Here is a 55094-nt window from a genome sequence, read left to right on the forward strand (position 1 = left end):
ATTAGGCACGCCGCCAGCGTTCGTCCTGAGCCAGGATCAAACTCTCCGATAAAGTAGTTTGACTGACTACGCACATCGCTGTGCGATTTTATAAAAATGAATTAACAGGTACGTTTTGTCTTGTTTAGTTTTCAAAGATCATTATTGCCGCTTAACGAAGCAGCTTTATTACTATAACATTTAGCTTCTTTTAAGTCAACAACTTTTTTAAAAAGTATTTAATGAAGCTTTTAGTTGATGTCGGCTGTTTATCAGCGACGAATAATAATATATCACAGATATTATCAATAGGTCAACATATAATTTAAGCTGTATGTAAAGAGACATTTTATCGGTTATATTCAATTGGCCATGCTCATAAGATGTAACACAGGAAAGATGGACAAGATAAGGAGGCATCATCAGTGAATCACTTCTATGTGTGGCACATTAAACGAGTGAAACAATTTATTATTATACTTATCGCCGCATTCGCAGCAGCCAGCTTTTTTTACATTCAAAGAGCTGTCCCGCTTCCCGTGTTTTCAACTGACACCGGACCTAAAGCCATTTATAAAGGAGAAACGGATTCGAAAGACATCGCACTTACGTTTGATATCAGCTGGGGGGATGAGAAAGCAAAACCCATTCTTGACACCTTGAAAGCGAACGGGATTAAAAACGCAACATTTTTCCTTTCCGCTTCTTGGGCCGAACGCCACCCTGACACAGTGGCACGTATAGTGAAGGATGGCCATCAAATCGGGAGCATGGGGTACGCCTATAAAAACTATGCCAATTTAGAAAGCAGCGAAATAAAAAAGGACATTAACCGTGCCCAAACTTCCTTTGAAAAGTTAGGGATCAAAGACATACAGCTATTAAGACCCCCAACCGGACAATTCAATAAGAATGTTCTAACTGTCGCAAAGCAATACAATTATACAGTTGTTCATTACAGTGTGAACTCTCAAGATTGGACAAATCCAGGGGTTGATAAAATCATCGACAATGTAACCAAGCAAGTTTCCGGAGGAGACATTATTCTTTTACACGCCTCCGACTCGGCAAAACAAACAGAAGAAGCGTTGCCCGATATCATCCACCAGCTGAAAGAAAAAGGATTAAAAAATGTAACCGTAGGTGATCTCATCTCAAATTCAGATGCCAAATCCGCAGAGGTAAAGTAATTACTTTGCTGCGAACTTCGGCAGCATCAGCAGTTGGAAAGCATTACACGCCATTAACGGGAAAAGCATTAAATAAAGCCAGTCCTCATCATTTACTCTTAGCGCAGGGAACCATTCTAATGCGGTAATCACAACCATTAAAAACAACGATGACACAAACGTTTTCTTAGAGGACTGCTTTTGCTTTATATAAGCTGTAATCACTCCAAAGATCAATAAAAACACCGGTAACCACGCATAGCCAGCCAGCGACTCTCCGCTCTCTCCAAAAAATAAAAAACGCACGTACATTAAATCAAAAGCAACAAACAGGATGAAAAACAGCTGAAGCAAGTTCCACAAAGACGAGGACCTTAATATCTCAAGCGCAAACCGGTGAACTGTTAAAAACACGAAAAAACCCATTTGGCTGATCACACTGAAAATCATGCCTACACCGATAAACCAAAATAAAACAGAGAAAATCTGTCCCGCTTCAAAAGCAAGAAACAGTCCCCTATATTCTCCCCATTTTAAAGCAAAACCCACAATACTCGTGATAACCGCTCCGACAGCTAAAATAGAAAAGAAAAAACGAACTAAACCACGGCTTTTCATTTCTTTATTCATCCCCTCAAAAATCGCAAACGGCGATATTTTGTTATGTATAATTCCAAACAGATGAATCATATTAAAAGTAAGACAAGTATGTGAAAGGAGCTTAAGCATGTCAAAAGCCAAAATGCTATTGATGAGCTGTTTTTTGTTATTATCTGTAACAGCTTGCGCTCCAAAAGACCAAGCAGCGGATATGGACTATGATCAGACCAAAAAAATGGTTGTTGATATATTAAAAACTGATGATGGAAAGAAAGCAATTAAGGAATTATTAAACGATGATGCGATGAATGAAGCGCTGGTGATTGACCAAGATGCGATTAAAGGAACAATAGAGAAAACACTTACCTCTAAAAAAGGTGAAGAATTCTGGAAAAACATCTTTGAAGACACTGATTTTGCTCAAGGCTTTGCCAAAACTCTTCAGACAGAGCATGAAAAAGTGATTAAAAAACTGATGAAGGATCCGGATTACCAGAAGATGCTGATGGGCGTTATGCAGGATCCGGGCATGAATAAAAAGTACAGCGAACTGGCAAAAAGCCAAGAATTCCGCAGTTACTTAGAAGAGGTTATTAACGAAACACTTTCTAGTCCGCTTTACAAAAAACAGTTCGAAGATGAGATGAAAAAAGCAGCAAAAGACACTGCCAAAGAAAGTGAATAAAGGGAAAGCCGGGATCTAGAATCCCGGTCCTTTTTTATACTTGCACTGACATTTTTGTAACTATTTTTTTTGCAATGTCCTGATATATTTCTCCGATTGGATGATTTTCATCATAAACAGACGGCGCAAATTGATCCTGATCCCAATCAGGCTGTTTCAACGGGATTCTGCCGAGCAAAGGCACGTGTAGTTCCTCAGCTAGTTTATCTCCCCCGCCTTTTCCAAAGACATATTCTCTTTCTCCTGTCTTTGCACTTTCATAATAAGCCATGTTTTCAATGACACCAACGACCTCATGATCGGTTTTAATCGCCATAGAACCCGCTCTCGCTGCGACAAAAGCAGCTGTTGGGTGCGGCGTCGATACAATGATTTCTTTGCAGCTCGGAAGCATAGTATGTACATCGAGAGCAACGTCCCCCGTCCCAGGCGGAAGATCAAGAACGATATAATCTACTTCTCCCCACTCGACTTCGTGGAAAAAGTTGTTTAGCATTTTACCAAGCATTGGCCCTCTCCATACGACCGGAGCATTTTCTTCTACGAAGAAGCCCATTGACATTACCTTTACCCCAAAGCGTTCAACAGGAAGCAGTTTCTCTCCTTCAATAGTAGGACGCACAGTGATACCCATCATATCCGGCACACTGAAGCCATAAATATCCGCATCAATTAAACCGACCTTTTTCCCAAGACGAGCCAGAGAAATAGCAAGGTTTACTGACACAGTTGATTTGCCTACGCCGCCTTTTCCGCTTGCTACAGCAAGAAAGACTGGTGGGTTATCCATATTTAACAATGTTTTTTTCTCAGCTGACGGCGCCCGGAATTTTGCAACCGTTTCTTCAGGCAGCTCTTCAAATCGAAGGCCGACCGTCTCAGCGCCTGCCCCTTTTAAGATGTTTACGATCTCTTGCTGAATCTGCATTTGTTCTGCAGTTCCGGTTTTTGCAAGAGCGACTTTTACACTAACATGCCGTTTTTCAGGCTTTATTTTAATTTCCTTAACGGCATCCAATTCTCCCAGAGGTCTTTGAAGAAAAGGTTCGCGCATTTCACCGACTAGTTTTCTTACTTCATCTTCTCTTATCATCGAACCTCACCCTTTTGTGTATTCGTTTACAAGCATTATTATATCATACATAAATGGCGGGTGTCTTATGCTTAGAACCATAAGAAAACCCTCCTTTACTCCGGAGGGTCTCCTTTTTCTGTGAAATATCGCAAAATGCCTTTATATATGGAAGATGCCACCTTGTCCTGATATTTCGACTTCCCGAGCAGCCTTGCTTCATTTGGATTGGATAAAAATCCGACTTCTACAAGCGCCCCCGGTTTGGTGACGTTTTGCATTAAGTAGATACCATGAATCCGCTTTGCTTTCCGGGTTGTGTTTTCCAGGTTTCTTCTCAACTCATCCTGAATATATTTCGCGACTTTCTCATTTTCCGCAAATTTTCCGTAATAGAAGCTTTGGGCTCCGCTCCATTTTTGTGACGGAATCGCATTGAGATGAATGCTGATATAGAGTTCAGCCTCTGAATGGTTTATTAATTTAACTCGCTGCCTTAAGTCTTCCGCTTTTCGTCTGCTGTAGCCCTTCGTTCCTTCTGGAGCGAGATCAGTATCACTTTCTCTGGTCATGATGACAAGCGCGCCTTGTTCCTGAAGGTAATCCCTGACTCTAAAGGCCACTTCCAGGGTTACATCCTTCTCTAACAGCTTTCCGCCGACTGCTCCGCCGTCGGGCCCGCCATGACCTGGATCCAGATAAATAATTTTCCCGCTCAAGGGCAGACTCCATGGATTCCAGGAATCGTTATTGCTGAACTGATACTTGAATAGAAATAGTAATACGATGAAGCCTAGCAAAAAACCAAGCCATTTAAGCTTTTTCCTCATCCCTTCCCCTCCCGCTTGTCCGTTACTACATAACTATGGGACAGGGCCGGGAAATATGATTAACGCATGCGAAGCTTACACTGTTTTTCTCTTTGGACAAACCCCTCTGTCCACCAGTCTTTAATGAACTTGTGTGCTGCTTCATAAACCGTGTTTTTATCAAATGTTGCGTATTGCTCGTGTGTCCAATTATAGAGATAATCAAAAAACTCCATACGAAGCTCTTCTTCTTCTCTTGCAGAGCGGGCACTGATGCTTTGCATGGATTCTCCGTAATAGCCGAATATCCCAAAACGCCCGCCTAACAAATAAGCTTCTATCGCAAAATCAATACAGCCTTCGGTAATAATATCTCTTTCATCATGTAGAAATGGGAATAATGGTTCCAAACAGTCCTTAACAGACTGGATAATTTGTCTCAGAGAGAGTTCTTTGAGCAAGTTCTTTTCTAATTCAAAATCCTTTTGGCGTTTCACATCCATAAAAGACAGTACTTCTGCCATACAAATTCACTCTCCTTTTACCGGTTATTTTGAGGTTTGGATGGTGAATCAATGCCCGAATTCGATTGGAAATTCGCCCAAATGAAGGTGCCGAATTGATAAAAAGAAGAGGATGTAGCAGCTTTCTATAGGGTCCAGAACAAATGTTCTGTAAGTGATTATTAAAAAAGCAGCCCCTTTAATAGGTCGCTGCTTTTCATACTTTCACGCTTCTTGTTGCAGAATATGTATGAATATATTGGTCCAATACAAACCCGCCTTTATCTTCGTAAAATCCAGTGACGATAAAACCGGCATCAATCTGGCCCTTGATTTGGTCTTCTAAGGAATGACCGAATTCCAGAGCCTCATTATTTTCCATCAGTTTTTTCACTTTATGTTTTGGAAGATCATCTGAGTCTGCATATGGAATGGAATGTTTTACTTTTAAAATCCCTTGCTGTTCTAATTCTACATCAAACAGAAATACGACTGGATTTACAAAGCCTGAGATTAGAACACCATTTCTTTTCAGCACCCGATGCGCTTCCTTCCAGACTGGGAGGACATCCTCAACAAAAACATTGGCAACAGGATGTACAATGACATCAAATGATTCATCCTTAAATTGGCTGAGATCGTCCATGCTTCCTTTGACAGTATGTATCTTGAGATCATCGCGCTTAGCAACCATTCTATCCTGATCCAGCTGTTTTTCCGAGTTATCTAATACAGTGACATCCGCTCCTGCAGCTGCCAAAATCGGGCCTTGCTGGCCGCCACCTGATGCTAAACAGAGCACTTTCAGCCCGTTGACAGGAGGAAACCAATCCCTTGGTACATCTTTCATTGGAGTTACCCTTATATCCCAATTGCCTGTTTTCGCTTGTTCGATGACATGCTGCTCAACAGCAACAGTCCATTCATTGCCTGTTTCTACTTTTTGATCCCAGGCTTTGCTATTATGGTCTACTAACGCATTCATGAATCGTTCTCCTTACTTTAATGTATAGAGTATAACAAATATTTCTAGATTGATATCGCTTTCCCTTTGTATATTTAGAAAAAAGTTCATAAAAACGCAAAAAAATCACAAAGGAGATATGTGATTTACGTCATCAGATTTACACTTATTTCGTCAAATAGCGTCATTAGCAAAGAGCTATTGTTCCTCCGGGCTATGAAACAGTTGAAGAATCGGCAGGGAGATTTAACAAAGGGGAGACCCGTGGTTAGAATGAGCTGGACTGACGACATAACCATTAAAAACTTTGACCAGATTTCCAAACAATTAACTGGTAGTGACATGAAAGCTATCATGATTATTACAGTGAGAGCGCTTATAAGCAAGCATTTTGCTTAGTCCGTCAAGCTTTGATTTAGTTATTTTACTGTATGCAGAGGTATGAGCATTTTATTAAAATAAAAAAGCTCCCAACACAAGGTCGAGAGCTTTGAAAAACGCAAATTAACGTTTTGAGAACTGAGGTGCACGACGAGCGCCTTTAAGACCGTATTTTTTACGTTCTTTCATACGAGCGTCACGAGTCAGAAGACCTGCGCGTTTAAGTGTTGCACGGTATTCTGGATCTGCTTCAAGCAAAGCACGAGCGATACCATGACGGATTGCTCCAGCTTGACCAGATAAGCCGCCTCCATGTACGTTTACTAAAACATCATAAGTGCCAGCTGTTTCAGTCAAAGTTAATGGTTGTTTGATATCTTCGATTAGAGCTGGAGATGGGATGTGCTCGCTGATTTCACGATTATTAACGACGATACGACCTTCTCCTGGAACTAAGCGCACACGCGCTACAGAACTTTTACGACGGCCAGTACCGTAATATTGAACCTGTGCCAAATTGGTAACCTCCTTTTTAATTAACCGCGAAGTTCGTAAACTTCAGGTTTTTGTGCTTCATGTGGATGCTCAGAACCACGATATACGTTCAATTTTTTGAACATTTGACGACCTAGAGAACCTTTTGGAAGCATGCCTTTGATAGCAAGCTCAAGCATTTTCTCAGGGTAGTTTGTACGCATTTCAAGAGCAGTTCTTGATTTTAATCCGCCTGGATGTTGAGTGTGACGGTAGTAGATTTTGTCAGTTAACTTTTTACCAGTTAACTCGATTTTTTCAGCGTTGATGATGATCACATGATCTCCAGTATCAACGTGTGGTGTGTAAGTTGGTTTGTGTTTTCCGCGAAGGATAGATGCAACTTCTGTAGAAAGACGTCCTAGAGTCTTGCCAGCAGCATCAACAACTAACCACTTGCGTTCAATAGTACTTGCGTTAGCCATAGGTGTTGTACGCATTGAATTTCCCTCCTAAATGATCTGTCATTTTCAATAAACTTCGATTACGTTCTATTTCACAACACAATAAGTTCCGGGGCTTATCGTGGGGTTGAAATACATACCATATGATATCTTATAACTTTATGCAGACTCTGTCAAGAAAATATTACACACCTGGTTTAGTTGTCATAGAAAACGTTCCATAAATATAGCCCGTGCCCCGGCGCTGTGCGCCCTGCCGCTTCGCGATCCTTCGCTTCCAGCATGGATTTCACATCATCAGGAGAAATTTTACCAATACCTGCATCAAGCAAAGTACCCGCAATAATTCTGACCATATTATATAAGAAACCGCTACCTGTGATCCGCATTTGCAGGCCGTCATCTGTCTCAGCCCAATCAAGTTCGTAAATCGTTCTTACCTTGTCTTGCACTTCTGTTTTAACCGCGCAAAAGCTCGTAAAATCATGCGTCCCTAAAAGATGCTTTGCCGCTTCTCTCATGTTCTGCACATTAAGGTGATATGAAAAATGGTAAGCGTAATGCCGTTTAAATACGTCCGGGTGTTTCTCCGTGTATACAAAGTAGCGATATTCTTTTTTCACTGCGCTAAATCGTGCATGGAACCCATCATCCGCAATTTCTGCCTGTTTGACTGCGATATCATCCGGAAGCAGTGCATTTAAAGCATACGGCCATTTCTCTGCCGGGATAGACAGCGGAGTATCAAAATGAATCACCTGTCCGGCTGCATGAACCCCGCTATCTGTTCTTCCTGACGAAACGACCGGAATTCTGTCTTTCGACTTATGCAGGACAGCCAAAGCCTTCTCCAGTTCATCCTGAACCGTTCTTTTGCCCGGCTGCACCTGATATCCATTAAATAAATGTCCGTCATAAGAAATCGTGCATTTCAGTCTCATACAGCACCTCTACGTCCTTAAGAAAAATAACAAAGCAGCCAAAATCATCAAGCTCACAATGACAGAAGTGTCCTTTCCTGTCCATACAAGCTTTCTGTATTTCGTACGTCCCTCTCCGCCTTGATAGCCTCTGGCTTCCATTGCTACAGCAAGCTCTTCGGCGCGTTTGAATGCACTGACGAAGAGAGGGACAAGAAGTGGGACAATAGCCTTCACTCTGTCTTTGACAGGTCCGCTTGTAAAATCAACGCCCCGCGCCATCTGAGCCTTCATGATCCTGTCTGTCTCCTCCATCAAGGTCGGAATAAACCGCAAAGAAATTGACATCATAAGAGCAAGCTCGTGAACAGGAAGCTTTATTTTTTTCAATGGATTCAGCAATTGCTCCATTCCATCGGTAATCTCAATCGGTGTTGTCGTGAGCGTTAATAAGGTTGTCATTAAAATCAAATAGACGAACCTAAGAGAAATGAATATCCCTTGGACCAAACCGCCCTCATAGACTTTGAAAACGCCTAATTGAAAAATAACCGGTCCTTCATGTGTCATTAAAATGTGAAGAAGGAACGTAAAGATGACAATCCAGATGATTGGCTTTAGCCCTTTCATTAAAAAAGAGAAAGGAACTCTTGTTAAAGAAACGACGCCTACAGTAAATAATCCTAGCAATGCATATGTCTGTACATTATTGGCTAGGAATACAATGCAGACAAATAAAAAGATCGTAATGAGTTTTGTTCTGGGATCAAGCCGATGTACAAGTGAAGAGCCCGGTACATACTTGCCGATAATCATGCTGTCCATCATAAGGTCTTCTCTCCCTGAAAAAGAGCACGGATTTCAGCAGCGGCATCTTCAATTGTGAGCATAGGCTCTTTAAATCTGACGCCAAGTGCAGCTTCCAGCTGCCTTTGAAATTTTATCGTTTCCGGAAGATCCAGTCCCCAGCCAGCCATCTCTTCACCTTTTAAAAACAAATCATGCGGACTGCCAGATGCCTGTATCGTTCCTTTATGCATGACGATCATTTCATCAGCGTATGCAGCCGCATCCTCCATGCTATGTGTCACAAGAATCGTCGTCAGGTTTCCTCGTTGATGAAGCTCATAAAACATGTCCATAATCTCTTTTCGCCCTCTTGGGTCCAATCCAGCAGTCGGTTCATCCAAAACAAGCACTTCAGGATCCATTGCAAGTACGCCGGCAATTGCAACTCTGCGCATTTGCCCCCCGCTTAATTCAAAAGGCGATCTGTCCAAAAGCTCTTCTGATAAACCTACAAGCTTCAGCATCTCTCTGGCTTTTTGTTCAGCATCCTCTTTTTTTACACCAAAATTCATCGGTCCAAACGAAATATCTTTAAGAACTGTTTCTTCGAATAATTGATGCTCAGGAAATTGGAAAACGATTCCGACTTTTTTACGAAGGGTTTTCAGCTCTTTATTCTTTTTCCCTGCCTGAATGACAGTACTGCCTAGTGATATCTGTCCCTTCGTCGGCTTCAGAAGACCATTCAAGTGCTGAAGAAGAGTGGACTTGCCAGAGCCTGTATGCCCAATAACGGCCACGTAGCTGCCTTCTTTAATCGATGCATTGATATCATACAGTGCAAGGCGCTCAAACGGCGTCTTCATCTGATAACGATGTTCTACATCTTTGATTGTAATGTCCATAGCTCTTTCACCAGCCCTTCCTGAGTCAAATGATTTTCTTCCAAAGCTAGTCCATTTTCTCTTAAAAGCTGGCTAAGCTGGAATGAGAAGGGTAAATCAAGCCCAATTCGAACAAGTTCTTTATTCAATTTAAAAATCTCTTCAGGCAGTCCTTCGGCATATTTCTTACCGCCATTCATCACAATGATCCTGTCTGCTTTTGCTGCCTCATTCAGGTCATGTGTGATGGAAATGACAGTCGCCATGCCCTGCCCCTTTAAATGTCTTACCGTTTCAAGCACTTCTTCTCGCCCAATCGGGTCAAGCATGGATGTTGCTTCATCTAAGATAATAATATCAGGACGTGCGGCAATAACCCCCGCAATCGCAACTCTCTGCTTTTGGCCTCCGGAGAGATGGTGCGGCTCTTGATCGAGAAAATCTTGCATGTTCACCTGTTTTACTGCCCAGTCTACTCTCTCAATCATTTCTTCCCGCGGTACACCATTGTTTTCTAAACCAAAAGCCACATCATCGCGAACAGTCGTTCCGACAAATTGGTTATCCGGATTTTGAAAGACCATACCTATCTTTTTTCGCACTTCCCAAACCGATTCCTCTGTCAATTGAATCCCGGCAACCTCAATGTTGCCTGATTCAGGAAGGATTAAACCATTCAATGCCCGGGCCAGTGTTGATTTCCCTGAACCGTTATGACCTACAATTGCAAGCCATTCACCCTCATACACCTGCAGGGAGACGCCGTCAAGTGCCCGTCTTTCTGCGTCTTTCCGATATCGAAAAACGATATCCTCTACCGATATCAACTGATTTTGATTCATGGAAAACCGGCCTCCTCTCAGCTCATGCTCTGCTTTTCTCTCTATATAAAAAAGTTGCAGTATCTAAAAAAAGGGCATAGATCCAGTTAGAAACTGTCCCGCCCTTCTTTAGACACACAAAAGTATGTGATTAAACCAATTCGATAATTGCCATTGGTGCTCCGTCACCACGGCGAGGACCAAGCTTCATAATACGTGTGTATCCACCTTGGCGCTCCTCGTAACGAGTTGCAATGTCAGAGAATAATTTTTGAAGTGCATCTTGGTTATTTTCTTCGTTAGCAACCTCGTTGCGGATGTATGCAGCAGCTTGACGGCGAGCGTGAAGATCACCGCGTTTGCCAAGCGTGATCATTTTTTCAACTACAGAGCGAAGTTCTTTCGCACGTGTTTCAGTTGTTTCGATTCTTTCGTTGATGATCAAATCAGTTGTAAGATCACGAAGCATTGCTTTACGCTGTGCACTCGTACGTCCTAGTTTTCTGTATGACATGTGATGTCCCCTCCTTTATTGAAATGCTGTATCTGAATAATAAACACACGAAAATCCTAGTTCACAAGGGAAACTAGTCAATCGTCTTTGCGAAGTCCGAGTCCAAGTTCTTCTAGTTTCGCTTTCACTTCTTCAAGTGATTTCCGTCCTAGATTACGAACTTTCATCATATCTTCTTCCGTCTTGTTCGCAAGCTCTTGAACCGTGTTAATACCCGCACGCTTTAAGCAGTTGTAAGAGCGAACAGAAAGATCCAATTCTTCAATTGTCATTTCAAGAACTTTCTCTTTTTGATCTTCTTCTTTTTCAACCATGATTTCAGCATGCTGAGCTTCGTCAGTTAAACCAACGAATATATTAAGGTGTTCAGTTAAAATCTTTGAACCAAGCGCAATGGCTTCTTTCGGTCCAGTGCTTCCATCAGTCCAAACATCAAGTGTAAGTTTATCATAGTTTGCAACTTGGCCTACACGAGTGTTCTCTACCTGATAAGATACACGAGAAACTGGCGTATAGATAGAATCGATCGGAATCACGCCGATTGGCTGATCGTCTCTCTTGTTTGCATCAGCAGGCGTATATCCACGTCCTCTTTGAGCAGTAAGGCGAACTCGGAAACTCGCATTCTCGCCAAGAGTCGCGATATGAAGATCAGGATTTAAGATCTCTACATCACTATCGTGTGTAATATCAGCTGCCGTTACAGTTCCTTCGCCCTGTACATCAATTTCTAGCGTCTTCTCTTCATCAGAGTAGATTTTCAATGCAAGCTTTTTAATGTGTAAGATAATCGTTGTAACATCTTCCACAACGCCTTCAATTGTCGAGAATTCGTGCAGTACACCATCTATCTGGATTGATGTTACAGCGGCACCAGGGAGTGAGGATAAGAGGATACGACGTAAGGAGTTACCCAGAGTTGTACCATATCCACGCTCAAGTGGCTCTACGACAAACTTACCAAATTTGGCATCGTCGCTGATTTCAACCGTTTCGATTTTTGGTTTTTCAATCTCGATCATTACTTAAAACCCTCCTTCAAAACGTCGAAACCTCGAATAGAATCATATGAGATTCCATCCGAAATTCCCCATTGTTTAGTCCCGTATGTGCTCAGGCAACGAGTCGGTGCATTCGTTTCATAAATAACTGTATCATAACCCATTATTGACAGGGACACAAAATCTATACAAACAAATTACACGCGGCGACGTTTTGGTGGACGGCATCCGTTATGAGGAACAGGAGTTACGTCTCTGATAGCAGTGACTTCTAGTCCAGCAGCTTGAAGTGCACGGATTGCAGCTTCACGACCTGAACCAGGGCCTTTAACAGTAACCTCAAGAGTTTTAAGACCATGTTCGATTGAACCTTTAGCAGCTGTTTCTGCAGCCATTTGCGCAGCAAAAGGAGTAGATTTACGAGAACCTCTGAATCCTAGAGCTCCGGCACTAGACCAAGAAAGAGCATTACCATGAGTGTCAGTGATCGTAACGATCGTGTTATTGAAAGTTGAACGAATATGAGCAATTCCAGACTCAACATTCTTTTTTACGCGACGTTTACGCGTGTTAGATTTACGAGCAGCAGCCATTGTTTAGGTACCTCCCTTACTTATTTTTTCTTATTAGCTACAGTACGACGCGGACCTTTACGAGTACGCGCGTTGTTTTTAGAGTTTTGTCCGCGAACAGGTAATCCTCTGCGATGACGGATTCCGCGGTAGCTTCCGATTTCGATCAGACGCTTAATGTTAAGAGAAACTTCACGGCGAAGGTCACCTTCTACTTTCAGTTTATCAATAACATCACGGATTTTACCAAGTTCTTCTTCAGTAAGATCACGCACACGAGTATCTTCTGAAACACCAGCCTCTTTCAAGACTTGCTGAGCCGTTGTGCGGCCAATTCCGAAGACATATGTTAAAGAAATAACAACACGTTTGTCACGTGGGATATCTACACCAGCAATACGAGCCATTCTCTGGGCACCTCCTTATAAATTATCCTTGTTTTTGTTTATGCTTTGGATTTTCACAGATCACCATTACTTTTCCTTTTCTGCGAATAACTTTACATTTTTCGCAGATTGGTTTAACTGATGGTCTCACTTTCATGTGTTTCCAACCTCCTTCAGTTTCCGGAGTGCTTTATTTGTAACGGTACGTAATCCTGCCACGAGTTAAGTCATATGGAGATAATTCTACCGTAACTTTGTCTCCAGGTAAAATGCGAATGAAGTGCATGCGGATTTTACCAGATACGTGAGCCAAAACAGTGTGGCCATTTTCAAGTTCAACTTTGAACATCGCGTTTGGCAGTGTTTCGACTATCGTACCTTCCACTTCAATTACATCGTCTTTCGCCATTCAAGTGTTCTCCCTTCTTCAAATCAGTAACTTGCTTTCTGACAAATTTCAAAAGAAGTTTGTCACACGCCCTGTTTCGTTTATACTGTTCTGAACTTCCGGAGATACGCAATCATAAAGGGTTAAATGATTGATATTCTTTTTCTTAGGAGAATGTAATGTACGCTTTTCTCCGTCTGCTGTTAGTACATTGATGATGGTCAACAATCCCAATGACAACGACAAGATGAATTCGGTCCTGCCAATGTTCATCCAAACTTTCTGCCCTATCAAGCCGGAAAAACATCTGTCTTCGAAATTATTTCATCATCTAGACTCTCGTCAGTATATCAAAACCCGTTTCCGTAATCGCAATCGTATGTTCAAAATGAGCACACTTTTTCCCATCTACCGTTACAACCGTCCAGTTATCAGCCAATGTTTTCACGTAGCGGCTGCCAGCGTTCACCATAGGTTCAATAGCGAGAACCATGCCAGGTTTAAGCCGTGGTCCTTTGTTGGGCGGACCGTAATGAGGAATTTGCGGGTCCTCATGCAAGTCTTGACCAACACCATGTCCGACATACTCCCTAACAACTGAAAACTGCTCATTTTCGACATACGTTTGTATTGCGTGGGAAATATTCGACAAACGTTCACCTGGTTTTGCTTCCTGCAAGCCTTTATATAAAGACTCCTCTGTTACTTCCAGAAGTTTTTTGTCATCATCGCTGATGTTTCCTACCGGATATGTCCATGCAGAGTCACCATGATAACCATTTAATTTAGCACCGATATCAATACTGATGATGTCACCGTCCTTCAGCACCCTGCTACCAGGAATGCCGTGAACGAGTTCTTCATTAACTGATACGCAAATGCTCCCGCGAAACCCATTATACCCCTTAAAAGATGGGATTGCACCCTGCTTCTTAATAAAACGTTCGGCAATTTGATCCAATTCTTTTGTCGAGATTCCTGGTTTAATGTGCTTTTTTAACTCTTCATGAGTTAAAGCCACGATTCGCCCTGCTTCCCGCATGATACCAAGTTCACGTGGGGTTTTACAGATAATCATTTTTTTAATCCTCCAAGAAGATCCTTCACATCTGCATAAACGTCTTGAATGTCCTGTTGGCCATTCACGTTTGCAAGATAACCTTTCTCAGAATAGAAATCGAGTAAAGGCTGAGTTTGCTTCATGTTTACCTCAAGCCGTTTAGAGACGGTTTCCTCATTATCATCTGCCCGTTGATAGAGTTCGCCTCCGTCTTTATCACAAACACCCGGCGTTTTCGGCGGATTAAAGACTAAATGATAGGTTGTGCCGCAAACACTGCAAATTCTGCGTCCAGTCAGACGTTCCATCAGAACATCTTTGTCGACTTCAATGTTAATGACATAATCAATCGGCTTGCCGTATTCCTCAAGAATTTCTTCAAGAGCTTCGGCTTGAGCGACTGTTCGCGGAAATCCGTCCAGAAGAAAACCTCTTTCACAATCGTCTTTGCCAAGTCTTTCTTTTACAATTCCGATTGTGACTTCATCAGGTACGAGCTCTCCCTTATCAATATAAGATTTTGCTTCGAGTCCGAGTGGTGTTTCTTCTTTCATAGCAGCACGGAACATATCTCCTGTTGAGATATGAGGAATCCCATAATCCTCAACAATTCGTTCGCCCTGTGTACCTTTACCGGCACCAGGAAGCCCCATTAAGACTAAGTTCATTCGGATTTCCCCCGTCCTCTCTTTATTAAGAGGGAATGGATAAATCCATTTCCTCTAGTTTTTCATAAATCCACGGTAGTTTCGTTTCACCAACTGGCTTTCTAGTTGTTTCATTGTCTCCAAGGCTACCCCGACAACAATTAACAAAGATGTTCCGCCAATTTGTGCACTTTGAGGCAATCCAGCGAATTGAATGAAAAAGATAGGAAGAATGGAAATCACGGCTAAGAATATAGAACCCACAAACGTAAGTCGATACAAAATGCTCGTAATTCTATCTTGAGTCATTTTCCCTGGACGAACCCCCGGGATATAGCCACCCTGTTTTTTAAGGTTATCAGCCATTTGTTCAGGATTGACCTGTACAAAAGCATAAAAGTACGTAAAGGCAATAATCAACGCAACATATATCGCCATACCCACCGGATGCGTATTATCAAAGTAGTTTTGAATCCACTTTGTCACATCGTTTGTTCCAAAGAATGACGCGATCGTCCGCGGCGTTATCAAAAACGCAACCGCAAAGATTACCGGAATAACCCCTGCAGGATTCACTTTCAATGGAAGGTGTGTAGACTGACCTCCGCCAGCAGGTGAACGACCTGTGCCTTTAGCATATTGAATCGCAATTTTCCGTACGGCTTGCTGAATGAAAATAACTCCAACAATAACTGCTAAAATCGCAATCACAAGAAGTGCGACTTTCACAATATGAATAAACAACTGATCGTTGCTGCCGACAAATTGAGTCTCATATATTTGTCCAATTGTTTTAGGAATACTAGCCACAATCCCCGCGAAGATAATGATCGATATTCCGTTGCCTACTCCATGAGACGTAATTTGTTCTCCAAGCCACATTAAAAAGGCAGTTCCGCCAGTGAGTACTAAAGCAATGATGAGATATGTCGATATACCAGATTTTTCGATCAGCATACCGTTTGCCAGATTGTTGAATCCGTAAGACATACCTAACGCCTGGATGAAACCAAGCACAATCGTAAAGTACCTTGTGAACTGAGCTAATTTACGGCGGCCAACTTCACCTTGCTTAGACCACTCGGTAAACTTCGGCACAACATCCATCTGAAGAAGCTGAATGATGATCGAAGCAGTGATATAAGGAGTAATTCCCATTGCAAAAATGGAAAATTGGTAAAGCGCACCGCCGCCAAATGTATTAAGGAGATCAAAAACGCCCATTTGAGACTGTGCCTGTAACACTTCAGCGTTAACATAAGGCACAGGAATAAACGCACCTATGCGAAAGACGATAAGCATGAGTAAAGTGAATATGATTTTATTCCTGATATCACTCACACGCATAAAGTTGGAGATTGTTTTAAACAAGTTAGATCACCTCAGCTGTACCGCCAGCAGCTTCAACAGCTTCTTTCGCAGAAGCAGAGAATTTATTGGCTTTTACAGTTAATTTTTTCTCTAATTTACCGTTGCCAAGAATCTTTACTCCTGCATTAAGTTTGCTAATAACACCAGTCTCAAGAAGAAGTTCAGGAGTGACTTCCGTTCCTTCTGCAAAACCGTTCAATTTGTCTAGGTTGACTACAGCGTATTCCTTGCGGTTGATGTTAGTGAAACCGCGTTTAGGAAGACGTTGGAATAAAGGCATTTGTCCCCCCTCGAATCCAGGGCGTACACCGCCGCCAGAACGAGCGTTTTGACCTTTGTGACCTTTACCAGCTGTTTTACCGTTGCCAGAACCAATACCACGACCTACGCGATTACGCGTTTTGCGTGAACCTTCTGAAGGTTTTAATTCATGAAGTTTCATTAGGACACCTCCTTATCCGATCAATTATTTTTATTGTTCTTTAACAGAAACTAAATGAGATACTTTATTAATCATACCACGGATCGCAGCGTTGTCTTCATGAACAACAGTTTGGTTTGTTTTCTTTAAACCAAGTGTTCTGACAGTAACGCGTTGATCTTCCGGGCGACCGATTACACTTCGTTTGAGGGTAATTTCTAATTTAGCCATTAATATTCCCTCCTTATCCTAACAGTTCTTCTACAGATTTTCCACGAAGCTTCGCAACCTCTTCAGCACGCTTAAGTTCACTTAAGCCTTGAAGTGTTGCACGAATCATGTTGATCGGTGTGTTAGAACCTAAAGACTTAGAAAGGATATCAGCTACACCAGCAAGCTCAAGTACCGCACGTACAGGGCCTCCAGCGATAACTCCAGTACCTTCAGAAGCAGGTTTTAACAAGATGTTACCTGCACCGAAACGTCCGATGATTTCGTGTGGAATTGTAGTTCCAACCATTGGTACTTCAATCAAATTCTTTTTCGCATCTTCAACAGCTTTGCGGATCGCTTCTGGTACTTCTTGTGCTTTACCAGTACCGAATCCTACGTGTCCGTTTTTGTCACCGACAACGACTAGAGCTGCGAAGCGGAAACGACGACCACCTTTAACAACTTTCGCTACGCGGTTAACCGTAACTAAGCGTTCTTCTAACTCTAATTTGCTTGGGTCAATACGACGCATAATCATGTGTCCCTCCTTCTTTTATTAAAATTTAAGTCCAGCTTCACGAGCGGCATCAGCCAAAGCTTTTACACGTCCATGGTATAAGTATCCGCCACGGTCAAATACTACGTCAGAAATGCCTTTTTCAGCAGCACGTTTTGCAACTAATTCTCCAACTTTAGTAGCAGCAGAAGTATCTCCAGTGCTTTCAACGTTCAAGTCTTTATCGAGAGTAGATGCACTAGCAAGTGTAACACCATTTACATCATCGATGATTTGAGCGTAAATGTGCTTGTTAGAACGGAAAACGTTCAGGCGCGGTCTTTCAGCAGTACCGGAAAGTTTAGCGCGAACACGAGCGTGTCTTTTAAGACGAGCAGCATTTTTGCTAGTTTTCGTAATCATCTAGGTCACTCCTTTCTTCACTTTAAGCGATCTTACTTAGCAGATTTACCTTCTTTACGGCGAACAACTTCACCTTCGTAGCGGATTCCTTTACCTTTGTAAGGCTCTGGAGAACGGACAGCACGGATGTTAGCAGCGATAGCTCCTACACGTTCTTTGTCTGTACCTTTTACAACTACTTTAGTTTGAGAAGGAACTTCGATTTCGATGCCTTCTTCAGGAACGATCTCAACAGGGTGAGAGTATCCAACGTTTAAAACAAGTTTATTTCCGGATTTAGACGCACGGTAACCGACACCGACTAATTCCAAACCTCTTTCAAATCCTTTAGATACACCTTCAACCATGTTGCCAAGCAGACTGCGCGTCGTACCATGCAAAGCACGGTGCTCTTTTTGATCAGAAGGACGAGTGACTGTAAGCACATTGTCCTCTACTTTAATCTCCATATCAGGGTGAAACGTACGAGTTAATTCTCCTTTTGGTCCTTTCACAGCTACAGTATTGTCATCATTTAACGTTACTGTAACATCAGAAGGAATCTCAAGTAGCTTCTTACCTACACGAGACATACCAAACACCTCCATTCATGTTAAACTTCTTACCAAACGTATGCTAGAACTTCTCCACCAGCTTGTTTTGCACGGGCTTCTTTGTCCGTTAAAACACCTTGTGATGTAGAAAGGATCGCGATTCCAAGACCGTTAAGTACGCGAGGTACTTCATTAGATTTAGCATAAACACGCAAACCAGGCTTGCTGATTCTTTTAAGACCAGTGATAACGCGCTCGTTGTTTTGTCCGTATTTCAAGAAAACGCGGATGATACCTTGTTTGCTGTCTTCTACGAACTCAACGTCACGAATGAAACCTTCACGCTTTAAAATTTCAGCAATTTCTCTTTTCAATTTAGAAGCAGGAATTTCAAGCTTCTCATGACGTACCATGTTTGCATTGCGAATACGAGTTAGCATATCTGCAATTGGATCTGTCATAACCATTATATAATTACCTCCTTCCCTTTCTTGGGGATTACCAGCTGGCTTTTTTCACGCCAGGAATTTGTCCTTTATATGCAAGCTCACGGAAACAAATACGGCAAAGTTTAAATTTACGAATGACTGAATGCGGACGTCCGCAGCGTTCACAGCGTGTGTACTCTTGTACTTTAAACTTTGGTGTACGTTGTTGTTTCGCAATCATAGACTTTTTAGCCACGATTTCGCCTCCCTTTCATTGATTATTTCTGGAACGGCATACCTACTTGAGTTAATAGCTCACGAGCTTCTTCGTCAGTATTAGCAGTTGTTACGATAACGATGTCCATTCCGCGAACCTTTGTTACTTTATCGTAGTCAATTTCAGGGAAGATTAACTGTTCTTTGATACCAAGTGTGTAGTTACCGCGACCGTCGAAAGATTTTTTAGAAACCCCGCGGAAGTCACGTACACGCGGTAAAGATACAGAAATAAGTTTATCAAGGAAATCATACATGCGCTCTCCGCGAAGAGTTACTTTCGCACCGATAGGCATTCCCTCACGAAGACGGAATCCAGCAATTGATTTCTTCGCACGAGTAACGACAGGTTTTTGACCTGCGATAAACGTTAATTCTTCAACAGCACTGTCGATTGCTTTCGCGTTTTGAACAGCGTCACCAACACCCATGTTGATTACGATTTTTTCGATTTTAGGCACTTGCATGACAGAATCATAGTTGAACTTTGTCATTAAAGCAGGTGCAATTTCTTTATTGTACTTTTCTTTAAGGCGGTTCATGAGATAGACCTCCCTTCCTTTTAATACTATTTATCTAGAACTTGCCCAGATTTTTTTGCTACACGAACTTTTTTGCCATCTTCCACTTTGTATCCTACGCGAGTCACTTCACCTGTTTTAGGATCGAGCGGCATAACGTTTGATACATGAATTGGCGCCTCTTGATTAGAAATACCGCCTTGAGGGTTAGCTTGAGTTGGTTTAGAGTGTTTCTTCACCATGTTCACACCTTCAACTAAAACGCGGTCCTTTTTAGGGAAAGCAGCAAGGATTGTTCCTTGTTTGCCTTTATCTTTACCAGAGATAACCATTACTTTATCGCCTTTTTTAACATGCATCCTGATCGCACCTCCTTGACTAAGGCATTTATTTCATTAGATAACTTCTGGAGCTAGAGAAACAATTTTCATAAAGTTGTTTTCACGCAATTCACGAGCAACTGGTCCGAAGATACGAGTTCCGCGTGGGCTCTTGTCGTCACGGATGATAACACATGCATTCTCATCGAAGCTGATGTATGAACCGTCACTTCTGCGCGCTCCGCTTTTAGTGCGAACGATAACAGCTTTTACGACTTCACCTTTTTTGACAACGCCTCCTGGTGTTGCTTGTTTAACCGTGCAAACAATTACATCACCAATGTTAGCTGTTTTACGTCCAGAACCACCAAGAACTTTAATAGTAAGTACTTCACGTGCGCCAGAGTTGTCAGCTACTTTTAAACGAGTCTCTTGTTGAATCATTATTTGTTACCTCCCTTCGGAAAAAGAATTCCGAACTTTATTAGATAATAACAGCTTCTTCGACAACTTCAACTAGACGGAAACGCTTAGTTGCAGACAATGGACGAGTTTCCATGATCTTTACGATGTCGCCAATTTTAGCTTGATTATTTTCATCATGTGCTTTGAATTTTTTTGAGTATTTTACGCGTTTACCGTAAAGTGTATGTTTTTTGTATGTTTCAACAACAACAGTGATGGTTTTATCCATTTTGTCAGAAACAACACGGCCTTGGTAAACTTTGCGCTGGTTACGTTCGCTCATGCTCACGACCTCCCCTCAGTGATTATTTATTAGAAGCAATTTCTCTTTCACGAATCACAGTTTTCATGCGCGCGATAGCTTTGCGCACTTCACGAATGCGAGCAGTATTTTCAAGTTGTCCTGTCGCTAATTGAAAGCGAAGATTGAAAAGTTCTTCTTTAAGAGACTTTACTTTTTGTTCAATTTCAGCAGTGGTAAGGTCACGAATTTCATTAGCTTTCATTTGATTCACCACCAATTTCTTCACGTTTTACGAACTTCGTTTTAATTGGCAATTTGTGAGATGCAAGACGAAGTGCTTCACGAGCAACCTCTTCAGATACACCAGAAATTTCAAATAAAACTTTGCCCGGTTTTACAACAGCTACCCAACCTTCTGGAGCCCCTTTACCGGATCCCATACGTACCTCAAGTGGTTTAGCAGTGTAAGGTTTAGAAGGGAAAATTTTGATCCAAACTTTACCGCCACGTTTCATGTAACGAGTCATCGCAATACGTGCAGCTTCGATTTGACGGTTAGTGATCCAAGAAGCTTCAAGAGCTTGGATACCGAATTCACCGAAATGTACTTCAGTACCGCCTTTCGCACGGCCACGCATTTTTCCGCGATGCTCTCTGCGATATTTAACGCGTTTTGGTAATAACATATTATTTTCCTCCTTCCTCAGTTTTCTTCTTAGTAGGAAGAACCTCTCCACGATAGATCCAGACTTTCACACCAAGCTTACCGTAAGTAGTGTCAGCTTCAGATGTTGCATAGTCAATGTCCGCACGTAATGTGTGCAATGGAACAGTTCCTTCACTGTAGTATTCAGAACGAGCGATATCTGCACCGCCAAGACGACCAGAAACCATTGTTTTCACACCTTGTGCTCCAGCGCGCATAGTACGTTGGATTTGTTGTTTCTGTGCACGGCGGAAAGAAACACGGTTTTCTAATTGACGAGCGATGTTGTCAGCAACTAGCTGTGCATCAAGATCTGCTCTTTTGATTTCAAGAATGTTAATGTGTACACGCTTGCCAGTAAGGCTGTTAAGGGCTTTACGAAGTGATTCAACTTCAGAACCGCCTTTACCGATAACCATACCAGGCTTAGCTGTGTGGATCGTAATGTTAACGCGATTTGCTGCACGCTCGATTTCCACTTTAGAAACAGAAGCGTCAGAAAGGCGTTTGCTAATGTATTCACGAATTTTTAAATCTTCGTGCAGGAAGTCAGCGTAATCTTTACCAGCGTACCACTTAGATTCCCAATCACGAATGACTCCGATACGAAGACCGACTGGATTTACCTTTTGACCCACTACTTATCCCTCCTTCTTTTCTGATACAACGATTGTAATGTGGCTCGTACGTTTGTTGATTTGGCTCGCACGTCCCATAGCACGTGGGCGGAATCTTTTTAACGTAGGGCCTTCGTCAACGAATGCTTGAGAAATAACCAGGTTGTTAGCGTCCAATTCATAGTTATGCTCAGCATTTGCAATAGCGGATTTTAATACTTTCTCGATAATTGGAGAAGCAGCTCTTGGTGTAAGGTTCAAGATTGATACTGCCTCACCTACTTGCTTGCCTCGAATCAGGTCCATTACTAGACGTGCTTTACGAGGAGCAATACGGACTGTTCTTGCAACAGCTTTAGCTTGCATTTAAAAGCCTCCTCTCTTAGCGTCTTGTTTTTTTGTCATCACTAGCATGACCTTTGTACGTACGAGTTGGAGCGAATTCACCCAACTTGTGCCCTACCATATCTTCAGAGATGAATACAGGCACGTGTTTACGTCCGTCATAGACTGCGATTGTGTGACCAATAAACTGTGGGAAAATAGTAGAACGACGAGACCAAGTTTTTACGACTTGTTTCTTGTCTGTTTCATTTAATTTCTCGATTTTTGTCATCAAGTGTCCATCGACAAATGGTCCTTTTTTCAAGCTGCGAGCCATTTTGGAACCTCCCTTCGTGATTGCACTACGGTCCGAAGTGAACCGTAGACAACCCCGTTATTTATTTTTACGACGACGTACGATAAATTTATCGGATTTGTTCTTTTTCTTACGAGTCTTGAATCCAAGAGTCGGTTTGCCCCATGGAGACATTGGTGATTTACGTCCGATTGGCGCACGTCCTTCACCACCACCGTGTGGGTGATCGTTAGGGTTCATTACAGAACCACGAACTGTAGGACGGATGCCTTTCCAGCGAGAACGTCCAGCTTTACCGATGTTGATAAGTTCGTGCTGTTCGTTACCTACTTGACCGATAGAAGCACGGCAAGCAGATAGAATCATACGAACTTCTCCAGAGTTAAGACGTACAAGAACGTATTTACCTTCTTTACCAAGAACCTGAGCAGATGTACCAGCTGAACGTACAAGCTGTCCGCCTTTACCAGGTTTTAATTCAATGTTATGCACAACTGTACCAACAGGGATGTTGATAAGTGGAAGTGCATTACCTACTTTAATGTCAGCTTCAGGACCTGACATAATTTCAGTACCCACTTGAATTCCTTTAGGAGCAAGAATGTAACGTTTTTCTCCGTCTGCATAGTTGATTAGAGCGATGTTAGCTGAACGGTTTGGATCGTATTCAACTGTAGCAACGCGTCCAGGTATACCATCTTTATCGCGTTTGAAGTCGATAACACGGTATTGGCGTTTATGTCCGCCACCTTGGTGACGTACAGTCAGTTTACCTTGGTTATTACGTCCGCCTTTTTTGTGAAGGGGAGCAAGCAAGGATTTTTCCGGCTTGTCAGTCGTGATTTCAGCAAAATCTGAAGTTGTCATACCACGACGTCCATTAGAGGTCGGTTTATACTTTTTAATCGCCATTTTGAATTTCCCTCCTTCTTTTTACAGATAATTAAGCTTCAAAAATTTCGATTTCTTTGCTGTCTGCAGTAAGTTTTACGATCGCTTTTCTGCGACGGCTAGTCATACCAGTGTAGCGTCCAACACGTTTTGATTTACCTTTGTAGTTCATGATGTTGACTTTGTCAACTTTAACTCCAAAGATGCTTTCAACCGCGTCTTTCACTTCTGTTTTGTTAGCTCTTACATCAACTTCAAAAGTATATTTCTTTTCAGCCATTAAATCAGCAGAACGTTCAGTAATGACGGGGCGCTTTAGAACATCACGAGGATCTTTCATTATGCAAGCACCTCCTCTACTTTTTCAACCGCTGCTTTTGTAATCAGAAGCTTCTCGTGGTTGACAACGTCTAAAACGTTGATTCCGTTAGCTTCAACTACAGTAACTCCAGGAATGTTGCGAGCAGATAAAGCTACTGCTTCGTTAGCATCTGCAGTTACGATTAAAGCTTTTTTCTCAACAGATAATCCTTTAAGGATAGCTGCCATTTCTTTTGTTTTAGCCGTATCAAGAGTAAGATCTTCAAGTACGATGATGTTGTTGTCGTTTACTTTAGAAGACAATACTGATTTGATTGCCAAGCGGCGAACTTTTTTAGGTAATTTATAAGAATAGCTGCGTGGTGTTGGGCCGAATACGACACCACCTCCGCGCCATTGCGGTGAACGGATAGAACCTTGACGGGCACGTCCAGTACCTTTTTGACGCCATGGTTTACGACCTCCGCCGCGTACTTCAGAACGATTTTTTACTTTATGAGTTCCTTGACGTAAGGAAGCTCTTTGCATAAGAATAGCGTCGAATACAACACTCTCATTTGGCTCGATACCAAATACAGAAGCGTTTAATTCGATGTCACCAGCAGTAGAACCGTTTTGGTTGTATAATGCTACTTTTGGCATGATCAATTTCCTCCTTTCCTAAGAGAGTTATTTAGATTTAACAGCACTTTTAACAGTGATTAAAGATTTCTTCGCACCAGGTACGTTACCTTTGATCAAAAGAAGATTGCGTTCTGCATCAACTTTTACGATTTCAAGGTTTTGAACAGTGATTTGCTCTCCGCCCATACGTCCAGGTAATAATTTACCTTTGAATACACGGTTAGGATCTACAGGTCCCATTGAACCAGGACGACGGTGGTAGCGTGAACCGTGAGACATAGGTCCGCGAGATTGTCCGTGGCGCTTGATTGCACCTTGGAAACCTTTACCTTTAGATACTCCTGTTACATCTACGATTTCTCCAGCAGAGAAAATTTCAACCTTGACTTCCTGACCAACTTCATACGCATCCATTTCCACTCCGCGTAATTCTTTAACGAAGCGCTTAGGAGCAGTTTCCGCTTTTGCAACGTGCCCTTTTTCAGGTTTGTTAGAAAGCTTTTCACGCTTGTCGTCAAAACCAAGCTGGATTGCTTCGTAACCGTCGTTTTCAGTTGATTTCTTTTGAAGAACAACGTTTGGAGCAGCCTCGATAACAGTTACCGGAATAAGATCACCATTTTCAGCGAATACTTGCGTCATACCAATTTTTCTTCCTAAGATTCCTTTGGTCATTCGTCACACCTCCTATTAAGATCATTCTATATTTTAGAATTAAAGTTTGATTTCGATATCGACACCAGATGGTAAGTCTAATCGCATGAGAGCATCAACAGTTTGTGGTGTTGGGTTCACAATATCGATTAAACGTTTATGTGTACGCATTTCAAATTGCTCACGAGAATCTTTGTATTTGTGCACCGCACGAAGGATTGTGTAAACTGATTTTTCAGTTGGCAACGGGATCGGACCAGATACACTAGCACCAGAACGTTTTGCCGTTTCAACAATCTTCTCTGCAGATTGATCAAGGATTCTATGATCATATGCTTTCAAACGAATACGAATTTTTTGTTTTGCCATTATTTTCCCTCCTTTTCGCCTACATCAAGTTAGACAGTTCTCCGTGAGAAAAACCTGAACACCTTTGCCATGGCAAAGCGGCCGGGTGTGTCAGCAACCTCTCACTTCATCGCAGTCAAAGACCAACATACACCATTATACAGAAAATAGACGTATGTTGCAAGACTTATTTAAAATATGCATGGTTTGCACACTTTTTTTATTATACAGGTGTTTTTCTTATTTATCAAGGATCTATCATAAGTGATACAGTGCGTGGCGACTCAGTGTATTTGCGAATAATGACGGCTCCTCGATATGCGGGGTGTGAGCAGATTTCTCAAATTGAAACCAGCGCTTTTCAGGTGCTTCAAGCTCACAATAATATTGTTTCGATATTTCAGCAGGAACAATTAAATCATGTCTCCCCGAAATGAAACAGCACGGTACTTTAATAGAAGGAACTGATCTAAATGCATTAAACCGATACAACTCATCAGTTAAATGTTTTTTGCTGAAGTACAATCCATTGAGGAAGCTGTGCATATTTCTTATTCCATACTCCTTACCAGTAAGCATTTGAAATAATATAGCAAGAGATTGACGATGCTGGTGAGTAAATCCACCCCTGCTCATCTCGACACACAACCTATAGATAAGATGCTGGATATCCTTCTTCCAAGGCGGAGCGCCAATGAAACGTATGAGCGGGAATACTATACCTGCTCTTTTTGGATCAGAGATTTCACGTATATATTGATAAGCAGCTGATTCTTCATAATGAGGATTAACAACCTGACTGATTCCATAATAAGCGTAAAACAAGTCAGGACGCTGCTGCAGTACATGAAGTGCCAGCAGCGTGCCCCACGAATGGCCGGCAAGATACACTTTTGTTTTTGAAAAATGATCTAAGAGCCATTGAGTGACTTGAATTGTATCTTTAATGAAATGACTTATTGTCATGGAGTGATGAGGAATTCGTTTTGAATACGAAAGCCCGGATCCTCTTTGATCCCAATGTACTATCGTGAAATGCTGTTCCAGCTCTTTTTGATAATGCCTAACATATCCGATTTGCGGCGCCCCCGGGCCGCCGTGTAAAAAAAGCAACAATGGATTTTTCACATCAGCCCCATTAATCATCAGCATTTGCTTTGTATTTCCAATGCTCAGTTCTTTCATGATAGCGATTGATCTCTTTTCAGGAATCATAAAAAATTAGCCCCTCGAATATGATAGATCCTATTATACAAGAAAAAGATAAGCAAACAAAAAACGAGACCCTCAAGGGGTCTCGTTTATCATCATACTATTACTCAGTGATTGTAGAAACAACGCCTGAACCAACAGTACGTCCGCCTTCACGAATAGAGAAACGAGTTCCTTCTTCGATAGCGATTGTAGAGATAAGTTCAACGTTCATTTCAGTGTTATCTCCAGGCATAACCATTTCTACGCCTTCTGGAAGATGGATGATACCAGTTACGTCAGTTGTACGGAAGTAGAACTGAGGACGGTAGTTAGAGAAGAATGGAGTATGACGTCCACCCTCTTCTTTAGAAAGAACGTAAACTTCAGCTTTGAATTTGCTGTGTGGAGTGATTGTACCTGGTTTAGCAAGTACTTGACCACGTTGGATTTCTTCACGAGATACACCGCGAAGAAGGGCACCAATGTTGTCACCAGCTTCAGCATAATCAAGAAGCTTACGGAACATTTCAACACCTGTAACAGTTGTTTTCTTGTTTTCTTCTTGAAGACCGATGATTTCAACTTCATCACCGACTTTAACTTGTCCGCGTTCTACACGTCCAGTTGCAACTGTACCACGACCAGTGATTGAGAATACGTCCTCAACTGGCATCATGAATGGTTTTTCAGTGTCACGTTCTGGAGTTGGGATGTACTCATCAACTGCATCCATAAGTTCGAAGATTTTTGCTTCGTAATCAGCGTCACCTTCAAGAGCTTTAAGAGCAGAACCTTTGATTACTGGTACATCATCACCAGGGAAGTCGTATTCGCTAAGAAGATCGCGAACTTCCATTTCAACTAGTTCAAGAAGCTCTTCGTCGTCTACCATGTCGCATTTGTTTAAGAATACAACGATGTATGGTACACCAACGTTTTTAGAAAGAAGGATGTGCTCACGAGTTTGTGGCATTGGGCCATCAGCAGCAGATACTACAAGGATAGCTCCGTCCATTTGCGCAGCACCAGTGATCATGTTTTTAACATAGTCAGCGTGTCCTGGGCAGTCAACGTGTGCATAGTGACGAGTTTCAGTTTCGTACTCAACGTGTGCAGTAGAGATTGTGATACCGCGCTCGCGTTCTTCTGGTGCACCATCAATTTGATCGTACGCCATAGCTGTACCTTTACCAGATTTCTTATGAAGTACTGTTGTGATAGCAGCAGTTAAAGTTGTTTTACCATGGTCAACGTGTCCAATTGTACCAATATTGGCATGTGATTTGGAACGGTCGAATTTTTCTTTAGCCATTCTAAAATCCTCCTTAAGAGCTTTTAATTAGTAATGTATAGAGTGATAGGAAGTGAAAGAAAGCTTTCACTTCCTCATCTTACAATAGTAGTTATACTTGAGTTAAGAGGCAAAATCAATTATTCGCCTTTATTTTTTTTGATAATTTCTTCTGAAACGCTCTTCGGCACTTCTTCGTAGTGATCCATGAACATAGTGAACGTACCGCGACCTTGCGTATTAGAACGAAGTGCAGTAGCGTAACCGAACATTTCAGCAAGAGGAACCATAGCGCGTACAACTTGAGCGTTACCGCGTGCTTCCATACCTTCTACGCGTCCGCGACGTGAAGTAATATCACCCATGATATCACCCATGTATTCTTCCGGAATAACCACTTCTACTTTCATGATTGGTTCAAGAAGAACTGGGTTACATTTGCTGACTGCATTTTTCAATGCCATAGAAGCAGCAACTTTAAATGCCATTTCGTTTGAGTCAACATCATGGTAAGAACCATCGAAAAGTTTTGCTTTAATGTCGATAAGCGGGAAGCCTGCCAGTACACCATTTTCAAGTGCATCTTCCAGACCTGCTTGAACAGCTGGGATGTATTCACGTGGAACTACCCCACCGACAATCGCATTTTCAAATTCAAAGCAAGCGCCTTCTTCGTTTGGTTCGAATTCGATCCAAACGTGTCCGAACTGACCGCGTCCACCAGACTGACGTACGAATTTACCTTCAACTTTTGCACCGGTACGGAATGTTTCACGGTACGCAACCTGAGGGGCACCAACATTGGCTTCTACTTTAAATTCGCGTTTCATACGGTCAACAATGATATCAAGGTGAAGTTCACCCATACCAGAGATGATCGTTTGGCCAGTTTCTGGGTTTGTTTGAGTACGGAATGTAGGATCTTCTTCAGCAAGTTTCGCTAAAGCAATACCCATTTTATCTTGGTCAGCTTTTGATTTAGGCTCAATAGCAACGTCGATAACTGGTTCTGGGAATTCCATTGATTCTAGGATAACAAGATCCTTTTCATCACATAGAGTATCTCCAGTTGTTGTATCTTTTAGACCTACAGCAGCTGCGATATCTCCTGCGTATACAGTAGCGATTTCTTCACGGCTGTTAGCGTGCATTTGAAGGATACGTCCAACGCGCTCACGTTTGCCTTTAGTAGAGTTTTTCACGTATGAACCGGAATCAAGTGTTCCAGAGTACACACGGAAGAACGTCAACTTACCAACGTAAGGGTCAGTCATAACTTTAAATGCCAATGCAGAGAATGGCTCTTCATCAGAAGAATGGCGCTCAATCTCTTCATTTGTATCAGGACGAGTACCTTTAATTGCAGCAACGTCAGTTGGTGCAGGAAGGTAGTCAAGAACAGCATCAAGTACTAGTTGAACACCTTTGTTTTTGAAGGCAGAACCTACAAGAACAGGGTAGAATTCAACATTCAATGTACCTTTACGGATACCTGCTTTTAACTCGTCAATCGTGATTTCTTCACCCTCAAGGTATTTATCCATAAGCTCTTCATCAAGCTCACAAACAGCTTCAATGAGGCTGTTGCGAAGCTCTTCAGCTTGCTCTTTGTACTCTTCAGGGATTTCTTTCGCATCAGAACGAGTTCCGAGGTCATCTTCGTAGAAATACGCAACGTTTTCTACAAGGTCGATGATACCTTCGAAGTTGTCCTCAGCACCGATCGGCAATTGAATTGCATGAGCGTTTGCTTGAAGACGGTCTCTTAAAGTTCCTACAGAGTAAAGGAAGTCTGCACCGATTTTGTCCATTTTGTTAACAAAAACGATACGCGGTACTCCGTAAGTTGTTGCCTGACGCCAAACAGTTTCTGTTTGAGGCTCAACGCCTGATTGTGCATCAAGTACAGCAACAGCACCATCAAGTACACGAAGAGAACGTTCAACTTCAACTGTGAAGTCTACGTGTCCTGGAGTATCGATGATGTTTACGCGGTATCCTTTCCACTGTGCAGTTGTCGCAGCGGACGTGATTGTGATACCACGTTCTTGTTCCTGCTCCATCCAGTCCATTTGTGAAGCTCCTTCATGAGTTTCACCAATTTTGTGGATACGACCAGTATAGAACAAGATACGTTCTGTAGTAGTCGTTTTACCGGCATCAATGTGAGCCATGATCCCGATATTACGAGTTTTGTCTAAGGAGAACTCTCTTGCCATTGGGTAATTTCTCCTTCCTTATTGGGAAATTGTGTTTTTTAGTATATAAATCCTACCAACGATAGTGAGCAAATGCTTTGTTTGCTTCAGCCATCTTATGAGTATCTTCACGTTTCTTAACAGCAGCACCAGTGTTGTTAGCTGCGTCAAGGATTTCGTTAGCCAAACGCTCTTCCATCGTTTTTTCTCCGCGAAGACGAGCGTAGTTTACTAACCAGCGAAGTCCAAGAGTCGTACGACGTTCAGGACGAACTTCTACAGGAACTTGGTAGTTCGCACCACCTACACGGCGTGCTTTTACTTCAAGTACAGGCATGATGTTTTTCAATGCTTGTTCGAAAACCTCCATTGCATCATTGCCAGTACGTTCTTTAATGATATCGAATGACTTGTATAGGATTGTTTGAGACTTACCTTTTTTACCATCGATCATCATTTTGTTGATTAGACGAGATACAAGCTTAGAGTTGTAAATCGGATCAGGTAAAACGTCTCTTTTTGCTACAGGACCTTTACGTGGCATCTGAATATCCTCCCTTCATCAATTATGCGTATTTTCGTTTATTATTTTGCTTTAGGTTTTTTCGTACCGTATTTAGAACGGCCTTGTGCACGGTTTTCAACTCCAGCAGTGTCAAGCGCACCACGAACGATGTGGTAACGTACCCCTGGTAAGTCTTTTACACGTCCGCCACGGATAAGTACAACACTGTGCTCTTGCAGGTTGTGACCGATACCAGGAATGTAAGCAGTAACCTCGATTCCGTTAGTTAAACGAACACGAGCATATTTACGAAGTGCTGAGTTCGGTTTTTTCGGTGTCATTGTACCAACACGAGTACATACCCCGCGTTTTTGTGGAGAAGATACGTTAGTGTGCTCTTTTTTAAAGCTGTTGTATCCTTTGTTAAGTGCAGGAGACTTTGAGTTTTCTACTTTACTCACGCGTCCTTTGCGAATTAGCTGATTAATTGTAGGCATGTATTTTTCCTCCCTTCATTATGTTTTATAACCCACATACCCAGGTGGTTCATCAAAAGGCAAAAAACAATGTCTTTACATAAGAACAATTCTTACGCAAAAACAAAAGTACGTTATAAAATAATGGCAACAGCGGCTGCTCCTACCTCAATTCCGCAGGCTTTGCCGAGCTTTTTCATGGATTCAACCATTGAGACAGAGATACCTTGATCTTCCGCAAGTGAAACAACACTTGACGTAAGTATCGGATCTGCGTCTTTTGCAACGACTACTTCCTTTACTGAACCTCGCTTTAGAGCTTTCACTGTTTGCTTCGTACCAATAATAATTGATTTGGCCTGTGATACTTTATCATAAGACATAAACATATCCTCCAAAGTAACAGGTTTATTTCGAGCACCTTGGTTATATTATCATTCTAGGAGACGAATGTCAACAAGGTATGACATTTTTTAGTTTCGTTCTTCTCATAGAGTGATTTTTTATAAAATATTGCTGAAAGACTGCTTTGGCAGTCTTTCAGCAGCATTAAATCAGTTACTCAACCGGAACCATGTCTTCAGTCGGCTGAACATTTGAAACTGGTTTTACTTTACGGTATTTCATCATACCTGTACCAGCTGGAACAAGCTTACCGATGATAACATTCTCTTTCAAGCCAAGAAGCTCATCACGCTTACCTTTGATCGCTGCGTCTGTAAGGACACGTGTTGTTTCCTGGAAGGAAGCAGCAGATAAGAATGAATCAGTTTCAAGAGATGCTTTTGTAATACCGAGCAAGACAGGACGGCCTGTAGCAGGTCGATTGCCTTCAAGCAATACCTTTTTGTTCGCTTCAGTAAATTGGTGAATATCAAGCAATGTACCTGGAAGTACATCAGTGTCACCGGCGTCAATTACGCGGACTTTGCGAAGCATCTGGCGAACCATTACCTCTACGTGTTTATCGCCGATTTCAACACCCTGCATACGGTAAACCTTTTGAACTTCATGGAGAAGATACTCTTGAACAGTAGTCAGGTCAGTCACTTTAAGAAGCTCTTTCGGATCGATTGAACCTTCTGTCAGTACTTGGCCTCGAGTAATTTTATCTCCTTCCGCTACTTTCAGGCGGGAGTTATAAGGTGCCGTATAAGAACGTGTTTCCACTGCGCCTTGAACCACAATTTCCTGTTGCTTATCACGAACTTCATTGATCTCAACGACTGTACCGTCGATTTCTGTAATTGTTGCCTGACCTTTCGGATTACGCGCTTCGAAAAGCTCTTGGATACGCGGAAGACCCTGAGTGATATCGTCTCCAGCAACCCCGCCTGTATGGAATGTACGCATTGTTAACTGTGTACCAGGCTCACCGATTGATTGGGCAGCAATGATACCGACAGCTTCACCGACTTCAACATCGGAGCCAGTTGCAAGATTTCGGCCATAGCATCGTTTACATACACCATGAGGCGTATTACATGTGAAGGCAGAACGGATCCACACTTCTTCAATACCGGCTTCTACAATCTCCAGTGCTTTATCTTCATCGATCAGTTCGTTTTCGTTTACAAGCACTTCACCTGTTTCAGGGTGCTTCACTTGTTTTCGTGCAAAACGGCCGATTAAGCGTTCTTCTAAGCGCTCAATTGTTTCAGTTCCTTCTTTAAGAGGCTTAGCAAGGATTCCTCGATCAGTTCCGCAATCAGTTTCACGGATGATAACATCCTGCGCAACGTCAACGAGACGGCGTGTAAGGTAACCTGAGTCAGCAGTTTTAAGGGCGGTATCGGCAAGACCTTTACGCGCACCGTGAGTGGAGATAAAGTACTCCAATACTGTCAGACCTTCACGGAAACTTGATTTGATCGGTAATTCAATGATACGTCCAGCCGGGTTGGCCATCAGGCCGCGCATTCCGGCAAGCTGCGTGAAGTTAGACGCGTTACCACGGGCACCAGAGTCACTCATCATGTAGATCGGGTTGAGCTCATCAAGTGATTTCATCAGTTTGCCTTGGATAACGTCTTTTGCAGCACTCCAGATAGAGATAACTCTCTCATAGCGTTCTTCTTCAGTGATTAGACCACGTCGGAATTGCTTCATGACGTTATCAACTTTGCTTTGCGCTTCCTCAAGAATTTCTTGTTTATCATCGAGTACGACGATGTCAGAAACCCCAACTGTAATACCAGCTTTTGTTGAATATTTGAAACCTAGGTTTTTCATGCGGTCAAGCATTTTAGACGTTTCCGTGATATGGAATCGTTTAAAGATTTCCGCGATGATTTTACCCAAAATTCCTTTTTTAAATGGTGCATTGATTGGCTGCTGTTCAATAACAGCTTTAACATCGGCACCTTTTTCTAAGAAGAAACGGTCAGGTGTTTTCTCTTCAATGTTGCTCTTCGTTGGTTCATTCATGTAAGGGAATGATTCCGGAAGAATTTCATTGAAGACAAGCTTACCGACAGTTGTAATTAACAATTTTGAACGCTGTTCTTCGGTAAATGTCACATTCTTAAGGGAGTTAGCTGCAACAGCTACTCTCGTATGAAGGTGAACATACCCGTTTTGATAAGCAAGAAGCGCTTCGTCTGTATTCTTGAAGACCATACCTTCACCGACAGCACCGGCACGCTCAAGTGTCAGGTAATAGTTACCCAGTACCATATCCTGAGACGGTGTTACAACCGGTTTACCATCTTTAGGGTTCAAGATGTTTTGAGCAGCAAGCATCAAGATGCGTGCTTCAGCTTGAGCTTCAGCAGATAATGGTACGTGAACCGCCATTTGGTCACCGTCAAAGTCAGCGTTGTAAGCTGTACATACGAGCGGGTGAAGACGGATTGCGCGTCCTTCAACTAGCGTTGGTTCAAACGCTTGGATACCTAATCTGTGAAGTGTAGGGGCACGGTTCAGAAGTACCGGATGCTCCTTAATAACTGATTCCAGTACATCCCATACTTCAGGCTGTACGCGCTCAATTTTACGTTTCGCACTCTTAATGTTGTGAGCAAGACCTTTTTCAACAAGCTCCTTCATAACGAAAGGTTTGAAAAGTTCAAGCGCCATTTCCTTCGGTAATCCGCATTGATACATTTTCAAATGAGGACCAACGACGATTACAGAACGTCCAGAGTAATCGACACGTTTACCAAGAAGGTTTTGACGGAAACGGCCTTGCTTCCCTTTCAACATGTGAGAAAGAGATTTTAACGGTCTGTTACCAGGACCTGTTACAGGACGTCCGCGGCGGCCGTTGTCAATTAAAGCATCGACAGCCTCTTGAAGCATACGCTTTTCGTTTTGAACAATGATGCTAGGCGCACCAAGGTCCAAAAGGCGTTTCAAACGATTGTTACGGTTGATGACACGACGATAAAGGTCATTCAAATCAGAAGTCGCAAAACGTCCGCCATCTAGCTGAACCATCGGTCTAAGCTCAGGAGGAATAACAGGAAGCACATCAAGGATCATCCAAGAAGGCTTGTTTCCTGAGTTACGGAAGGCTTCTAAAACTTCAAGACGTTTGATCGCACGTGTACGGCGCTGTCCTTGTGAAGTTTTCAGCTCTTCTTTTAACATATCAACTTCTTTTACAAGATCGATATCTTGAAGAAGTTTATGAATCGCTTCTGCACCCATAGACGCTTGGAACTTATTACCGTATTTATCAAGATAAGCACGATATTCTTTTTCAGACAGAAGCTGTTTCTTTTCAAGCGGTGTGTTTGCCGGATCAGTTACAACGTAAGAAGCAAAGTAAATGACTTCTTCTAAAGCACGAGGTGACATATCCAGCACAAGACCCATACGGCTTGGAATACCTTTGAAATACCAAATGTGGGAAACTGGGGCAGCCAGTTCAATGTGCCCCATTCTCTCACGACGGACTTTAGCCCGTGTTACTTCGACTCCGCAGCGGTCACAAACTACGCCTTTATAACGAACTCGCTTGTACTTCCCGCAATGACATTCCCAGTCCTTAGTCGGTCCGAAAATGCGTTCGCAGAATAGACCGTCCTTTTCAGGTTTTAACGTACGATAGTTTATCGTTTCAGGCTTTTTCACTTCACCAAAAGACCATGAACGGATTTTATCCGGTGAAGCAAGACCGATGTTCATATACTCAAAATTGTTCACATCTAGCAAGGGGCCTACCTCCCTTTTTATCTTCGGATTAACCGATGTCACTTGCCTTTATAACTAGAGATTATTCTTTTGTTACTACATCTCGTTCGACGTCTGCAGATGCTGTTTCTTCCGGCTCTTCATCACCTGATAATGCCAGGCCATCAGCTTGTTTCGCATCTTCTTCGTCTTCTAAATCTCTCATTTCTATTTCTTCTTCATCACCAGAAAGGATTTTGACATCCATACCTAAGCTTTGAAGTTCTTTGATTAATACTTTGAATGATTCCGGAACACCTGGTTCAGGAACATTATCGCCTTTAACGATGGCTTCGTATGTTTTCACACGTCCAACCACGTCATCAGACTTCACAGTCAGAATCTCTTGAAGAGTGTAAGCCGCACCGTAAGCTTCAAGTGCCCATACCTCCATCTCACCGAAACGCTGTCCGCCAAATTGCGCTTTACCGCCAAGAGGCTGCTGTGTAACAAGTGAGTAAGGACCCGTAGAGCGTGCGTGAAGTTTATCGTCAACCATGTGAGCCAGTTTGATCATGTACATGATACCGACAGATACGCGGTTATCAAATGGCTCTCCAGTACGTCCGTCGTAAAGCACTGTTTTGGCGTCACGAGACATGCCGGCTTCTTCAAGTGTTTCCCAAACATCCTCTTCTCGCGCTCCATCAAATACAGGAGATGCAATGTGAATGCCGAGGTAACGAGCGGCCATACCCATATGAAGCTCCAATACCTGCCCGATGTTCATACGTGATGGTACGCCCAGCGGGTTAAGCATGATATCAATTGGTGTGCCGTCAGGAAGGTAAGGCATATCCTCTTCAGGAAGAATCTTAGAGATAACACCTTTGTTACCGTGACGACCGGCCATTTTATCCCCTTCAGAAATCTTACGTTTCTGAACGATATATACGCGTACTAACTGGTTAACACCTGGAGGAAGTTCGTCTCCATCTTCACGGTTGAAGACTTTAACGTCGTGGATAATTCCACCGCCGCCGTGAGGCACACGAAGTGAAGTATCACGAACCTCGCGGGCTTTTTCACCAAAGATAGCGTGAAGCAGGCGTTCTTCTGCAGTCAGTTCAGTTACGCCTTTAGGCGTTACTTTACCAACAAGAAGATCTCCGTCTTTTACTTCAGCCCCAATACGGATAATTCCGCGGTCATCAAGATTGCGAAGCGCATCTTCACCGACGTTTGGAATATCGCGAGTGATTTCTTCAGGTCCAAGTTTAGTATCACGTGCTTCTGATTCGTATTCTTCGATGTGGATAGATGTATAAACATCATCCTTCACAAGGCGTTCACTCATAATGATGGCATCCTCATAGTTGTAGCCATCCCATGTCATGAAGCCGACCATTACGTTACGGCCAAGTGCAAGTTCACCAAGCTCCATAGAAGGACCGTCAGCAAGGATTTCTCCTTTTACCACTTCATCGCCGACACTTACGATCGGACGCTGGTTGTAGCACGTACCTTGGTTAGAGCGGACAAATTTCAGCAAGCTGTATTTATCCAGGTTTCCTTTTACTTTTTGACCGTCGACTTCTTCATAACGGCGAACCCAAACGTTTTTCGCTTCTACGCGTTCAACGATACCAGGGTGTTTACAAATAACAGCGGCACCAGAGTCTTTACCTGATACGTATTCCATACCAGTTCCTACGAATGGCGCTTCAGGCTGCATCAAAGGCACAGCCTGACGCTGCATGTTCGCTCCCATGAGGGCACGGTTGGAGTCATCGTTTTCTAGGAACGGGATACATGCTGTCGCGGCAGAAACAACCTGCTTAGGCGATACATCCATGTAATCTACACGGTTTCTGGAAACAACGGTGTTCTCCCCGCGGAAACGGGCTACGATGCTGTCATCAATAAATGCGCCTTCGTCATCAAGACGAGCGTTCGCTTGAGCGACAACATAGTTATCCTCTTCATCAGCAGTTAAGTAATCGATTCTTCCCGTTACCTTCCCTGTTTCAGGGTCAACGCGGCGATATGGCGTTTCGATAAAGCCAAAACGGTTTACTTTTGCATATGATGAAAGTGAGTTGATCAAACCGATGTTCGGGCCTTCAGGCGTTTCAATCGGACACATACGGCCATAGTGGGAGTAGTGAACGTCACGCACTTCCATTCCGGCACGCTCACGTGTCAATCCGCCCGGTCCTAATGCTGACAGACGTCGCTTATGCGTTAATTCAGCAAGCGGGTTCGTCTGGTCCATGAATTGAGAAAGCTGAGAGCTTCCAAAGAACTCTTTAATGGACGCAATAACAGGACGAATATTGATCAACTGCTGAGGTGTGATTGTATTCGTATCTTGAATTGACATTCTCTCACGAACCACACGCTCCATACGGCTTAAACCGATACGGAATTGGTTTTGGAGAAGCTCACCTACAGAACGCAAACGGCGGTTTCCAAGATGATCGATATCATCTGTGTCGCCTACTCCGTGCAGCAAGTTGAAGAAGTAGCTGATAGAAGAAATAATATCAGCAGGCGTAATGTTTTTAATCTCTTCTTCAATGTAAGCATTGCCGATTACATTAATAACCTGTTCTCCTTCTTGATCAGTCGGAGCAAAGATTTTAATCGATTGAAGAGTTACTTCATCTTCAACAACACCGCCATTCGGATACAGCTTTCTGAAACCGATTCCGTTTTCTAAGTATGGCAGTACTTTATCTAGTGTTCTTCTATCTAGAATCTGACCTTTTTCAGCCAGGATTTCTCCTGTTTCAGGGTCAACAAGCGTTTCAGCAAGTCTCTGATTAAAGAGGCGATTCTTAATATGAAGTTTTTTATTAATTTTATAGCGTCCTACATTGGCAAGATCGTATCGTTTCGGATCAAAGAAACGAGAATCAAGCAAGCTTTTCGCATTTTCTACTGTAGGCGGCTCTCCAGGACGGAGACGCTCGTAAATTTCGAGCAACGCTTTGTCGCTGTTTTCTGTGTTATCTTTATCAAGCGTATTTCGCAGGTACTCGTTCTCTCCTACGAGATCAAGAATCTCTTGATCGGAACCGAAGCCGAGAGCACGCAAAAGAACCGTAACCGGCAACTTACGTGTGCGATCAATGCGGACATAAACAACATCTTTCGCATCAGTTTCGTATTCTAACCATGCGCCACGGTTTGGAATGACAGTTGCGGTAAAACCTTTTTTACCGTTTTTGTCTACTTTACCACTGAAATATACACTTGGAGACCGAACAAGCTGGGAAACGATAACGCGTTCCGCACCGTTAATGATAAAAGTACCTGTATCTGTCATAATCGGGAAATCACCCATGAAGACATCTTGGTCTTTTACCTCTCCAGTTTCTTTGTTAATTAAACGAACCTTCACTCTTAGCGGAGCTGAGTAAGTCACATCACGTTCTTTTGATTCCTCTACAGGATATTTAGGCTCACCTAAACTATAATCAATGAACTCAAGAGAGAGGTTACCAGTGAAATCCTCAATTGGTGATATGTCTTGAAACATCTCTCTAAGACCCTCATCAAGAAACCACTGATAAGAAGAGGTTTGAATTTCAATGAGATTTGGTAATTCTAACACTTCGCTAATGCGAGCATAGCTTCTGCGCTGGCGGTGTCGTCCATACTGAACTAGTTGACCTGTCAACTGATTCACCCCTCAAATCATGCGTATTATATGTGTAATAAGCATTTCTTTTCAAAGAAAGAAAATGCTTTTACAAGACAAAAGAAAAAAGGGTTTCTAATTAAGAAAACCACATCCAAAAAACAAATACCGATTTTATTAGCATTTCCATACTTGTATAATTTATACATAGATATTGACAATTCATCATATCAAGCAAAATATATACATTGGCATTTTATAATATTAACATAGCTAAAATACCGAGTCAAACTTTTTTTGCTTTTATGATATAATAGCCTTTCTTTTTTTGAACGACAGAAACTTCATCGAACAGTTCCTCGAGCTTTTCAATGGCAGAAGGCGCGCCTTGCTTTTTCTGTATGACGATCCACAACTCACCTGAAGCTTTTAAGTGTTCAGCGCTTTTCTCAAAGATAGCATGGACAACTTTTTTTCCGGCTCGGATTGGGGGATTTGTAAGAATAGAAGCAAATGTTTGAGCAGAATCAACGTTTGAAAACATATCACTCTGATAAATCTTAACGTTTGTTATTCCGTTTTGTTCCGCATTTTCATTTGATAGCTCTACAGCTCTCTCATTAACGTCAATCATGTGGATGGTCCGGTCTTTAAAGTCGCTGGCCAGCGATAGACCAATCGGGCCATACCCGCAGCCTACATCCAGAATGCTGCCCTCAACTTCAGGCTCTTCAAAAGAATCAATCAGCAGACGGGATCCAAAATCAACTTCCTTTTTAGAAAAAACCCCGCTGTCGCTTGTAAACTTGAAATCTTTATTACGAAGCCTAAAAGACCAGGTTTGCTTGTTGCTTTTTACTGAAGGTTTTTCTGAATAATAGTGCTCACTCATTATTACAACCTCCTTTTGTCATGTCTTAAAGAATGGCAAAGAAAAAGCTCGCCTCATAAAAGCGAGCTTCCCCTACAGGTAAGTGAAGATTACTTAACTTCTACAGAAGCGCCAACTTCTTCAAGTTTAGCTTTAAGCTCTTCAGCTTCTTCTTTAGCAATACCTTCTTTAAGTGGTTTTGGAGTGTTATCAACAAGTTCTTTAGCTTCTTTCAAGCCAAGACCAGTGATTTCACGTACAACTTTGATAACTTTGATTTTTTGAGAACCTGCACCAGCAAGGATAAGGTCGAATTCGCTTTGCTCTTCAGCAGCTCCGCCTGCAGCAGCTCCGCCAGCTACAGCTACAGGAGCAGCAGCAGTTACGCCAAATTCTTCTTCGATTGCTTTTACTAGGTCGTTCAATTCAAGTACAGTTGCTTCTTTAACGGAAGCAATGATTTCTTCGATATTTAAAGCCATTTGTAATTCCTCCATTTGTTTTGATTTTTAAAAACTGATTAGATTAAGCGCCTTGTTCTTCCTTTTGATCTGCCACAGCTTTTGCAGCAAGAGCAAGGTTGCGAACTGGAGCTTGAAGTACGCTAAGCAACATAGAAAGCAAGCCTTCGCGTGATGGAAGTTCAGCAAGAGCTTTCACTTCTTCAACAGTAGAAACTTTACCTTCGATAACGCCAGCTTTGATTTCAAGAGCTTCATGCTGTTTAGCAAACTCGTTAAGAACTTTAGCTGGAGCGACAACATCCTCAGTACTGAATGCAATTGCATTCGGTCCAGTTAAGACATCATTCAAACCATCAAGTTCAGCTTGTTCAACCGCACGGCGAGTCATTGTGTTTTTGTAAACTTTGAACTCAACGTTAGCTTCACGAAGCTGTTTACGAAGTTCTGTTACTTCAGAAACGTTAAGTCCGCGGTAATCAACGATGATCGTTGATTTGCTTTCTTTTAATTTAGAAGTAATTTCTTCAACAACAACTTTTTTTGTTTCAATTGCGCTGCTCATGGTTACACCTCCTGTAGATTCTTGTGTAACACTTATACCGTTAGGTGATCACGACTGAGACGACGGATTCCATATAAAAAGCCTCCATGAGACATGGAGGCTGTATATACAAGCATACGTAACGTAATAGCTGTGATAATATACACCTCGGTAGGATATTAAGCCGTTAAGCCCCTACTGTCTACGGTATAAATGATATATTATATTTTACAACATTTTGAATCATATCAGAATGTTGATGTCATGTCAATATTATTTTACGTTGAAAGTTGAAGCGTCTACTTTGACACCAGGTCCCATAGTAGAAGTTACAGCAACGTTTTTCACGTAAACACCTTTCGCTGCAGCAGGTTTTGCTTTCAGGATAGTATCATACATTGTTGTGAAGTTCTCAACAAGTTTTTCATCCTCGAAAGAAACTTTACCGATAGGAACATGGATGTTTCCAGCTTTATCAACGCGGTATTCAACTTTACCAGCTTTGATTTCGCCGATTGCTTTTTCAACTTCGAAAGTAACTGTACCAGTTTTAGGGTTTGGCATTAAACCTTTTGGTCCAAGCACACGACCGATTTTACCAACTTCACCCATCATGTCAGGTGTAGCTACGATTACATCGAAATCGAACCAGCCTTGTTGAATTTTGTTGATGTAGTCAGTATCTCCAACGTAATCTGCACCAGCAGCTTCAGCTTCTTTCGCTTTTTCGCCTTTTGCGAAAACGAGAACGCGCTGAGTTTTACCAGTTCCGTTTGGAAGCACAACTGCTCCGCGGATTTGCTGGTCGTTTTTACGAGGGTCAACCCCTAGACGGAATGCAACTTCAACTGTAGCGTCGAATTTAGCTGTGTTTGTTTTTTTAACGAGAGCTACTGCTTCAGAAACATCGTAAGCTTTCGCACGATCTACAAGCTTAGCAGCTTCTGCGTACTTTTTACCTTTTTTAGCCATTTTAAAATTTCCTCCTTATGTGGTTATAGCGGAATAACCTCCCACGAATAAGGGTTGCGAACTTGTGAAAACTCGCAACCCGACAAGAAACAAATTAATCCTCGATTACAATACCCATACTGCGTGCAGTACCTTCAACCATGCGCATTGCCGCTTCAACGTCTGCTGCGTTTAAGTCAGGCATTTTCGTTTCAGCGATTTCGCGTACTTTATCGCGCTTAACGGTTGCCACTTTATTACGGTTTGGTTCACCAGAACCAGACTCAATTCCAGCTGCTTTTTTAAGCAATACTGCAGCAGGTGGAGTTTTTGTAATAAATGTAAATGAACGGTCTTCGTAAACCGAAATTTCAACAGGAATGATTAAACCAGCTTGGTCAGCTGTACGAGCGTTAAACTCCTTACAGAATCCCATGATGTTAACACCGGCTTGACCAAGTGCAGGTCCAACTGGTGGTGCTGGGTTAGCTTTTCCAGCAGGAATTTGCAATTTTACAACTTTTACTACTTTTTTAGCCACGAGACACACCTCCTTAAGTCCGTGATGTGGTAATAGGGTAAACCCTCCCACTCAAGGTTTCATTCTTTATATGAATGACGAAATATCAAGCTAGCTGCCTTGGATAAGTCCAAGACGTACCTTTGCTATATTATCATTTATATATAGCAATTTCAAGTTTTTTCACATTACAATTTGTCGATTTGGGTAAATTCCAGTTCAACCGGTGTTTCACGACCGAACATATTAACGAAAACTTTGACCTTGCTTTTATCATAATCAATCTCTTCAATTGATCCAGTAAAGTTGGCAAAAGGTCCATCTATCACTTTCACTGTCTCTTTCAGTTCAAAGTCAATGTCCGTTTTGCGTTCGTCCATGCCCATTCTCTTCAGAATGGTTTCCGCTTCGCCCGGAAGCAGCGGCGTCGGTTTTGAGCCAGAGCCGGCAGATCCTACGAATCCAGTAACGCCCGGCGTGTTGCGGACAACATACCAAGAGTCGTCTGTCATTACAATTTCAACAAGTACATAACCAGGGAACACTTTCTTTTTCACGACTTTTTTCTTGCCGTTTTTGATATCCGTTTCTTCTTCTTCAGGTACGACTACACGGAAAATTTTATCCTGCATCCCCATTGATTCAACACGTTTTTCCAAGTTGGCTTTTACTTTATTCTCATAACCAGAGTACGTGTGAACAACATACCAATTCTTTTCCATTCTCTTCAGGACTCTCCAGTCCTTCCCTCCCCGCATTTGGTTTTTAATGAATTACCATAACGCTTCAAAAAATAGGCGGCAAACCTATGATAACTTTCTTTTTAAGCCACAATAAAAAACCCGCTGAACGGGTTTTGGCAAGTGATATTATGATCTATTATAGCACGTATTGCTGATCATTATTCAACTATTAAACGAATTAATTGAGAAATTCCTGTGTCAAGGAGGGCAAAAAAGAGAATAAAAAAGATAACTGTTGAAATCACCGTAATGGTATAACGCGTTAACTCTTTTCCTTTAGGCCAGCTTACCTTTTTCATTTCTTTCCCAACATCTTTAAAGAATCTCATAATACGCATGTAAAAGACCTCCACAATTTAAAAGCGCAAACACTATTTTGTTTCAAGATGAGCTGTATGTGAATTGCAAGTACTGCAGTATTTCTTTACTTCTAATCGCTCAGCCGCTGATGCAGAGCTCTTCATTGTCGTATAATTACGGTTTCCGCATGTCTTGCATGCTAGCGTAATCTTTTTTCTCATGTCATTACACCTTTTTCTAAATAGACATTAGTTCTTATCTTTAGTAACATATCACAGTCAGAAAAATACTGTCAATATAACATAAATCCCTATTACAAACTGATTTCGCGAATTTCCAAGTACTTCTCCAGCTTGCGTTTCACACGCTGAAGGGCATTGTCGATCGATTTCACATGCCGGTTCAGTTCATCGGAAATCTCTTGGTAACTTCTCCCGTCGAGATATAAGACGAGTACTTTTCTCTCTAAATCACTTAATAGTTCTCCCATTTTCATTTCAATGTCATCAAATTCTTCCTGATTAATGATCATTTCCTCAGGATTTAAGGTTTTCGCTCCTGAAATGACATCAAGCAGCGTTCGGTCTGATTCTTCATCAAAAATCGGTTTATCTAATGAGACGTAGGAATTCAAAGGAATGTGTTTCTGGCGAGTAGCTGTCTTTATTGCGGTAATAATTTGGCGGGTAATACATAATTCTGCGAAAGCTTTGAAAGAGGTAAGCTTGTCCTCTTTGAAGTCACGAATAGACTTATAGAGGCCTATCATACCTTCTTGAACAATATCTTCTCTATCTGCTCCTATTAAAAAATAAGATCTTGCTTTTGCCCGAACAAAGTTTCGGTACTTCGTAATCAAGTAATCTAACGCATCACTGTCCCCAACATGAACCTTTTCAATGACCTGCTCGTCCTCCAACTGGCAAAACTGCTCTTTGTTGAATTTTCCCTTGTTGTTCTGTAGATTCACTCCGATCCCCCCGGCGCACGTAGATAGAAATATTATACAGTATTGGGCAAAAAAGCGTCAACTTAATCTAAGTCTCCCCGCCTCCACTTTTCAAACGTTTTCAAAACCTCTTCCGATAAAGCAATTTTACCCGCCGGCTTTTCGGAAGTGATTTTTCTGACCCGTCTCTCTATTCGCCTTTCAATCGCTTCTACCTCTCTCAAAAGCTCCCGGGCCGATTTCCGCAATGCCCCCTGTCCGAAAATCGCCCACTGCTCAGTATAGTCAGAGGTTGCAACATGAATTTGAGTCGCAATATTATTCAAAGCCTGAGCAAGCTTTTCTATCCGCTCATCAGCCGTCTCATTTTCTTTTGTAAAAATCACTTCAACTCTGTGGTTGGTCTGTTTTTTCTCAAGCCCTTTTACGAGATGCGCGTCAAAAACAACAATAACCCTGTTTCCTGTATACGATTGATATTCCGCCATTTTCTGAATCAGTACGTCTCTCGCCTCTTCAAAACTGTTCGCTTTTAAATCCTTCAGCTGCGGCCAGGCTCCAATCATGTTGTATCCGTCTACTAACAGGATATCCATGGGTCTTTATTCTCCCAGAGGGTTTCGTTTCCGGTAGACTTCATACATCAAAAGACCAGCCGCGACAGATGCATTCAGTGAAGTTACCTTCCCAGCCATCGGGAGTTTAATGAGAAAATCACACTTTTCTTTAACAAGGCGGCCCATCCCTTTTCCTTCACTTCCAATGACTAAAGCCAAAGGCATATTGCCGTCCATATTGCGGTAATCCTCACGCGCGGATGCATCCGTTCCGACTACCCAGATACCCCGCTCTTTCATTTCTTCTAACGTCCGTGCTAAATTGGTGACTCTCGCTACAGGGATGTGCTCAATTGCCCCTGTTGAAGCTTTTGCCACTGTTGTTGTCAGCCCGACAGCTCTCCGTTTTGGAATCACAATGCCATGTGCGCCGACCGCATCAGCTGTTCTCATAATGGAACCGAGATTATGAGGGTCTTCAAGCTCGTCCAAAATGAGGAAGAAAGGCTGTTCATTTCTTTCTTCGGCTGCTTTATATAAATCGTCCAGTTCTGCATATTCATACGCTGCAACTTGTGCCACTACGCCTTGATGCTGCCCTGTCACCATTTGATCGAGTTTTTTTCTCGGGACATATTGAATCGTGATTCCCTGCTTTTTCGCAAGCTCAATCACCTGCTGTGCTTGTCCCTTTACGGTGTTTTCCGCCATCCACAGCTTATACAGCTTACGATCTGATTTTAACGTCTCGATCACTGCATTTTTCCCTATGACGTAATCATGTTGCTGACTCATTTGTTTTCCTCCCTGACGTCCCAAATTGTATAGCTTCGGCAACGAGCTGACTAAGTCTTTCCTCTTTTTTCTCTAGAAAAAGGTGACCCAGCAGCGCTTCAAATGCTGTACTGTATCGGTACGTCTGAACATCTGTATTTTTAGGTGTCGTTCCCGACTTGGCATTTCTGCCTCTTTTCAGCACCGCTTCCTCTTCTTCCGTAAAAAATGATTGATCCTGCAGAAAGAATAGGATCTCAGCCTGTGACTTTGCCGACACGATCCGGCTTGATTTCTTATGAAGATCATTTGGTTTGGTAAAACCCTGCTTAAGCAGGTGATGCCTTACATACACTTCAAAAATGGCATCACCTATATAAGCAAGCGCAAGACCGTTAAGCTGCTTTGAATCTTTTATCGTTTCAAAATCAAGCATCCGTTATTCTCCCCGTTTCCAGCGAGTGCCTTGAGCTGTATCTTCAAGAATGATATTCATGCTTTTCAGCTGGTCGCGGATCTGATCTGACAGTGCAAAATCGCGATTTCGGCGTGCTTCATTTCTTTTTTCGATTAAGTCTTCAATCTCTTGATCGAGAAGTTCCTGCTCGCCTAATGAAAAACCGAGGACAGACACAATACGGTCAAACATCTCGATAAACGCCGTAATTACATGATCAGCAGTATGATCTTTCTGAAGATAATAATTGGCATGCTTCGCTAAGTCGAACAAGACAGAGATCGCATTTGCCGTATTAAAGTCATCGTCCATCGCTTCTTCGAATGCTTTGCGGTGCTCTTCGACCTTCTCCAGCCATTGATCGTCATCTTCCGTTAAATTCGTACTGCTGTTCAGACGGTGCTGAAGGTTGCTATACGCCGTTTTTAAACGGTTAAACGCACTTTTTGTATTTTCCAGAAGCTCTTCTGAATAGTTAATCGGATGACGATAATGAACAGAAAGCATAAAGAATCTCAAAAGCTGCGGATCATGCTGTTTAATGATGTCATGCACAAGCACAAAGTTGCCCAGTGATTTTGACATTTTTTCATTATCAATATTGATATAGCCATTATGGAGCCAGTACTTCGCAAACGTTTTGCCTGTCAGCGCCTCAGATTGTGCAATTTCGTTTTCATGGTGTGGGAACGTTAAATCCTGTCCGCCCGCATGGATATCAATCTGGTCACCCAGATACTTTTTCACCATCGCTGAGCATTCAATGTGCCAGCCCGGACGACCTTTTCCCCAAGGGCTATCCCAAGAGATTTCTCCTTCTTTTGCTGCTTTCCACAGCGCGAAATCAAGAGCATCTTCTTTTTTCTCGCCGACCCGGATGCGTGCACCTGATCTCAGTTCATCAATTGATTGCTGAGAAAGCTTTCCGTACCCTTCAAATGCTCTTGTTTTGAAATAAACGTCACCTTCTGATTCATAAGCGTAGCCCTTTTTCACGAGCTGATCTACGAAGTCGATAATCGCATCCATGTTTTCCATCACTCGCGGATGAAGGTCTGCTTTTCGGCAGCCGAGCGCACCTACATCTTCAAAGTATGCTTTAATAAAACGCTCTGAAATGGCAGGTACATCCTCACCGAGTTCATTTGCCGCTTTAATTAATTTATCGTCTACGTCTGTGAAGTTAGAGACGTACTGCACATCATAGCCTTTATACTCCAGATAGTTTCGAACCGTATCGTATACGATAGCCGGACGAGCGTTACCGATATGAATGTAATTGTAAACTGTCGGTCCGCACACGTACATTTTCACTTTTCCCTCTTCAAGAGGAACGAATGTTTCCTTCTGTCTAGTCAATGTATTATAAAGAGTGATTGTCATTTTTGATTGATCCTTTCTTTTCTGTCTTCAAGTTCTGCCTTCAGCTCTAAAATCTGCTGTTCCAAAGACTTAAAGCGATCAGCAACCGGATCGGGCAAATCCTGATGATTTAAATCGCGTCTTACTTTCTTGCCATTTTGTACAACGACCCGCCCAGGGATGCCGACAACTGTTGAAAAATCAGGAACATCGTGCAGCACTACTGAACCAGCTCCAATCTTTGAGCCTTCACCGACAGTAATTGAACCGAGCACTTTAGCACCTGTGGCTATCAATGCGTCATCTTTAATCGTTGGGTGCCTTTTTCCCTTTTCTTTCCCCGTTCCCCCGAGGGTAACCCCCTGAAAAACGGTTACGTTATTGCCGATTTCACATGTCTCCCCAATGACAACCCCCATGCCGTGGTCTATGAAAAATCTTCTCCCGATCGTAGCGCCGGGGTGGATTTCGATCCCGGTAAAAAATCGGCTTACCTGAGATATAAGGCGTGCAAGGAAATAAAATTTTCGTTTATATAAAGCATGTGCAATCCGATGCGCCCATATAGCATGTAAACCGGAATAAGTTAAAATCACTTCAAAATAACTTCTTGCTGCTGGATCTTGATCGAACACTGTATCAATGTCTTCTTTGAGCATTCTAAAAAACACATGCTTCCCCCCACTTCTCTATTTGATTTCCTCTTCACCCAATAAAAAAAGCGCCTCTGCATGAAAACATGACAGAGACGCTTAAACCGCGCGGTTCCACTCTGTTTGAAAAGCAGACTTCTGCTCTCCCAACTTCAGCCTGTAACGGCGGCGGCCGCCTTTGAATACTGATTTCGAAAAATGTTCTTCAGAGGTCTTAAGGGCGCACTTCTAAAACCCGGCTCATGGATCTCTCTCAGCCAATGAAGATCCTTTCTGTAATGGCCTAAAGCTTTATACTCTTCCCTGTCAACAATCGTTTATTTAGATATTTTTTAAACGCTGAATTGCAGTTTCTTTACCGATCAATTCAATTGATTGCGGCAGTTCCGGACCGTGAGTTTGCCCTGTTACAGCAACACGGATCGGCATAAACAGTTTTTTCCCTTTATGACCAGTTTCTTTCTGTACTGCTTTGATTGATGCTTTGATGTTATCCGGAGTGAACTCCTCAAGCTCTTCAAGCTTCGCAGCGAATGTGCTGAGCACTTCAGGAACCTGTTCCTCTTCCAGAACAGCTTTTGCTTCTTGATTATACTCGATCTCATCCGTAAAGAACAAATCAGTCAACTCAACAATTTCCGCACCGTAGCTTAATTGCTCATGATACAGGGAAATCAGTTTACGAACCCATTCTTGTTCTTCAGCAGAAAGCTCAGCGCCAACTTTGCCGGCTTTTTGCAAATGCGGAAGCGTCAGTTCAACAACCTGATCAAGATCCAGCTTCTTCACGTATTGGTTGTTAACCCATTTTAGCTTATGCATATCAAACAAAGCTGGTGATTTAGATAAACGGTTTACATCAAAAATGTCAATAAACTGTTCTTTTGTGAATAGCTCTTCTTCTCCAACCGGTGACCAGCCAAGCAGGCCGATAAAGTTGAACAGCGCTTCCGGCAAGTAGCCAAGCTCTTTATACTGCTCGATAAATTGAATAATGGACTCATCGCGTTTGCTGAGCTTTTTACGGCTTTCATTTACGATCAGCGTCATGTGTCCGAACTGAGGAATATCCCATCCGAATGCTTGAAAAATCATAATCTGTTTCGGTGTGTTAGAAATATGATCCTCACCGCGCAGCACGTGTGTCATTTTCATTAAGTAGTCATCAATAGCTACCGCGAAGTTGTAAGTCGGCGTTCCGTCCTTTTTCACAATAACAAAGTCGCCAATGCCATCTGATTCGAATGAAATTTCGCCTTTTACGATATCGTTGAAGGCAATGATTTTTCCTTCCGGCACACGGAAACGAATACTTGGCTTTCTGCCTTCAGCAATAAATTTCTCCTGTTCTTCCTGAGTCAGATTTCTGTGTTTTCCGGAATAACGCGGCATTTCTCCGCGGGCAATTTGTTCTTCACGCTCTTTTTCAAGCTCTTCTTCCGTACAGTAACATTTATAAGCAAGCCCTTTTTCAAGAAGCTCTTCATAGTACACTTTATAGATATCGTTACGCTCTGACTGACGGTATGGGCCGTACTCACCGCCGACATCCACACTCTCATCCCAGTCAATACCAAGCCATTTCAAATAATTAAGCTGGCTCTGTTCTCCGCCCTCAATATTGCGCTTTTTATCAGTGTCCTCAACACGAATAATAAACTTACCGCCTTGATTGCGGGCAAATAAATAATTAAAAAGCGCCGTTCTGGCATTTCCAATATGCAAATGTCCGGTTGGACTCGGTGCATAACGGACGCGTACTTCGTTTCCCATTTTCAAATACTTCCTTTCATGTCATGTATGGCCTCAGGCAAAAATGTATGAATCTATTCTACCACCAAATAGACCCTGCATCAAAGCAAGTTAGCCTTTTTGTATCAGTACTGTCGCTTGAGCCGCTATTCCTTCCGCTCGGCCTGTGAATCCAAGCTTTTCTGTCGTTGTTGCTTTTACATTTACTTGAGAAACGTCCGCCTCAAGCCCTTCAGCAATTCTTTTTCTCATATCTTCTATGTACGGGAGCATCTTTGGCTTCTGTGCAATGATGGTGCAGTCAATGTTTCCAAGAACATACCCCTTCTGTTTCACGATCCCCCAGACATGCTGAAGTAATTTGAAAGAATCTGCATCCTTGAACTCAGGATCAGTATCAGGAAAATGCTTGCCGATGTCGCCTTCTCCAACAGCCCCGAGGCAGGCGTCAGCGACGGTATGCAGCAATACGTCTGCATCAGAATGGCCGAGCAGCCCTTTTTCATACGGGATTTCAATTCCGCCAATAATAAGAGGGCGGCCCTCCACTAATTGATGCACATCAAAGCCTTGTCCAATTCTAAACATGATTATTCCTACTTTCTGATTCCATGATAGCTCCAGCTGACGTTAAATCGTCTGGTGTCGTCAGCTTAATATTTGTATAGCTGCCTTCTACAACGCGGACCGAACCGCCTTCCATCTCTTCAACGAGGCTGGCGTCATCCGTCCCTAAAAATCCCCTATACTCCGCCTCAGCGTGGGCCTTCATCAATAAAGAAAGACGAAAAGCTTGTGGCGTTTGGACAGCCCACAAGCTTGAACGTTCAATCGTCTCACAGACTTGTAAATCTTGAACGCGTTTAATCGTATCTTTTACCGGGACAGCGAGGATGGCCGCTCCTGCCTGTTCCGCTTCAGCGATCAGTTCGTCAATTTGTTCATGCTTTATAAAAGGCCGGGCGCCGTCGTGAACAAGGACTATCTTTTCTTGTTTCACGGCTTTCAGCCCTTTATAAACACTGTGCTGGCGCTCATCTCCGCCTGCAACAAGCTCAATAGCAGTTTGAAACGGATAATCGGTCAGCAATTGCTGAAAGTGCTCCCGCTCACGCTCATTAATCACCAAAATGATTTTTTCGCACGGCCGGTGGCTGTCAAACACTCTTAATGTGTGAATGATCACCGGGTCTCCTTTCAGCTCAATGAACAGTTTATTTCTCCCTGCCTTCATCCGTTTTCCCTGTCCGGCTGCAGGAATCACCACATCATAACTCATTGTTTTTTCTCCCTTTACAGCGCCTTCTCCAACAGCTTGGGCTTAGCAAAAATCATTCGTCCCGCTGCTGTTTGCAGCACACTTGTAACGAGTACATCAATATGCTTGCCGATATAATTGCGTCCTTCTTCAACGACAATCATCGTACCGTCATCCAAGTAGGCAACTCCCTGATTATGCTCTTTCCCGTCCTTAATGACCTGAACATTCATTTCCTCGCCAGGAAGCACAACAGGCTTGACCGCATTGGCAAGGTCATTAATGTTTAATACTGCTACCTTCTGAAGCTCGCATACTTTATTTAGATTAAAATCATTCGTCACGACGACCCCGGATGTCAGCTTAGCGAGTTTGACGAGCTTGCTGTCAACCTCCTGAATATCTTCAAAGTCGCCTTCATAAATTTCAACTTCAATGTCTAATTCTTTCTGAATGCGGTTCAGGATATCAAGACCGCGTCGTCCTCTGTTTCGTTTTAAAACATCTGAAGAATCAGCAATATGCTGCAATTCCTCAAGGACAAACTGCGGAATCACGATAATCCCCTCTAAAAACCCAGTCTGACAAATATCTGCTATTCTTCCATCAATAATAACACTTGTGTCCAAAATTTTCAGCTTCTTGTCCTGAACCTCATGTTCTTCATCCGCTGTTCCTTTTTTCTTTTGCATTCTGGCAGAAATGGAAAACAGACTGATCAATTCATCCTTTTTCTTAAAGCCCACCTGGAAGCCGAGATAACCGAGGAAGAACGCTAAAAACACAGGAATGATTGTACTGAATATGCGGTAAGGTATATTGTCTAAAGGAATAACATTTACGATAAGATAAGCGATTATAAGTCCAAAAACCAGGCCAAGACTCCCAAATAACAAATCTGGAACCGGCGCTTTTAACAATGAATCCTCTATCCACTTCACCCAGTTCACAACGTATTCTGTACCCCATATACTGATGAGAAAAAAGATAATTGCTCCTATTGCCGCAGACGTATATGCGTTTGTTATTAAAGGTATGTCCTGTATACTTAACAGTACAAACAATTCAGGTATTAAAAATATACCAACAACGCCGCCAAAGATAATGAAGAACGCCTGAACTATTCGTTTTAACATACCCCCACCTCCTTTTTTACATTTTATTTTCACAAATTTTATGCATCCTACGAATATCAGAATAAACAAAAACCAACATTAATATACCCGTATTCATAAGGTTTTAACCGAAATCACAGCTGTCTGTCTAAATAATGCTTCTCTTGCAGGCGTTTTAATCCTTTTTTGATTTTTTGGGCTCGTACTTCACCGATTCCCTCAACTTCATCTAATTCTTCTGCACTCGCCTCAATAATCCTTGGTAGGACTCCAAATGCTTCTACAACATTTTCAACAATCGGCATCGGAAGACGCGGTATCTTATTTAACAGCCTGTATCCTCTAGGCAATACATAATCATCAAGATTTGTAGAAGCCGGATAACCGAGCAGCTTATACACAATGGAATCATCCAGCAGATCATAACTGGACATATCCTGCAGCTCTTTCAAGAGAACAAACGGATCTTTAATCTTTTCTTTCACATAATCCTTAATAAATAAAGCGGCCTCTTCTTCCATATCCGTAATCAATTCAATGACTTGCAGCTTGATCAGATGTCCTTCTGTTCCCAGCTCTTTGATATACATGTTGATTTCATTTTTGATTCTCAGCACCATTTCATAACGATGCATGACAGACAAGACATCACTGAAGGTAACAAGCTCCTCAAACTCTAATGCATTCAGTGCGTTAATCGTTTTGTCGAGGATTGTCTTATACTTTTCAAGTGTTTGAATAGCTTGGTTCGCTTTGGTTAAAATAAATCCTATGTCTTTTAGTGTATACTTCATGTTTTCCTGATATAACGTTATAACATTTCTTCTTTCAGAAATAGCAATCACGAGACAGCCAGTTTGCTTAGCTACTCTTTCGGCAGTACGGTGCCGCATTCCTGTTTCTGACGAAGAAATTGTGGCATCTGGCATCAGCTGTGTATTGGCGTAGAGAATCTTTTGACCTGAATCACTTAAAATGATCGCTCCATCCATTTTAGCTAGCTCATACAAATGAGCCGGAGAAAAAGCCGTGTTTATGTGAAAGCCGCCGTCCACCACTTCTTTTACTTTATCATTATATCCAACAACAATCAGACCGCCTGTATTTGCTCTCAAGACGTTTTCCATCCCTGCTCTGAGCGGTGTACCCGGAGCAACAAACTGCAATATAGATGACAGGTCTAACTCGTGTTTCGCCCCTTTTTTCTCTTTTTCCATCTATTATCCTCCTAATGAAGTACGAAGCGCCTCTGCAACATTTGCTACTCCGATAACCTCAATCCCTTTTGGTTTTGTCCATCCATCCAGATTTGCCGCGGGTATGATCATGCGTGTAAAACCAAGCTTAGCCGCTTCTTTCACACGTTGTTCAATTCTTGAAACCCGGCGGACTTCTCCGGTTAATCCCACTTCTCCTATAAAACAATCTGCAGGATTTGGAGGTGTATCTCTAAAGCTGGACGCGATACTGATCGCAATGGCAAGATCAATTGCCGGTTCATCAAGCTTTACGCCGCCGGCTACTTTCAAATAAGCATCCTGATTTTGCAGCAGCAGCCCAACTCTTTTTTCTAACACAGCCATTAACAGCGAAACCCTGTTATGGTCTATTCCTGTTGCCATACGCCGCGGATTGCCAAAGCTTGTTGGCGAGATGAGCGCCTGGATTTCAACGAGAATCGGTCTTGTGCCCTCCATAGAAGCAGTTATGCTTGAGCCTGCGGATCCCGCTGAACGTTCTTCTAAGAAAATTTCTGAAGGATTCAAAACCTCAGTGAGCCCCTCTTCGCGCATTTCAAAAATGCCCATTTCATTTGTAGAACCAAAACGGTTTTTTACAGCCCGCAAAATACGGAACGTATGGTGACGTTCCCCTTCAAAATATAAAACAGTGTCGACCATATGCTCCAACAGTCTCGGCCCTGCAATCGACCCTTCCTTCGTCACGTGCCCTACGATAAAAATCGGAATACCTTTTGTTTTTGCAATTTTCATCAGCTCAGCGGTACATTCTCTGACCTGTGACACACTGCCCGGAGCCGATGTAATGTCGCTTTGGTAAACCGTTTGAATAGAGTCTACAACGACAAACGCTGGATTCATCTCTTGTATAGCAGACGAAATATACTCCATATCGGTTTCAGATAAAACATGCAGTGACGGACTATTAATGCCAAGACGATCTGCTCTCAGTTTCGTTTGCTTTACCGATTCTTCTCCCGAAATGTACAGCACACTGTTCGATGAATCTGATAATTGAGCGGAAACCTGCAGTAATAACGTTGACTTTCCGATACCAGGATCGCCGCCGATTAAAACGAGTGAGCCTTTGACGACGCCCCCGCCGAGCACTCTGTTAAACTCGCCAAGCTGGGTTTTAACCCGGGGTTCTTCTGATGTTTCAATTGATGTAATAGGTGAAGGTTTCTGTACAGTTTGAACTGAATGAGAAAAAGCCGCTCTCCGATTGGCCGGCGCTTTTTTTATCATTTCTTCCACCATAGTATTCCAAGCACCGCAGCCCGGACATTTCCCCATCCATTTTGGAGACTCGTAACCGCAGGATTGGCAGATGAATTTCGATTTTGTTTTAGCCATATATAGTGTAAGACCTCTCCCTTGTTCTATTTCTTGATATGAAAGTGAGGCATACACTTACATGCTGTATGCCTCATTTTCGTCTTCTATATTAATTCGTTTTAGCAGTCGTTTTTACGACAAACTCGCCGTCTTCTACATCGAGAACGATATGCTGTCCTTTATGAATATTCCCTCGGAGGAGTTCTTCAGATAAACGGTCCTCGACAT

72 protein-coding genes, 1 pseudogene and 2 other annotated features (1 of these 75 running past the window's edge) are annotated in these 55094 nt (G+C 42.5%); of the genes and pseudogenes, 2 read left to right on the top strand and 71 right to left on the bottom strand.

Annotated features, from left to right (window positions below):
- The first annotated feature begins 404 nt into the window (after positions 1-404).
- Positions 405-1169 carry a polysaccharide deacetylase family sporulation protein PdaB gene (pdaB, locus tag Q5C82_RS18790; protein ID WP_003225861.1) on the top strand — a complete coding sequence of 255 codons (765 nt, stop codon included), beginning with the start codon at positions 405-407 and terminating at the stop codon, positions 1167-1169.
- Here the strand turns inward: pdaB and kbaA are convergent, their stop codons facing one another.
- Positions 1170-1766 carry a KinB-signaling pathway activation protein gene (kbaA, locus tag Q5C82_RS18795; protein ID WP_003225859.1) on the bottom strand — a complete coding sequence of 199 codons (597 nt, stop codon included), beginning with the start codon at positions 1764-1766 and terminating at the stop codon, positions 1170-1172.
- 109 nt (positions 1767-1875) lie between these two features.
- On the opposite strand from kbaA, the gene gerD reads away from it, so the two are divergent.
- Positions 1876-2433 carry a spore germination lipoprotein GerD gene (gerD, locus tag Q5C82_RS18800; RefSeq protein ID WP_003225857.1) on the top strand — a complete coding sequence of 186 codons (558 nt, stop codon included), beginning with the start codon at positions 1876-1878 and terminating at the stop codon, positions 2431-2433.
- A 34-nt stretch (positions 2434-2467) separates the two neighbouring features.
- On the opposite strand, the gene salA is transcribed toward gerD, so the two are convergent.
- From salA to clpC, 70 genes and pseudogenes are all read right to left on the bottom strand, one after another.
- Complete coding sequence (gene salA / locus Q5C82_RS18805) at positions 2468-3526, bottom strand: iron-sulfur carrier protein/transcriptional regulator SalA (protein ID WP_003225855.1); 1059 nt, start codon at positions 3524-3526, stop codon at positions 2468-2470.
- 95 nt (positions 3527-3621) lie between these two features.
- Positions 3622-4335 carry an N-acetylmuramoyl-L-alanine amidase CwlD gene (gene cwlD, locus Q5C82_RS18810; protein ID WP_003225854.1) on the bottom strand — a complete coding sequence of 238 codons (714 nt, stop codon included), beginning with the start codon at positions 4333-4335 and terminating at the stop codon, positions 3622-3624.
- Between the two features lie 59 nt (positions 4336-4394).
- The gene (locus Q5C82_RS18815) at positions 4395-4838 is read right to left on the bottom strand and encodes a YbaK family protein (protein WP_003225852.1); all 444 of its coding nucleotides are present in this window, start codon (positions 4836-4838) and stop codon (positions 4395-4397) included.
- Positions 4839-5034: 196 nt separating this feature from the next.
- The gene (locus tag Q5C82_RS18820) at positions 5035-5802 is read right to left on the bottom strand and encodes a class I SAM-dependent methyltransferase (protein WP_003225850.1); all 768 of its coding nucleotides are present in this window, start codon (positions 5800-5802) and stop codon (positions 5035-5037) included.
- A 483-nt stretch (positions 5803-6285) separates the two neighbouring features.
- Positions 6286-6678 (bottom strand): 30S ribosomal protein S9, encoded by a 393-nt coding sequence (gene rpsI / locus Q5C82_RS18825; protein WP_003225846.1) that lies wholly within the window; start codon positions 6676-6678, stop codon positions 6286-6288.
- Positions 6679-6698: 20 nt separating this feature from the next.
- Entirely contained in the window at positions 6699-7136 is a 438-nt protein-coding gene (gene rplM, locus Q5C82_RS18830) for a 50S ribosomal protein L13 (protein ID WP_003225844.1), read from the bottom strand.
- A gap of 161 nt (positions 7137-7297) precedes the next feature.
- Positions 7298-8041: a tRNA pseudouridine(38-40) synthase TruA gene (truA, locus tag Q5C82_RS18835; protein ID WP_003225843.1), complete on the bottom strand. Its 744-nt coding sequence runs from the start codon at positions 8039-8041 to the stop codon at positions 7298-7300.
- Between the two features lie 9 nt (positions 8042-8050).
- A complete protein-coding gene (locus Q5C82_RS18840; RefSeq protein WP_003225841.1) occupies positions 8051-8848 on the bottom strand; it encodes an energy-coupling factor transporter transmembrane protein EcfT in 798 nt (265 codons plus the stop codon).
- A complete protein-coding gene (locus Q5C82_RS18845) occupies positions 8845-9714 on the bottom strand; it encodes an energy-coupling factor ABC transporter ATP-binding protein (RefSeq protein ID WP_003225839.1) in 870 nt (289 codons plus the stop codon). Before Q5C82_RS18845 ends, Q5C82_RS18840 begins: the two co-directional genes overlap by 4 nt.
- Positions 9690-10535 carry an energy-coupling factor ABC transporter ATP-binding protein gene (locus Q5C82_RS18850; protein WP_003225838.1) on the bottom strand — a complete coding sequence of 282 codons (846 nt, stop codon included), beginning with the start codon at positions 10533-10535 and terminating at the stop codon, positions 9690-9692. The genes Q5C82_RS18845 and Q5C82_RS18850 overlap by 25 nt, the downstream gene beginning before the upstream one ends.
- Before the next feature lie 130 nt (positions 10536-10665).
- Positions 10666-11028 carry a 50S ribosomal protein L17 gene (gene rplQ / locus Q5C82_RS18855; protein WP_003225836.1) on the bottom strand — a complete coding sequence of 121 codons (363 nt, stop codon included), beginning with the start codon at positions 11026-11028 and terminating at the stop codon, positions 10666-10668.
- Positions 11029-11105: 77 nt separating this feature from the next.
- Complete coding sequence (locus Q5C82_RS18860) at positions 11106-12050, bottom strand: DNA-directed RNA polymerase subunit alpha (RefSeq protein WP_003225835.1); 945 nt, start codon at positions 12048-12050, stop codon at positions 11106-11108.
- Between the two features lie 176 nt (positions 12051-12226).
- Positions 12227-12622 (bottom strand): 30S ribosomal protein S11, encoded by a 396-nt coding sequence (rpsK, locus tag Q5C82_RS18865; protein ID WP_003225831.1) that lies wholly within the window; start codon positions 12620-12622, stop codon positions 12227-12229.
- Between the two features lie 20 nt (positions 12623-12642).
- On the bottom strand, positions 12643-13008 hold the full coding sequence (gene rpsM / locus Q5C82_RS18870) for a 30S ribosomal protein S13 (RefSeq protein ID WP_003156545.1): 366 nt from the start codon (positions 13006-13008) through the stop codon (positions 12643-12645).
- Positions 13009-13030: 22 nt separating this feature from the next.
- On the bottom strand, positions 13031-13144 hold the full coding sequence (rpmJ, locus tag Q5C82_RS18875) for a 50S ribosomal protein L36 (protein ID WP_003156543.1): 114 nt from the start codon (positions 13142-13144) through the stop codon (positions 13031-13033).
- Between the two features lie 33 nt (positions 13145-13177).
- Positions 13178-13396: a translation initiation factor IF-1 gene (infA, locus tag Q5C82_RS18880; RefSeq protein ID WP_003156508.1), complete on the bottom strand. Its 219-nt coding sequence runs from the start codon at positions 13394-13396 to the stop codon at positions 13178-13180.
- Positions 13374-13616: pseudogene (locus Q5C82_RS20530) on the bottom strand (RNA-binding protein); the annotation flags it as partial. The gene infA and the pseudogene Q5C82_RS20530, both read right to left, overlap by 23 nt.
- A 90-nt stretch (positions 13617-13706) precedes the next feature.
- Positions 13707-14453 carry a type I methionyl aminopeptidase gene (gene map, locus Q5C82_RS18885; RefSeq protein WP_003225828.1) on the bottom strand — a complete coding sequence of 249 codons (747 nt, stop codon included), beginning with the start codon at positions 14451-14453 and terminating at the stop codon, positions 13707-13709.
- Positions 14450-15103: an adenylate kinase gene (locus Q5C82_RS18890; protein ID WP_003225823.1), complete on the bottom strand. Its 654-nt coding sequence runs from the start codon at positions 15101-15103 to the stop codon at positions 14450-14452. The genes map and Q5C82_RS18890 overlap by 4 nt, the downstream gene beginning before the upstream one ends.
- Before the next feature lie 54 nt (positions 15104-15157).
- Positions 15158-16453, bottom strand: a complete 1296-nt coding sequence (gene secY, locus Q5C82_RS18895) for a preprotein translocase subunit SecY (RefSeq protein WP_003225821.1) — start codon at positions 16451-16453, stop codon at positions 15158-15160.
- Between the two features lies 1 nt (position 16454).
- Positions 16455-16895, bottom strand: a complete 441-nt coding sequence (gene rplO / locus Q5C82_RS18900; RefSeq protein ID WP_003225819.1) for a 50S ribosomal protein L15 — start codon at positions 16893-16895, stop codon at positions 16455-16457.
- A 30-nt stretch (positions 16896-16925) separates the two neighbouring features.
- Positions 16926-17105: a 50S ribosomal protein L30 gene (gene rpmD / locus Q5C82_RS18905; RefSeq protein ID WP_003156497.1), complete on the bottom strand. Its 180-nt coding sequence runs from the start codon at positions 17103-17105 to the stop codon at positions 16926-16928.
- A gap of 13 nt (positions 17106-17118) precedes the next feature.
- On the bottom strand, positions 17119-17619 hold the full coding sequence (gene rpsE / locus Q5C82_RS18910) for a 30S ribosomal protein S5 (RefSeq protein ID WP_003156493.1): 501 nt from the start codon (positions 17617-17619) through the stop codon (positions 17119-17121).
- Between the two features lie 24 nt (positions 17620-17643).
- A complete protein-coding gene (gene rplR / locus Q5C82_RS18915; RefSeq protein ID WP_003225816.1) occupies positions 17644-18006 on the bottom strand; it encodes a 50S ribosomal protein L18 in 363 nt (120 codons plus the stop codon).
- A gap of 32 nt (positions 18007-18038) precedes the next feature.
- Positions 18039-18578: a 50S ribosomal protein L6 gene (rplF, locus tag Q5C82_RS18920; protein WP_003225814.1), complete on the bottom strand. Its 540-nt coding sequence runs from the start codon at positions 18576-18578 to the stop codon at positions 18039-18041.
- A 29-nt stretch (positions 18579-18607) separates the two neighbouring features.
- Positions 18608-19006 (bottom strand): 30S ribosomal protein S8, encoded by a 399-nt coding sequence (rpsH, locus tag Q5C82_RS18925; protein ID WP_003225812.1) that lies wholly within the window; start codon positions 19004-19006, stop codon positions 18608-18610.
- A 31-nt stretch (positions 19007-19037) separates the two neighbouring features.
- Positions 19038-19223: a 30S ribosomal protein S14 gene (gene rpsN, locus Q5C82_RS18930; protein WP_003156488.1), complete on the bottom strand. Its 186-nt coding sequence runs from the start codon at positions 19221-19223 to the stop codon at positions 19038-19040.
- A 22-nt stretch (positions 19224-19245) separates the two neighbouring features.
- Positions 19246-19785, bottom strand: coding sequence for a 50S ribosomal protein L5 (rplE, locus tag Q5C82_RS18935; RefSeq protein WP_003225809.1), 540 nt, complete (start codon positions 19783-19785; stop codon positions 19246-19248).
- A gap of 26 nt (positions 19786-19811) precedes the next feature.
- On the bottom strand, positions 19812-20123 hold the full coding sequence (gene rplX, locus Q5C82_RS18940; protein ID WP_003156486.1) for a 50S ribosomal protein L24: 312 nt from the start codon (positions 20121-20123) through the stop codon (positions 19812-19814).
- A gap of 36 nt (positions 20124-20159) precedes the next feature.
- Positions 20160-20528 carry a 50S ribosomal protein L14 gene (gene rplN / locus Q5C82_RS18945; protein WP_003225805.1) on the bottom strand — a complete coding sequence of 123 codons (369 nt, stop codon included), beginning with the start codon at positions 20526-20528 and terminating at the stop codon, positions 20160-20162.
- A 40-nt stretch (positions 20529-20568) separates the two neighbouring features.
- On the bottom strand, positions 20569-20832 hold the full coding sequence (rpsQ, locus tag Q5C82_RS18950) for a 30S ribosomal protein S17 (RefSeq protein WP_003225804.1): 264 nt from the start codon (positions 20830-20832) through the stop codon (positions 20569-20571).
- Positions 20833-20854: 22 nt separating this feature from the next.
- Complete coding sequence (gene rpmC, locus Q5C82_RS18955; RefSeq protein WP_003225802.1) at positions 20855-21055, bottom strand: 50S ribosomal protein L29; 201 nt, start codon at positions 21053-21055, stop codon at positions 20855-20857.
- Complete coding sequence (gene rplP, locus Q5C82_RS18960; protein WP_003225801.1) at positions 21045-21479, bottom strand: 50S ribosomal protein L16; 435 nt, start codon at positions 21477-21479, stop codon at positions 21045-21047. Before rplP ends, rpmC begins: the two co-directional genes overlap by 11 nt.
- 1 nt (position 21480) lies before the next feature.
- The gene (rpsC, locus tag Q5C82_RS18965; RefSeq protein ID WP_003225799.1) at positions 21481-22137 is read right to left on the bottom strand and encodes a 30S ribosomal protein S3; all 657 of its coding nucleotides are present in this window, start codon (positions 22135-22137) and stop codon (positions 21481-21483) included.
- Positions 22138-22140: 3 nt separating this feature from the next.
- On the bottom strand, positions 22141-22482 hold the full coding sequence (gene rplV, locus Q5C82_RS18970) for a 50S ribosomal protein L22 (protein WP_003225797.1): 342 nt from the start codon (positions 22480-22482) through the stop codon (positions 22141-22143).
- Positions 22483-22498: 16 nt separating this feature from the next.
- Positions 22499-22777, bottom strand: coding sequence for a 30S ribosomal protein S19 (gene rpsS, locus Q5C82_RS18975; RefSeq protein ID WP_003156472.1), 279 nt, complete (start codon positions 22775-22777; stop codon positions 22499-22501).
- A 57-nt stretch (positions 22778-22834) separates the two neighbouring features.
- The gene (gene rplB / locus Q5C82_RS18980) at positions 22835-23668 is read right to left on the bottom strand and encodes a 50S ribosomal protein L2 (protein ID WP_003225795.1); all 834 of its coding nucleotides are present in this window, start codon (positions 23666-23668) and stop codon (positions 22835-22837) included.
- A 31-nt stretch (positions 23669-23699) separates the two neighbouring features.
- Positions 23700-23987, bottom strand: a complete 288-nt coding sequence (gene rplW / locus Q5C82_RS18985; RefSeq protein WP_003225793.1) for a 50S ribosomal protein L23 — start codon at positions 23985-23987, stop codon at positions 23700-23702.
- Positions 23987-24610 (bottom strand): 50S ribosomal protein L4, encoded by a 624-nt coding sequence (gene rplD, locus Q5C82_RS18990; RefSeq protein WP_003225792.1) that lies wholly within the window; start codon positions 24608-24610, stop codon positions 23987-23989. Before rplD ends, rplW begins: the two co-directional genes overlap by 1 nt.
- Positions 24611-24637: 27 nt before the next feature.
- Entirely contained in the window at positions 24638-25267 is a 630-nt protein-coding gene (gene rplC, locus Q5C82_RS18995; RefSeq protein WP_003225791.1) for a 50S ribosomal protein L3, read from the bottom strand.
- Between the two features lie 39 nt (positions 25268-25306).
- A complete protein-coding gene (gene rpsJ, locus Q5C82_RS19000) occupies positions 25307-25615 on the bottom strand; it encodes a 30S ribosomal protein S10 (protein WP_003156464.1) in 309 nt (102 codons plus the stop codon).
- A 237-nt stretch (positions 25616-25852) separates the two neighbouring features.
- A complete protein-coding gene (locus Q5C82_RS19005) occupies positions 25853-26809 on the bottom strand; it encodes an alpha/beta fold hydrolase (protein ID WP_003225789.1) in 957 nt (318 codons plus the stop codon).
- 100 nt (positions 26810-26909) lie between these two features.
- Complete coding sequence (gene tuf / locus Q5C82_RS19010; RefSeq protein WP_003225787.1) at positions 26910-28100, bottom strand: elongation factor Tu; 1191 nt, start codon at positions 28098-28100, stop codon at positions 26910-26912.
- 119 nt (positions 28101-28219) lie between these two features.
- Entirely contained in the window at positions 28220-30298 is a 2079-nt protein-coding gene (gene fusA, locus Q5C82_RS19015; RefSeq protein ID WP_003225785.1) for an elongation factor G, read from the bottom strand.
- Positions 30299-30350: 52 nt separating this feature from the next.
- The gene (gene rpsG, locus Q5C82_RS19020; RefSeq protein ID WP_003225784.1) at positions 30351-30821 is read right to left on the bottom strand and encodes a 30S ribosomal protein S7; all 471 of its coding nucleotides are present in this window, start codon (positions 30819-30821) and stop codon (positions 30351-30353) included.
- Between the two features lie 41 nt (positions 30822-30862).
- Positions 30863-31279 (bottom strand): 30S ribosomal protein S12, encoded by a 417-nt coding sequence (gene rpsL, locus Q5C82_RS19025; protein ID WP_003225781.1) that lies wholly within the window; start codon positions 31277-31279, stop codon positions 30863-30865.
- Positions 31280-31392: 113 nt separating this feature from the next.
- Positions 31393-31641: a 50S ribosomal protein L7ae-like protein gene (locus Q5C82_RS19030; RefSeq protein WP_003225778.1), complete on the bottom strand. Its 249-nt coding sequence runs from the start codon at positions 31639-31641 to the stop codon at positions 31393-31395.
- Between the two features lie 175 nt (positions 31642-31816).
- Entirely contained in the window at positions 31817-35416 is a 3600-nt protein-coding gene (rpoC, locus tag Q5C82_RS19035) for a DNA-directed RNA polymerase subunit beta' (protein WP_003225772.1), read from the bottom strand.
- A 61-nt stretch (positions 35417-35477) separates the two neighbouring features.
- Entirely contained in the window at positions 35478-39059 is a 3582-nt protein-coding gene (gene rpoB, locus Q5C82_RS19040; RefSeq protein WP_003225770.1) for a DNA-directed RNA polymerase subunit beta, read from the bottom strand.
- A 247-nt stretch (positions 39060-39306) separates the two neighbouring features.
- Complete coding sequence (locus Q5C82_RS19045) at positions 39307-39912, bottom strand: class I SAM-dependent methyltransferase (RefSeq protein WP_003225768.1); 606 nt, start codon at positions 39910-39912, stop codon at positions 39307-39309.
- A gap of 89 nt (positions 39913-40001) precedes the next feature.
- Entirely contained in the window at positions 40002-40373 is a 372-nt protein-coding gene (gene rplL, locus Q5C82_RS19050) for a 50S ribosomal protein L7/L12 (protein WP_003156436.1), read from the bottom strand.
- A gap of 43 nt (positions 40374-40416) precedes the next feature.
- A complete protein-coding gene (gene rplJ / locus Q5C82_RS19055) occupies positions 40417-40917 on the bottom strand; it encodes a 50S ribosomal protein L10 (protein WP_003225766.1) in 501 nt (166 codons plus the stop codon).
- 65 nt (positions 40918-40982) lie between these two features.
- Positions 40983-41122, bottom strand: a sequence feature (ribosomal protein L10 leader region).
- Between the two features lie 47 nt (positions 41123-41169).
- Positions 41170-41868 (bottom strand): 50S ribosomal protein L1, encoded by a 699-nt coding sequence (rplA, locus tag Q5C82_RS19060; protein WP_003225765.1) that lies wholly within the window; start codon positions 41866-41868, stop codon positions 41170-41172.
- Between the two features lie 94 nt (positions 41869-41962).
- Positions 41963-42388 (bottom strand): 50S ribosomal protein L11, encoded by a 426-nt coding sequence (gene rplK, locus Q5C82_RS19065; protein ID WP_003156430.1) that lies wholly within the window; start codon positions 42386-42388, stop codon positions 41963-41965.
- A 167-nt stretch (positions 42389-42555) separates the two neighbouring features.
- Positions 42556-43089 (bottom strand): transcription termination/antitermination protein NusG, encoded by a 534-nt coding sequence (gene nusG, locus Q5C82_RS19070; protein WP_003225764.1) that lies wholly within the window; start codon positions 43087-43089, stop codon positions 42556-42558.
- A gap of 179 nt (positions 43090-43268) precedes the next feature.
- Entirely contained in the window at positions 43269-43448 is a 180-nt protein-coding gene (gene secE, locus Q5C82_RS19075) for a preprotein translocase subunit SecE (protein ID WP_003225761.1), read from the bottom strand.
- Positions 43449-43481: 33 nt separating this feature from the next.
- Positions 43482-43631 (bottom strand): 50S ribosomal protein L33, encoded by a 150-nt coding sequence (gene rpmG, locus Q5C82_RS19080; RefSeq protein WP_003156421.1) that lies wholly within the window; start codon positions 43629-43631, stop codon positions 43482-43484.
- 92 nt (positions 43632-43723) lie between these two features.
- On the bottom strand, positions 43724-44380 hold the full coding sequence (gene sigH / locus Q5C82_RS19085) for an RNA polymerase sporulation sigma factor SigH (protein ID WP_003225758.1): 657 nt from the start codon (positions 44378-44380) through the stop codon (positions 43724-43726).
- Between the two features lie 62 nt (positions 44381-44442).
- Complete coding sequence (gene rae1 / locus Q5C82_RS19090) at positions 44443-44955, bottom strand: ribosome-dependent mRNA decay endonuclease Rae1/YacP (RefSeq protein ID WP_003225756.1); 513 nt, start codon at positions 44953-44955, stop codon at positions 44443-44445.
- 6 nt (positions 44956-44961) lie between these two features.
- Positions 44962-45711, bottom strand: a complete 750-nt coding sequence (gene rlmB / locus Q5C82_RS19095) for a 23S rRNA (guanosine(2251)-2'-O)-methyltransferase RlmB (protein ID WP_003225755.1) — start codon at positions 45709-45711, stop codon at positions 44962-44964.
- Positions 45695-46126 (bottom strand): mini-ribonuclease 3, encoded by a 432-nt coding sequence (locus Q5C82_RS19100; RefSeq protein ID WP_003225753.1) that lies wholly within the window; start codon positions 46124-46126, stop codon positions 45695-45697. The genes rlmB and Q5C82_RS19100 overlap by 17 nt, the downstream gene beginning before the upstream one ends.
- Positions 46127-46129: 3 nt before the next feature.
- Positions 46130-47530 (bottom strand): cysteine--tRNA ligase, encoded by a 1401-nt coding sequence (gene cysS, locus Q5C82_RS19105; RefSeq protein WP_003225751.1) that lies wholly within the window; start codon positions 47528-47530, stop codon positions 46130-46132.
- The gene (gene cysE / locus Q5C82_RS19110; protein WP_003225749.1) at positions 47527-48180 is read right to left on the bottom strand and encodes a serine O-acetyltransferase; all 654 of its coding nucleotides are present in this window, start codon (positions 48178-48180) and stop codon (positions 47527-47529) included. The genes cysS and cysE overlap by 4 nt, the downstream gene beginning before the upstream one ends.
- 70 nt (positions 48181-48250) lie before the next feature.
- Positions 48251-48481: a binding site (T-box leader), on the bottom strand.
- A 2-nt stretch (positions 48482-48483) separates the two neighbouring features.
- Positions 48484-49935: a glutamate--tRNA ligase gene (gene gltX, locus Q5C82_RS19115; protein WP_003225747.1), complete on the bottom strand. Its 1452-nt coding sequence runs from the start codon at positions 49933-49935 to the stop codon at positions 48484-48486.
- 90 nt (positions 49936-50025) lie between these two features.
- Positions 50026-50502 (bottom strand): 2-C-methyl-D-erythritol 2,4-cyclodiphosphate synthase, encoded by a 477-nt coding sequence (gene ispF, locus Q5C82_RS19120; protein WP_003225745.1) that lies wholly within the window; start codon positions 50500-50502, stop codon positions 50026-50028.
- Positions 50495-51193 carry a 2-C-methyl-D-erythritol 4-phosphate cytidylyltransferase gene (gene ispD / locus Q5C82_RS19125; RefSeq protein WP_003225740.1) on the bottom strand — a complete coding sequence of 233 codons (699 nt, stop codon included), beginning with the start codon at positions 51191-51193 and terminating at the stop codon, positions 50495-50497. Before ispD ends, ispF begins: the two co-directional genes overlap by 8 nt.
- A 14-nt stretch (positions 51194-51207) precedes the next feature.
- Positions 51208-52308: a PIN/TRAM domain-containing protein gene (locus Q5C82_RS19130; RefSeq protein ID WP_003225738.1), complete on the bottom strand. Its 1101-nt coding sequence runs from the start codon at positions 52306-52308 to the stop codon at positions 51208-51210.
- A gap of 113 nt (positions 52309-52421) precedes the next feature.
- Positions 52422-53504, bottom strand: a complete 1083-nt coding sequence (gene disA, locus Q5C82_RS19135) for a DNA integrity scanning diadenylate cyclase DisA (RefSeq protein WP_003225736.1) — start codon at positions 53502-53504, stop codon at positions 52422-52424.
- A gap of 3 nt (positions 53505-53507) precedes the next feature.
- Positions 53508-54884 (bottom strand): DNA repair protein RadA, encoded by a 1377-nt coding sequence (radA, locus tag Q5C82_RS19140; protein WP_003225734.1) that lies wholly within the window; start codon positions 54882-54884, stop codon positions 53508-53510.
- Between the two features lie 91 nt (positions 54885-54975).
- Positions 54976-55094 carry the end of an ATP-dependent protease ATP-binding subunit ClpC gene (gene clpC, locus Q5C82_RS19145; RefSeq protein ID WP_003225731.1) on the bottom strand. The gene runs 2314 nt beyond the window's last position, so 119 of the gene's 2433 nt are visible here — the last part of the coding sequence; its start codon lies beyond the right edge, outside the window — the gene reads right to left on this strand; its stop codon occupies positions 54976-54978.

This window comes from uncultured Bacillus sp., from assembly GCF_958411575.1.
GTDB lineage: Bacteria > Bacillota > Bacilli > Bacillales > Bacillaceae > Bacillus > Bacillus spizizenii.

Excerpts from the sequence above, each read along its gene's own strand:
- kbaA (WP_003225859.1), bottom strand. The coding sequence starts at position 1,766 with ATGAAAAGCCGTGGTTTAGTTCGTTTTTTCTTTTCTATTTTAGCTGTC.
- gerD (WP_003225857.1), top strand. The coding sequence starts at position 1,876 with ATGTCAAAAGCCAAAATGCTATTGATGAGCTGTTTTTTGTTATTATCT.
- salA (WP_003225855.1), bottom strand. The coding sequence starts at position 3,526 with ATGATAAGAGAAGATGAAGTAAGAAAACTAGTCGGTGAAATGCGCGAA.
- cwlD (WP_003225854.1), bottom strand. The coding sequence starts at position 4,335 with ATGAGGAAAAAGCTTAAATGGCTTGGTTTTTTGCTAGGCTTCATCGTA.
- Q5C82_RS18815 (WP_003225852.1), bottom strand. The coding sequence starts at position 4,838 with ATGGCAGAAGTACTGTCTTTTATGGATGTGAAACGCCAAAAGGATTTT.
- Q5C82_RS18820 (WP_003225850.1), bottom strand. The coding sequence starts at position 5,802 with ATGAATGCGTTAGTAGACCATAATAGCAAAGCCTGGGATCAAAAAGTA.
- rplM (WP_003225844.1), bottom strand. The coding sequence starts at position 7,136 with ATGCGTACAACACCTATGGCTAACGCAAGTACTATTGAACGCAAGTGG.
- truA (WP_003225843.1), bottom strand. The coding sequence starts at position 8,041 with ATGAGACTGAAATGCACGATTTCTTATGACGGACATTTATTTAATGGA.
- Q5C82_RS18840 (WP_003225841.1), bottom strand. The coding sequence starts at position 8,848 with ATGATGGACAGCATGATTATCGGCAAGTATGTACCGGGCTCTTCACTT.
- Q5C82_RS18845 (WP_003225839.1), bottom strand. The coding sequence starts at position 9,714 with ATGGACATTACAATCAAAGATGTAGAACATCGTTATCAGATGAAGACG.
- Q5C82_RS18850 (WP_003225838.1), bottom strand. The coding sequence starts at position 10,535 with ATGAATCAAAATCAGTTGATATCGGTAGAGGATATCGTTTTTCGATAT.
- rplQ (WP_003225836.1), bottom strand. The coding sequence starts at position 11,028 with ATGTCATACAGAAAACTAGGACGTACGAGTGCACAGCGTAAAGCAATG.
- Q5C82_RS18860 (WP_003225835.1), bottom strand. The coding sequence starts at position 12,050 with ATGATCGAGATTGAAAAACCAAAAATCGAAACGGTTGAAATCAGCGAC.
- rpsK (WP_003225831.1), bottom strand. The coding sequence starts at position 12,622 with ATGGCTGCTGCTCGTAAATCTAACACGCGTAAACGTCGCGTAAAAAAG.
- rpsM (WP_003156545.1), bottom strand. The coding sequence starts at position 13,008 with ATGGCTCGTATTGCTGGTGTAGATATCCCACGTGACAAACGTGTTGTT.
- rpmJ (WP_003156543.1), bottom strand. The coding sequence starts at position 13,144 with ATGAAAGTGAGACCATCAGTTAAACCAATCTGCGAAAAATGTAAAGTT.
- infA (WP_003156508.1), bottom strand. The coding sequence starts at position 13,396 with ATGGCGAAAGACGATGTAATTGAAGTGGAAGGTACGATAGTCGAAACA.
- map (WP_003225828.1), bottom strand. The coding sequence starts at position 14,453 with ATGATTATCTGTAAAACCCCACGTGAACTTGGTATCATGCGGGAAGCA.
- Q5C82_RS18890 (WP_003225823.1), bottom strand. The coding sequence starts at position 15,103 with ATGAACTTAGTCTTAATGGGGCTTCCTGGTGCCGGTAAAGGTACACAG.
- rplO (WP_003225819.1), bottom strand. The coding sequence starts at position 16,895 with ATGAAACTTCATGAATTAAAACCTTCAGAAGGTTCACGCAAAACGCGT.
- rpmD (WP_003156497.1), bottom strand. The coding sequence starts at position 17,105 with ATGGCTAAATTAGAAATTACCCTCAAACGAAGTGTAATCGGTCGCCCG.
- rpsE (WP_003156493.1), bottom strand. The coding sequence starts at position 17,619 with ATGCGTCGTATTGACCCAAGCAAATTAGAGTTAGAAGAACGCTTAGTT.
- rplR (WP_003225816.1), bottom strand. The coding sequence starts at position 18,006 with ATGATTACGAAAACTAGCAAAAATGCTGCTCGTCTTAAAAGACACGCT.
- rplF (WP_003225814.1), bottom strand. The coding sequence starts at position 18,578 with ATGTCTCGTGTAGGTAAGAAGCTACTTGAGATTCCTTCTGATGTTACA.
- rpsH (WP_003225812.1), bottom strand. The coding sequence starts at position 19,006 with ATGGTTATGACAGATCCAATTGCAGATATGCTAACTCGTATTCGCAAT.
- rplE (WP_003225809.1), bottom strand. The coding sequence starts at position 19,785 with ATGAACCGCCTTAAAGAAAAGTACAATAAAGAAATTGCACCTGCTTTA.
- rplX (WP_003156486.1), bottom strand. The coding sequence starts at position 20,123 with ATGCATGTTAAAAAAGGCGATAAAGTAATGGTTATCTCTGGTAAAGAT.
- rplN (WP_003225805.1), bottom strand. The coding sequence starts at position 20,528 with ATGATTCAACAAGAGACTCGTTTAAAAGTAGCTGACAACTCTGGCGCA.
- rpsQ (WP_003225804.1), bottom strand. The coding sequence starts at position 20,832 with ATGAGCGAACGTAACCAGCGCAAAGTTTACCAAGGCCGTGTTGTTTCT.
- rpmC (WP_003225802.1), bottom strand. The coding sequence starts at position 21,055 with ATGAAAGCTAATGAAATTCGTGACCTTACCACTGCTGAAATTGAACAA.
- rplP (WP_003225801.1), bottom strand. The coding sequence starts at position 21,479 with ATGTTATTACCAAAACGCGTTAAATATCGCAGAGAGCATCGCGGAAAA.
- rplV (WP_003225797.1), bottom strand. The coding sequence starts at position 22,482 with ATGCAAGCTAAAGCTGTTGCAAGAACAGTCCGTATTGCTCCTCGTAAA.
- rpsS (WP_003156472.1), bottom strand. The coding sequence starts at position 22,777 with ATGGCTCGCAGCTTGAAAAAAGGACCATTTGTCGATGGACACTTGATG.
- rplB (WP_003225795.1), bottom strand. The coding sequence starts at position 23,668 with ATGGCGATTAAAAAGTATAAACCGACCTCTAATGGACGTCGTGGTATG.
- rplW (WP_003225793.1), bottom strand. The coding sequence starts at position 23,987 with ATGAAAGATCCTCGTGATGTTCTAAAGCGCCCCGTCATTACTGAACGT.
- rplD (WP_003225792.1), bottom strand. The coding sequence starts at position 24,610 with ATGCCAAAAGTAGCATTATACAACCAAAACGGTTCTACTGCTGGTGAC.
- rplC (WP_003225791.1), bottom strand. The coding sequence starts at position 25,267 with ATGACCAAAGGAATCTTAGGAAGAAAAATTGGTATGACGCAAGTATTC.
- rpsJ (WP_003156464.1), bottom strand. The coding sequence starts at position 25,615 with ATGGCAAAACAAAAAATTCGTATTCGTTTGAAAGCATATGATCATAGA.
- Q5C82_RS19005 (WP_003225789.1), bottom strand. The coding sequence starts at position 26,809 with ATGATTCCTGAAAAGAGATCAATCGCTATCATGAAAGAACTGAGCATT.
- tuf (WP_003225787.1), bottom strand. The coding sequence starts at position 28,100 with ATGGCTAAAGAAAAATTCGACCGTTCCAAATCACATGCCAATATTGGT.
- fusA (WP_003225785.1), bottom strand. The coding sequence starts at position 30,298 with ATGGCAAGAGAGTTCTCCTTAGACAAAACTCGTAATATCGGGATCATG.
- rpsG (WP_003225784.1), bottom strand. The coding sequence starts at position 30,821 with ATGCCACGTAAAGGTCCTGTAGCAAAAAGAGACGTTTTACCTGATCCG.
- rpsL (WP_003225781.1), bottom strand. The coding sequence starts at position 31,279 with ATGCCTACAATTAATCAGCTAATTCGCAAAGGACGCGTGAGTAAAGTA.
- Q5C82_RS19030 (WP_003225778.1), bottom strand. The coding sequence starts at position 31,641 with ATGTCTTATGATAAAGTATCACAGGCCAAATCAATTATTATTGGTACG.
- Q5C82_RS19045 (WP_003225768.1), bottom strand. The coding sequence starts at position 39,912 with ATGAGTGAGCACTATTATTCAGAAAAACCTTCAGTAAAAAGCAACAAG.
- rplL (WP_003156436.1), bottom strand. The coding sequence starts at position 40,373 with ATGGCTTTAAATATCGAAGAAATCATTGCTTCCGTTAAAGAAGCAACT.
- rplJ (WP_003225766.1), bottom strand. The coding sequence starts at position 40,917 with ATGAGCAGCGCAATTGAAACAAAAAAAGTTGTTGTTGAAGAAATTACT.
- rplA (WP_003225765.1), bottom strand. The coding sequence starts at position 41,868 with ATGGCTAAAAAAGGTAAAAAGTACGCAGAAGCTGCTAAGCTTGTAGAT.
- nusG (WP_003225764.1), bottom strand. The coding sequence starts at position 43,089 with ATGGAAAAGAATTGGTATGTTGTTCACACGTACTCTGGTTATGAGAAT.
- secE (WP_003225761.1), bottom strand. The coding sequence starts at position 43,448 with ATGCGTATTATGAGATTCTTTAAAGATGTTGGGAAAGAAATGAAAAAG.
- rpmG (WP_003156421.1), bottom strand. The coding sequence starts at position 43,631 with ATGAGAAAAAAGATTACGCTAGCATGCAAGACATGCGGAAACCGTAAT.
- rae1 (WP_003225756.1), bottom strand. The coding sequence starts at position 44,955 with ATGGATATCCTGTTAGTAGACGGATACAACATGATTGGAGCCTGGCCG.
- rlmB (WP_003225755.1), bottom strand. The coding sequence starts at position 45,711 with ATGAGTCAGCAACATGATTACGTCATAGGGAAAAATGCAGTGATCGAG.
- Q5C82_RS19100 (WP_003225753.1), bottom strand. The coding sequence starts at position 46,126 with ATGCTTGATTTTGAAACGATAAAAGATTCAAAGCAGCTTAACGGTCTT.
- cysS (WP_003225751.1), bottom strand. The coding sequence starts at position 47,530 with ATGACAATCACTCTTTATAATACATTGACTAGACAGAAGGAAACATTC.
- gltX (WP_003225747.1), bottom strand. The coding sequence starts at position 49,935 with ATGGGAAACGAAGTACGCGTCCGTTATGCACCGAGTCCAACCGGACAT.
- ispF (WP_003225745.1), bottom strand. The coding sequence starts at position 50,502 with ATGTTTAGAATTGGACAAGGCTTTGATGTGCATCAATTAGTGGAGGGC.
- ispD (WP_003225740.1), bottom strand. The coding sequence starts at position 51,193 with ATGAGTTATGATGTGGTGATTCCTGCAGCCGGACAGGGAAAACGGATG.
- Q5C82_RS19130 (WP_003225738.1), bottom strand. The coding sequence starts at position 52,308 with ATGTTAAAACGAATAGTTCAGGCGTTCTTCATTATCTTTGGCGGCGTT.
- disA (WP_003225736.1), bottom strand. The coding sequence starts at position 53,504 with ATGGAAAAAGAGAAAAAAGGGGCGAAACACGAGTTAGACCTGTCATCT.
- radA (WP_003225734.1), bottom strand. The coding sequence starts at position 54,884 with ATGGCTAAAACAAAATCGAAATTCATCTGCCAATCCTGCGGTTACGAG.